Genomic DNA, 54,635 nt, shown 5'->3' with positions numbered 1-54,635 from the left:
ATCACGCGCGGCGACCTGCGGCCGCCGGCGATCAGACGCAGCAATTCTATGCCGTCGCGATCACCGAGCGAAAGGTCGATGGTGATGCAATCGAATCCGCCGGCAGCGATGTGATCCACCGCGGCCTGGTAAGATGAAACGAATGTCGGCTGGTATCCGCGCCGCCGGCAGACGCCGCTGATAATCGCCCCCTGCACCGGGTCGTCGTCGACGACCAGAATGCGTGCGGCCTGTGCTTGTTCGTTCGAATCCGGCATCGACGATTCCGTTGTGGAAGCCTCTGCTGCGGCCTGTCGGGATGATGCTCGACAGCCCAGACTAACCGCTTCTACTGAATCAACTCTTGTGCGAATGTTCGAATGTCCGCCGGCAGGACCGAATGGTTACCAGTTCCCGACCCTCGATGTCGGACTCAGTTGGCCATCGCAGGACTGCCGCCCGACCTGCCGACTTTGTTCTTGGTCTTGAGGAAGCGCACGTCGATTTCCGAGCCGTTGACCCGGATCAGTTCGCAGCGTCGGTAGGCCAGTCCGGTCGACGACAACAGCAGGAAGAATTCCTTGAGGTTCAGTCCCTCGATCGAGCCGTCCAGCTCCAGCTCAGCTTCGAAATTCGAAATCGCCTTCAGGACACAGCTCCGCCGCCAGGTCCCGTCGATCCCCATGATCCAGACGTTGTAGCCCCGTCCGAAGGCGACCCGGTCCACACCGGCGTTTTCGGTGGTCAAGGCCACCTCCTTACTATCGGCCGGCGAAACTCACCGGCTTGAGGCCGCCAGCGCCGAGGCTCGACGCCGTCGACGAAGCCGCCACATTGGGCAGATAGACGCCGCGACGCTTCGGACACACCTTATAGCTTTCGGTCAGGCCCACAACGGTCTCGGCCGCCCCCAGAAACAGGTAGCCGTCGGGCTCGTTGGCTTTCATCAGACGGTTGAAGATATCCGACTTGGTGGCCTGATCGAAGTAGATCAGCACGTTGCGGCAGAAGATGACGTCGAATTTGCCGAGCGGCGCGAAATCCTGCAGCAGATTGAACGGACGGTACTGGACCATCGAACGAACATCGGCATTGAGCTGCCACATGGTGCCGTCCTGCTTGAAGTACTTCACCAGGAACTGGATCGGCAGACCGCGCTGGACCTCGAACTGGGTGTAGAGCCCGGCCTTGGATTTTTCGAGCACCTCGGGCGACAGATCGGTCGCGACGATCTCGATCCGCCAGCCGGCGAGCTCGGCCGCCTTTTCCTTCAGGATCATCGCCAGCGAATAGGGCTCCTGGCCGGTCGACGATGCGGCGCACCAGATCCGCAGGCTGCGCCGTCCGGCGCGTGCCTTGATCAGCTCCGGAATCACGCTGTCCTTGAAGTGATCGAACGGCGTCTTGTCACGAAAGAAGAAGGTCTCGTTCGTGGTCATCGCCTCGACCACGTCGTGGGTCACCGCTTCCGCACCGGACCGCATCTTCTGGACGAGTTCGCTGATGCCGGGCAATCCCAGCTTGCGCGCCAGCGGAAGCAACCTGCTTTCGAGCAGGTATTTCTTGTCGGCAGACAGCATGAGGCCGGACCGGTCCTTCAGCACTTTCTGCAAATAGTCGTAGTCGAGCGGGGTCATTTGCTGCTTCCTGCAGGGTTCGCACGCGACAGATCACGTTGATGGACGGCGGATCGAGCAGCGCGTCCGGTCATGGAATCGACCTCACCCGGCCGTCAGGGAGATCGCCGGAGCGGCGATCCCTCCTGCGAACACGGCTTTGTTTGCCTTCAGGCGCGCGGCGAGGCCTCGCAACAGAACGTCATGCATTCCCCAGCGCCTTTCTCGATCTCCCGCTCCCGGCGGGGCCACCCTGCCGGTCGGGAGTTCGCGTTCTGACTGATCTAGCCGTCATTGGCCTTCACTCTCGTTAATTTTGCGCCTCGTAGTCGTACCAGCGCCGGCGGCGGGTGGACGCCGGCTCTCAGGGGGATCGGCGGCGCAGTTACCGAGAATCGAACGCGGCCCTACGGCGCCGCGCCTCGCGGGCGGCCGTGCCGGTTACGATGATGCACGACATCTCATCCGCCGGCCCAGACGGGCGCGGCGAATCCGGAACGTTCGAGGGATGCTCGGTCGGCGGCGGCCTGTCGGAAATCTGCGCGGGCGCGATGCGGCGGCCGTCGCCTCAGCGGTTTTCGAAGCGCGGGCCGCAAACCTCGCCCCAGGAATGGACGATCGGCAGGCCGGCGATCCTGCTGCGAAGGTTGGCCAGCGATATTCGCAGCGCCGCGAGGTCGATCGGCTTCGGGAAGGTCTGCAGCAGATCCATGCCCAGCGAGCGGGCGAGCGCCCGCGAGGCGCGGCGGCGGTCTGAATCCATACCGCTGATCACGATCATCGGACCGCAGTAGCGCGCCTCCGCCATCGCGCGCATGACGTCGGCGCCGTCGCCGTCGTCGAGCCGCAGGTCGAGCGTGATGCAGTCGAAACTCCGTTCGCGGATCAGCGCGGTGCCTTCGGCGCAGGACGACGCCTGGGTCACGGCGTAGCCGGCCTTCTCGGCGGCGGCGGCGATCAGCATGCGCTGCATCGGATCGTCGTCGACCACCAGCAGGCTCAGCAGCCCGATCAGTTTGTCGGGCACGGTCTCCGCATGTGCTGCGTCGTGTTCGCGCGTGTCCATCGGCCCGCTCCTCTCAGAATGTCCAATTCCGAGCCCTAGCGGGCCGAGCGCAACCACTGGTTAATCCGAGGACGCCGGCAGGCCCAACCCGTTCAATCGCTTCGCGACTGGTTGATGAGGCCTTTCCGGCTCCGCGAAAATTCGAGAGGCCGGAGGCGTCGCCGCCTCAGGCCTGCCAGCGCCAGTCGCGCACTTCCGGCATGTCGTCGCCGTGCTCGCCGATATACAGTTTGTGCCGCTGCATCGTCGCCCAGTACCTGTCGGTGGCGGCTTCGACCTGTCCGGCGAGCCTCGGAATTCGGCGGATCGCGTCGAGAGCGAGCCGGTAGCGATCGAGGTCGTTCAGCACCACCATGTCGAACGGAGTCGTGGTGCTGCCCTCCTCCTTGTAGCCGCGCACGTGGATATTGAAGTGATTGCGCCGCCGATAGGTCAGCCGGTGGATCAGCCAAGGATAGCCGTGGAACGCGAACACCACTGGTTTGTCGACGGTGAACAACTCGTCGAACCGGCGGTCGTCGAGCCCGTGCGGGTGTTCCGAGCTCGGCTGCAGCACCATCAGATCGACGACGTTGACGACACGGATGCGGATGTCCGGAACGTATTCGCGCAGCAGCATCACCGCCGCCAGCGTCTCGACCGTCGGCACGTCGCCGGCGCAGGCCATCACCACGTCGGGATCGCCGTCATCATTGCTGGCCCATTGCCAGATTCCGGCGCCGGCAGTGCAGTGCCGGACCGCGGCGTCGATGTCGAGCCACTGCCATTCCGGCTGCTTGCCCGCGACGATCAGATTGACGTAGTTGCGGCTGCGCAGGCAGTGATCGGCGACCGACAGCAGACAATTCGCATCCGGCGGCAGGTAGACCCGGACGACGCTGGCCTTCTTGTTGACGACGTGATCGATGAAGCCGGGATCCTGATGCGAGAAGCCGTTGTGATCCTGGCGCCAGACATGCGAGGTCAGCAGATAGTTCAGCGAGGCGATCGGGCGCCGCCACGGAATCGCGCCGCAGGCTTTCAGCCATTTGGCGTGCTGGTTGAACATCGAATCGATGATGTGAATGAACGCCTCGTAGCACGAGAACAGCCCGTGACGTCCGGTCAGGAGATAGCCCTCGAGCCAGCCCTGGCAGAGGTGCTCGCTCAGCACCTCCATGACCCGGCCGTCGGGGCCGAGAGCGACGTCGACGTCCTCGATTTCCGCCATCCACTCCTTGTCGGTGACTTCCAGCACCGCATCGAGCCGGTTGGACGCGGTCTCGTCGGGCCCGAACAGCCTGAAGTTCTTCGCGTCGAGATTGGCCTTCATCACGTCGCGGAGGAAACCGCCCAGCACGCGGGTGGCCTCGGCCTTGACCGTGCCCGGCGACGGCATCGTCACCGCGTAATCGTGGAAGGCGGGCAGCGACAGCGGCTGCAGCAGTTCGCCGCCATTGGCGTGCGGATTGGCGCTCATCCGGCAATGGCCGGTCGGCGCCAGCGCCGCCAACTCGTCGCGGAACTTGCCGTCGGCGTCGAACAATTCTTCCGGCCGGTAGCTGCGCAGCCATGTTTCCAGCAGTTGCACATGCGCCGGGTCCTTGAAATCGGCGATCGGCACCTGATGGGCGCGCCAGGTGCCTTCGACCTGCTTGCCGTCGACCTGCTTCGGCCCGGTCCAGCCCTTCGGGGTGCGCAGGATGATCATGGGCCAGCGCGGTCGCGCGGTGACGCCCTCGTGGCGGGCCGCCGCCTGGATCGCCTGGATGTCGGCGAGCGCCCGATCCAGCGCCGCGGCCAGCGTGTGGTGCACCAGCGCGGGTTCGTCGCCTTCGACCACGATCGGCTCGTAGCCGTAGCCGCGCATCAGATCGGTGAGTTCCTGCCGGCTGATCCGCGCCAGCACGGTCGGATTGGCGATCTTGAAGCCGTTGAGATGCAGGATCGGCAGCACCGCGCCGTCGCGGGCCGGGTTGAGAAATTTGTTGGAATGCCAGCTCGTCGCCAGCGCGCCGGTCTCGGCCTCGCCGTCGCCGACGATGCAGGCGACGATCAGATCCGGATTGTCGAACGCGGCGCCATAAGCGTGCGCCAGCGAATAGCCGAGCTCGCCGCCTTCATGAATCGAGCCCGGCGTCTCCGGCGAAACGTGGCTCGGCACGCCGTGCGGCCAGGAGAATTGCCGAAACAGACGCTGCAAGCCGTTGCGATTGCGCTCGATCGCCGGATAGCGCTCCGTATAGGAGCCTTCCAGGTACGAATTCGCCACCAGGCCGGGGCCGCCATGGCCCGGACCGATGATGTTGATCATGTCGAGGTCGTTCTCGGTGATCAGCCGGTTGAGATGGACGTAGAGCAGATTCAGCCCCGGCGTCGTTCCCCAATGTCCGAGCAGACGCGGCTTAATGTGCTCGATCCGCAGCGGCTGTTCCAGCAGCGGATTGTCCTGCAGATAGATCTGGCCGACCGACAAGTAGTTCGCGGCCCGCCAATAGGCGTCCATCTTCTGCATCAGATCGTTGGACAACACGTCAGACATCACCATCTCCGCCTTCGAGTTCAGATTCGTCTCGCGTCAGGCGGGGGCCGCCTGCCGCGATCGGTTCGATCCGTTGTCTGCTCACTTCGGCCATCCCATGTGCGCGAGGCTTTCGGTGATTGGCCGCGAGCAGAACAGTAAAACAAGTGTCAGTTCGCCCTGACACAGATCGACGCGAACGCGACGCAATGTGCGGCCTGGACGTCGATCGAGCAGCCATTGTCGGCAATCGACTTGTTGAGAATGGGGCGGCTAACCATGCTGACAACGTTTGACGTAGATCAACCATCACGCCGAAGCTGGTTGATTGGGATCAATGTGTTTGACCTTCAACCACGGAAGATGCCGCCCGTTCGCGCAGCGGAACTCCAGAGGCCAAGCATGTCTGAGTCCCAGCTTCGTCAAAGCATCCTTGACGAGTTCGAGTTCGATCCGAGCTTCAACAGTGGACACATCAATGTCGCTGTCGAAAAGGACGTGGTGATCCTGACCGGCCACGTCATCAGCTACGCCGAAAAACTCGCCGCGCTCGCCGCGACGCGCCGCGTCAAGGGCGTCCACGCGATCTCCGAGCATATCGAGGTTCGCTATCCCTTCACCAAGACCGCCGACGACCAGATCGCGCAACGCGCATCCGATATTCTCGACTGGAATGTTCTGGTGCCGGCGAGTTCGATCGAGGTTCAGGTCGAGAACGGCTGGCTGACGCTGAGCGGCACCGTCGACTGGTACTACGAGCGCGCCGCCGCCGAAGACGACGTGCGCAAGCTCGCCGGCGTCGTCGGCGTCACCAACACCATCGTCATCAACAATCCGCTCGGCGATCATTCCTGCATCCGGGCCAAACTGGAATCCGCGCTCGAACGTCACGCGGAGATCGCGTCCAAGGGCATCCGCGTCACGGTGAAGAACGGCAATATGGTCGTTCTGGAAGGCCGCGTCGACACCTGGGACGAACATCGCGCGGTTCAGAACGCGGCGTGGTCGACGCCCGGCGTAGCAGCGGTCGATGACCGTCTGATGATCAACTGACCGGGCGGCTCCGCCCGGAGACGCATCAACGACGCGCTGCCGGCACGACTTTCGTCCTACTCGCTCTCAACCGTCCTGTGGCGCTGCCCGACGTTCGGTCGGTCGCACTTGCGCGGCTGCGGCGGCGCGCACGATGGTGACCGTGCAGTTCGCCTCGCTCGCGACCTTGGCCGAGACGCTGCCGGCCAGCGTGCGCAGCACCGAATTGCGCCGCGCCCCGATCAGGATGTGATCGACCCGGCTCGCCTGCGCGAATTCGAGAATCGCCGAGGCCGGATCGACCGCCTCGAGCACATGCGCCGTGAGGCGATCGTCGTCGAGCTTCAGCGGCTCGGCCCAGTGACGCAACGCCACCAGACGGTCGACATGCTTGTTGTGGCCGTGTTCGTCGAGCGTACGGTCGATCGTCATGCGGCCGAGCTTGAGCACGTTGAGGCAAGCCAGCCGCGCCGACGGCAAGGTGGCGAGGATGCGCCCGGCCGTGATCCGCAGTTCGTCGTTCAGCGCGGCAGACCCCTCGGCGATGTCGATCGCGACCGCGATGATCGGCGCCGACGCCAGATGTGCGGCGAGCGTCTCCTTGCGCGGCCGGGTCAGTTCCTTGTTGAAGCGCCGGCGCAGCACCGTCTTCCACGGATCGCGCTTCAGCTTCTCGGAGCGCGTGGTGAGCTTGACCTCGGTGGGATGGGTGAGATCGAACACCAGTTGCGCCGCCGTCGGGTAGCGCCAGGCCGGCTCGATCTCCAGGCAGCGCAGCACGATCTCCTGCAGCCAGGGCGGATAGTCCGGCCGCAATTTGCGCGGCGGCGCCGGATCGCGCCACAGCCGCCGGCGCATGCCGTACATCGTCTCGGTCTCGCCGAACGGACGAATGCCCGTGGTGAAGAAATACAGCAGCACGCCGAGGCCGAACAGGTCGCTGCGCGGATCGTTGCGCACGCCGAGCAGCCGCTCCGGCGCCATATAGGGCGCGGTGCCGAACGGCAGCCGGAATTCCTCCTGCATCAGGTCGGGCAACTGATCGCTGCAGGCCAGCCCCATATCGAGCAACACCGCCTCGCCGCTCGGGCGGAACATGATGTTGCTGGGCTTGATATCGTGATGGATGACGTGCTGGCGGTGCAGATCCGCGACCGCAGCGGCGATCTTCGCCGCGATCGCCACCGCCTCGTCGTAGGGCAATGGCAGATCCGGCAGCCGCGACAGCAGCGGCTCGCCGGCGATCCGCTCCATGACGATGTAGGGCTGCGCCGAGAAATCCGCGAGCGCGACGAATTGCGGGACGTGCGGCCCGCTCAGCCGCGGCATCAGCATCTGCTCCATCTCGAAGCTGACGATCGCGGCCGGGTCCTCGCCCTCGCCCGTTCGCGGGATCTTCATCACCATCGGCATCGGATTGTCGGCGCGGCGAACCGCAAACAGCGCCGCCATGCCGCCGCGATGCAGCGGCCCCTCGATCAGGTAGCCGTCGACCGTGGAGCCGGGCTCGAACGAGGGCTGATCCATGCCGGTCACCGCCCCGCCAGCAGCCTGTCGGCCAGCCAGATCGGCAGGCCGTTGTCGCGAATCCGGCGCGCGGCGCCCTCGACGTCGTACGGCACCCGGCAATAGGTCAGTTCGTGTTTTCCGGTATCGTACAAGCCGTAGGCGGCGGCCGGATTGCCGTCGCGCGGCTGCCCGACCGAGCCGAGCACCGCGAGCCATTGCCGGCCGGGCAGCAGGTGAACGGGCACGTCGGCCGTCGGCACGAAGGTGGTCATCTTGCCGGTGACCGAGAGCGAATACAGCGCGGGCTTGTGGACATGGCCGCAGAACGTCACATGCGCCGCCACCGATTGCATGCTGCGCGACGCCACCGCGGTATCGGTCACGTAGATCCAGCCTTCCGGTCGGGTCGCCTCCGAATGCACGAACAGCAGGTTGGACTCGTCGTGCTTCATCGGCAGACCGGCGAGAAACTGACGCTGCGCGACATCGAGCTGGCCCCGCGTCCATTCGATCGCCGCCTCCGCCACGGCATTCATCTGCACCTTCGGATTGCCGATCGCGCTGTCGTGATTGCCGAGGATCGCGACGGCGCCGTCACCGACGAGATCGATCACCGTGCTGACGGTCCAGTCCGGGTCGGCGCCGTAGCCGACATAGTCGCCGAGCAGAATGATCTTCTCGGCTCCCTGCTCGCGCGCGTCGGCCAGGCAGGCCGTGAAGGCCTGCCGGTTGGCATGGATGTCAGCAAAAAGCGCAAGCAGCACGTCCCACCTCCCCTGTTCGCGATCCTCTCTTGGCGAGCGGATGTTCTTTGCGAGCGAATATCGATCGTCGGCGCCTCATGCCCGCGCGCATGAAAACGCTGTCCCGACAGTCGTTTCCGCCTTTTCCGGTCCGGACCGGCACGAACTGTCTTTGATCCATCGCAACCACGCCGCCCTCGTTGATCTGGCGCAATGGGACGCGGGACCCGGGTGAGTATATCAGCAAAACAGTTGCGTTGGAGGCGATCATGTCGGCATCCGGCAATCCGAACACCAACAATGCGCCCGTGACCGACGCCGTCGCCACCGTGATCAGTGAGTGGGAAGAAATCACCGCAAGCCCGACCGAGTTGGAAGCGTTCGGACGGGCGATGGCCAACATGGTGAAAGACCTCGGCCTGTCACCCGCCGAAGTGCGCGCGCTCGCGACCAAGGGCAGCAGCGCCAAGGAACTACCCTGTCTGCTCGAAGCGCTGCGGATCGACATTCGTACGCTCGCCGAAAAGGAGCCGATGTTGCTCAACGATCTCAGGCGCACCTGCACGATGTGCGAACACAAACGCGAATGCGACGCGGACATCGCTGCGGGCACGCTGGTGCCGGCCTATCAGAACTATTGCCTGAACGTCGACACGCTCGACGCGCTTCAGCACGACAACGAGTTTACCGCGCCGCTCTGAACATCGACGCGGAAGCAGGGTGAAGAAGCCTCGCTTGGGTCAAGGACGCTCGTCGGCGGCCCACTAACTACCAAAGCACCATTCGTTTGATCTGCGTCAATATTCGTTGACACATGATGTGTCACTGTTTCTTGACAATCATGGGAGAAATGTCAGTGCGCATCCTTCTGATTCACCCGAATTATCATTCCGGTGGCGCCGAGATCGCCGGCAACTGGCCGCCGGCATGGGCCCCCTATCTCGCGGGCGCGCTGAAGGCCAACGGGTTCACCGAACTCAAATTCCTCGATGCGATGACCGAGGATACGTCGGACGAAGGCCTCGCTCAGGTCATCGCCGACTACAAGCCGGACATGGTCGGCACCACCTCGATCACGCCGTCGATCTACAAGGCCGAAGAGGCCCTGAAGATCGCCAAGCAGGTGGATCCCAAGATCGTCACCGTGCTCGGTGGCGTGCACGCGACCTTCATGTACCAGCAGGTGCTGACCGAGGCGCCGTGGGTCGATGTGATCGTGCGCGGCGAAGGCGAAGAGATCGTCGTCGAACTCGCGCGGGCCGTCGCCTCCGGCAACTGGCCGGCCAATCGCGATGCGATCAAGGGCCTCGCCTACACCGAGGGCATGAACGGCGAGAGCAAGATCGTCGCCACGCCGGCTGCGCCGACGGTGAAGGACCTCGACGCCATCAGCCCGGACTGGGGCATTCTGGACTGGACCCTGTACAAGTACATCCCGATGAACACCCGGGTGGCGATCCCGAACATGGCGCGCGGCTGCCCGTTCACCTGTTCGTTCTGCTCGCAGTGGAAATTCTGGCGCGACTATCGCGTCCGCGACCCGAAGAAGGTGGTCGATGAGATCGAAGAGCTGGTGAATAAATATCAAGTCGGCTTCTTCATCCTCGCCGACGAAGAACCCACCATCAATCGCAAGAAGTTCATCCAGTTCTGCGAAGAGCTGATCGCCCGCGGCCTGAACAAGAAGGTGCAGTGGGGCATCAACACCCGCGTCACCGACATCCTGCGCGACGAGCAGCTGCTGAAATTCTACAACGAAGCCGGCCTGATGCACGTCTCGCTCGGCACCGAGGCGGCGGCGCAGCTCAAGCTCGATCTGTTCAACAAGGAAACCAAGATCTCCGACAACAAGAAGGCGATCCGGTTGCTGCGTGAAGCGGGGATCGTCACCGAGGCACAGTTCATCGTCGGCCTCGACTCCGAAACCCCGGAGACGCTGGAAGAAACCTATCGCATGGCGATGGACTGGAAGCCGGATCTCGCCAACTGGTCGATGTACACGCCCTGGCCGTTCACTCCGCTGTTCAAGGAACTGAGCGACAAGGTCGAGGTGTTCGATTTCGCCAAGTACAATTTCGTCACGCCGATCGTGAAACCGGCGGCGATGGAACGCGGCGAATTGCTCGACCGGGTGATGAACAATTATCGTCGGTTCTATATGTACAAGGCGTTCTTCTCCTATCCGTGGTCGGGCAGCGGGCGACGCCGGCGCTATCTGCTGGGATGCCTCAAGGCATTCCTCAAGGCCGGCTTCGAACGCAAATTCTACGACCTCGGCCGGGTCGGTTATTGGGGCCCGCAGTCGAAAAAGAAGGTCGACTTCCACTTCGACGACACCCGCAAGATCTCGCACGCGCAGATGGCCGATTGGGAAGCCAACGCCGACCGCTCGCGCAAGTCGGCGGCGTCCCAGATGGCCATCGTCTCGGCCTGCGGCGGCGGCTCCGAGCAGATGTCGGAACCGACCAATTGTGAAGGCGCCAAGGAAAAACTGGCGGAGACCGTCAGCAGCCGCATGGTGGACAACGCCCATGACGCAGGTTCGCTTACCCGCCACTGACGCAGGGACCGGTCCGGCGGTTGCCGAGATCGGCCCCAACGCGGTCACGCAACTGATCAACGCCCTCGACGCGGCCGGCCTTCAGCCGGTCGCGAGCGAGATCTTTTCGGAAGCTGCCGCGAGCGACTGGCTCGCGCATCCGCCGACCGCAATGGTCGACGAGCGCCCGGTCGCGGCAATTCACCAGACCGTGCGCCGCCTGCTGCCGCAGCAGCAGGCGGCGTCGATTCTCGCCGATGCCGGGTTGCGGACCGGCGACTACATCCTCGCCCACCGCATCCCGAAGCTGGCGCAGACGGTGCTCAAGCTGATGCCGGCACCGATCGCGGCGCGGATGCTGACCAAGGCGATTACCGCGCATGCCTGGACCTTTGCCGGCTCGGGCAAGTTCTCGGCGCAGGTCGGCAAGACGGTGACCTTCGAGATCGCCGCCAATCCGCTGTGCGCCGGCGAGCATGCGGATCATCACGTCTGCGTGTGGCACGCCTCCGTATTTCAACGGCTGTTCCAGGTGCTGGTGTCGCCCTATACCCGGGTGACTGAAGTCACCTGTGGCGCGCACGGCGACGATTGCTGCCGTTTCGTGGCGGACTGGACCACCATCCCCGACGCCGCCAACATCTACGCCGACCGGAGATCTCAGCCGATCGCGGCCAATTCCGAAACCCTTTCCGCGCGTTGATTCGCGGACGATGTGAGAGACAAGCCGATGTCGTCTGCCCTCGACAAATACGCCAAGAGCTCGGTGCCGCGTTACACCAGCTATCCGACGGCGCCGCATTTCGCCAAGGATTTCCCCGAAGCGGTGTATCGCGGCTGGCTCGCCCAGCTCGACACCGACGAGCCAATCTCGTTGTATCTGCACGTGCCGTTCTGCAAGCAGATGTGCTGGTACTGCGGCTGCAACATGAAGCTCGCCTCGAAATACGGGCCCGTCGCCGACTATGTCGAGAGCCTGCTCAACGAGATCGAGCTGCTCGCCGATGCGATGCCCGGCACGATGCCGGTTCGCCACCTGCATTTCGGCGGCGGCACCCCCACCGTGATCGAGCCCGAAGACCTCGGCGCGATCATGACGCTGCTGCGCGAGCGCTTCGAATTCGTGCCGGATGCGGAACTCGCGATCGAAAGCGACCCGCGCACGCTGACCGACGAGATGGTCGCGAAGATCGGCGAACTCGGCTTCACCCGCGCGAGCTTCGGCGTGCAGGAGTTCGACCCCAAGGTCCAGGCCGCGATCAACCGGATTCAGCCGCCGGAGATGGTCGCGCACGCCATGAGCCGCTTCAGGGCGGCCGGCGTCGAGCGGATCAATTTCGACCTGATCTACGGCCTGCCCTACCAGACCGCCGAAGATCTGCGCCACACCGTCGAGCAATGCGTCGAGATGAAGCCCGACCGCGTCGCGCTGTTCGGCTACGCGCACGTGCCGTGGGTCGCCAAGAATCAGCGGATGATCCCGGACGATTCGCTGCCGCAGTCGGATCTGCGCGCCGAACAGGCCGACGCCGCCGCCGAAGCGCTGGTCAAGGGCGGCTACGTCCGGATCGGCCTCGATCACTTCGCGCTTCCGAACGATTCGCTGGCGGTCGCCGCCGCCACCGGCGAGCTGCACCGCAATTTTCAGGGCTATACCAGCGACGCCGCACAGACCCTGATCGGGATCGGATCGACCTCGATCGGCCGCACCCCCAGCGGCTATCTGCAGAACATCAGCGAGACCGGCGCCTGGGCGCGCGCCGTCGCGGCCGGCAATCTGCCGGTGGCGCGCGGCCACGCCCTCACCCAGCAGGACAATCTGCGGGCGCATGTGATCGAGCGGATCATGTGCGACGGCAAGATCGACCTCGCCGCGGCAGGCCGCGCGTTCGGCTGCAGTGACGACTGGTTTGCGCCCGAACAGGAAGCGCTGGCGGAACTGGAACGCGACGGCGCCGTGGTCTGCGATCAGGGCAAGCTGACGCTGACGCCGGACGGCGTGCGGCTGTCGCGCGTGGTCGCAGCCGTGTTCGATACCTATCTGCGGAATTCGTCGGTCCGGCATTCGATCGCGGTCTGAAGCTTCGACGCCATTTCAGCTTGCAACGCGCGCTTCGGCGCGCGTTGCGCGTTTTGATTCAGGTCAATCCGAACGGCTCGCATCAGGTGCATAATTACCACTAGTGGTAATATGTCAGCGAAGACCTCCCGCCGTCGTCCTGCCTTAACGGAAAATAGCCGATGCCGAGGGCCAGACCGGCCGCAGTCGCAGATCGTTAAGTGCCGGCGCGTATCGCTGTCGATAATCAGACCGATCGAGGCAATAACAATGACCCAGAAACTCAAAGTCACCGACGATATGGTCGCCAAGGCCACCACTGCGTTTCGGGCCGCCGGCGGCCACGACGATGTCTGCCTCCGCGCCGCGCTGGAAGCGGCGCTCGCGAACGAGACCTTCTCGGTCGGCGACGAGGTGACCGCACATGGCAGCGTCACCGGCATCATCCTGTCGATCAGCGGTGACGAGGCCCTGATCTCGTGGTCCTGCCGCGGCAAGTCCACGACCAAACTGTCCGAACTGGATCATATCGAGCACGCCGATTCGGTCTCGGCCGAGCATTTCGCCGCCTGAGGTTCCGCGTTGCACGATTTGCGGCCGACCGGCGGACGCGGCGATTTCGGCCACCCCGCTTGACAAGACCCGCCCCCGGGCGGCGAAATCATCGCGAGCTTCGCGTGATCCTTCGCCCGTGGGACAGGCATGATCGACCTCCGGACACTGACCTCATTGCATCTTGCGATTGCGCTGGCCGCGACGACGCTGCCATCGCGCGCGCAGGCGCAATGGTGGCCGTCTCGCGCACCGGTCGACTACGAGGATTGCATCGAGAAGGGCGAGGCCTCCGCCGAGGGCAAGGACGCCAAGGCGGCACTTGCAGCCCAGTGCGATGCGACATTCCCCGGGCGGCGCAAACCCGGCGGCGGCTACAGCTATTTCGACTTCATGCAGAACCGAAGCTTCGATATCGCCGGGCCCAACCCGACGGCCGACGAGCTGCGCAAGATGGACGAGCAGTACACCGAATTTCTCGACCAGCGGCGCAGGACCATCATCGCCGCGGCGTTCGCGGCGCGGCAGCAGCAGATCGCGGCACTCTCCCAAAATCCGCCGCCCGCCGAGGCGCGCTCCGTGGCCAAGCCGCGCACGGCTGTGGACAAGTCGCGCCCGGCCGCGACGAAGCCGCGTCAGCCCGCCGACCGGACACGGGGAAACGACAAGCAACGGCCGCCACGGACGGCCAAATACGCCTGCAACAGCGATCCCTTGTCCTGCGGCTGGGATCAACTCTCCAGCGGCTTCAGCGCGGTCAAGACGTCGTTGTTCGGCCGACCGCCGAAACGGAAGCAGCCGCACTGAGCGGCCACGCGCCGGATTTGATCGACCGCAACGCGGTCGAGCTCGGAATGCTTCACATCAGCGGCTGGATCGCTGGATCACGTCCATCAGTTCGGCGATCTTCTGGCGCTGATCGGCCTTGTCGCCACTCGATATCGCGTGCTCGACGCAATGCGCAACGTGATCCTTCAGCACCTCTTCCTCGACCCGCCGCAGCGCGGCGCGGACCGCGGAAATCTGCGTGACGATGTCGATGCAATAACGGCCCTCCTCCAGCATTCTGGAGATGCCGCGCACCTGTCCCTCGATCCTGCCGAGGCGCTTCTGACATGACGCCTTGATGTCCGATTTCATTCGCGATATATACCCCTACACGGTATGGGTTACAAGCGCCGAGGCGACGCAGGATGCACGACACAGAGCACACCGGGGGCAGCGCCCCTGTCAAGGACGCGGGTTGCGGATGTTCGGCGGGCGCGACCGCCCCTGCACCGTCCGAGGCGTCGTCCTGCTGCGGCGGTCATCCGGGCGACGAGCAGATCTCGCCGGCGTCCGCCAAGGCGATCGATCCGGTCTGCGGCATGAGCGTCGACCCGGCGACCAGCAAGCATCGCTTCGACCACGCCGGCACCACCTATCACTTCTGCTGCGCGGGCTGCCGCACCAAGTTCGCTGCCGACCCGGAAGCTTACCTCGCGAAGGCCCGAGCCGCGGTCGCCCCTGCTCCAAAGCTGCATCAACTGACCGACCTCGCGACACCGTCGTCCTGCTGCGGCGGTCACGATCATGCCGGGCATCACCATGAGCACGGCCCGGCCGCAGCGGCCGACGGCAAGGTGATCGATCCGGTCTGCGGCATGACCGTCGATCCGGCCACCACGCCGCATCGCTTCGACCACCAGGGCAAGACCTATTACTTCTGCGCGGCGAGCTGCCGCGGCAAATTCGCGGCCGATCCCGTCTCCTATCTCGACAAGTCGAAGGCGAAGCCGGCGCCGGTAGTGCCGGAGGGCACGATCTACACCTGCCCGATGGATCCGCAGATCCGTCAGATCGGCCCGGGAAGCTGCCCGATCTGCGGCATGGCGCTCGAGCCCGAACTGGTGTCGCTCGACGCGCCGCCGAATGCCGAACTGATCGACATGACCCGGCGATTCTGGATCGGCCTCGCGCTGGCGCTGCCGGCGGTGGTGCTGGAAATGGGCGGCCACCTCGTCGGTGGTCATGGGCTGATCGATCCGGCGCTGTCGAACTGGATTCAGCTCGCCTCTGCGACGCCGGTGGTGCTGTGGGCCGGCTGGCCGTTCTTCGTGCGCGGCTGGCAATCGCTGGTCACGCGCAACCTCAACATGTTCACGCTGGTCGCGATGGGCACCGGCGTCGCCTATGTCTACAGCCTGGTCGCAACGCTGGCGCCGCAACTGTTTCCGCCTGCCTTCCAGAGCCATGGCGGCACCGTGCCGGTGTATTTCGAGGCCGCCGCGGTGATCACCGTGCTGGTGCTGCTCGGCCAGGTGCTGGAACTGCGGGCGCGCGAGGCGACCTCCGGCGCGATCAAGGCGCTGCTCACGCTGGCGCCGAAATCCGCGCGGCGGATCGCGGCGGACGGCACCGAGCAGGAAGTCGAAATCGACAGTCTCGCGGTCGGCGACAAGCTCCGCGTCCGCCCCGGCGAAAAGGTGCCGGTCGACGGCATCATCCTCGAAGGACGCTCGACGCTCGACGAGTCGCTGGTGACCGGCGAATCGATGCCGGTGACGCGCGAGGCCGGCGGCAAGGTGGTCGCCGGAACGCTCAACCAGGCCGGCGGTTTCGTGATGCGCGCCGAACAGGTCGGCCGCGACACCGTGCTGTCGCAGATCGTGCAGATGGTGGCGCAGGCGCAGCGCTCGCGCGCGCCGATCCAGCGCGTCGCCGACCTCGTCGCCGGCTGGTTCGTACCCGCCGTCGTGCTGGCTGCGCTTCTCGCTTTCTCCGCCTGGGCGACCTTCGGCCCCGAGCCGCGTCTGACCTTCGCGCTGGTCGCCGCCGTGAGCGTGCTGATCATCGCCTGCCCGTGCGCGCTCGGCCTCGCCACCCCGATGTCGATCATGGTCGGCGTCGGCCGCGGCGCGCAGGCCGGCGTGCTGATCCGCAATGCCGAAGCGCTGGAGCGCATGGAGAAGGTCGACACGCTGGTGATCGACAAGACCGGCACGCTGACCGAAGGCAAGCCGAAAGTGGTGGCGATCGCCGCCGCGAGCGGCATCGACGAGGCCGAATTGCTGCGGCTCGCGGCCAGCGTCGAGCGCGCCAGCGAGCACCCGCTCGCCCACGCCATCGTCGCCGAGGCAGAGACCCGCAATCTCGAACTCGCGCAGGTCGAGGGCTTCGAAGCGCCGACAGGCAAAGGTGCGACCGGCAAGGTCGCCGGGCGCTCGGTCGCGATCGGCAACGCCAACTATCTCGCTTCGCTCGGCATCGACACGACCGCGCTCGCCGACGAGGCGGAGCGGCACCGCGCCGACGGCGCCACCGTCGTCAGCGTCGGCATCGACGGCCGGCTCGCCGGACTGTTCGCGATCGCAGATCCGGTGAAAGCGTCGACCCCGGACGCATTGCGAGCGCTCGCCGCCGAGGGCCTCCGGGTGATCATGCTGACCGGCGACAATCGAACCACGGCGCAAGCCGTCGCGCGACAGCTCGGCATTGCGGATGTCGAAGCCGAAGTGCTGCCCGATCAGAAGAGCGCGGTGGTCGAGAAGCTGCGCAAACAGGGCCGCGTCGTCGCGATGGCCGGCGACGGCGTCAACGACGCTCCGGCATTGGCCGCAGCCGATGTCGGCATCGCGATGGGAACCGGGACCGACGTGGCGATGGAGAGCGCCGGCATCACGCTGCTGAAAGGCGACCTCGGCGGCATCGTTCGCGCGCGAAAACTATCGCAGGCGACGATGCGCAATATCCGGCAGAATCTGTTCTTCGCCTTCATCTACAATTCGGCCGGCATCCCGATCGCCGCAGGCATTCTGTATCCGAGCTTCGGCCTGCTGCTGTCGCCGATCATCGCCGCGGCGGCGATGTCCTTGTCCTCGGTGAGCGTGATCGGCAACGCCTTGCGGTTGCGTGTCACCTCGCTGGAATGAGCATTTGTTGCGACTGATAGCCGCCCGCGGCCATTGATCTACCGCAAGGATCGGCGCGCATCGGCCACTATCTTCCGCCCTGGATTTTGCCGCAGCTGCGGCCTGTCCCGTCAGCGAGCAGTCGAGGTCGGCCATGTCACGAATGATTGAATTACTTTACGACGAGCACCGCAACATCGCGAAGCTGCTCAACGTGATCGAGCACGAACTCAGCGTCTTCGATCGGCGCGAACGGCCCGACTACGAGATCTTCCAGGCCATCATCCAGTACTTCAGGGAATATCCCGAGGCCTGCCATCACCCGAAGGAGGATGTGGTCTACCAGATCCTCAAGGAGCGTAACCCGTCAGTCGCCGGCGCAGTCGGCGACGTCGAGGCCGAGCACGAACTGGAAGGCGAGCGCCTCGCCCGCTTCGCCAAGGTGGTCGAGGACGTCCTCGCCGACCAGGAACTGCCGCGCGAGACCTTCCACACCGCCGCCCAGGATTTTCTCGAGCATCAGCGCCGCCACATGGCGAAGGAAGAGCAGTTGCTGTTCCCGGCCGCGCTGGAGACGCTGACCGCCGACGATTGGGCGCAGATCGACGCGCGGATCGAAGAGCGCAAGGACCCGATGTTCGACGGTGAGACCGCGAGCAAGTTCCAGAACCTCTACGCGACCATCCTGCGCTGGGAGCAGGAAACCCAGGAAGACCGCAGCAGGGCCGCAGCGGCGGCGGTGCGCTGAGCCGTCCGGCTTCTCCGGGCCGGCCGCATCCCACCGTCGGACGCCCGACGTCGCACCTGATCAGACGCCGGCGTCTTCGCCGGCGTAGTCGGCCCAGCAATCCGGCGTTTCATAGACCCGGACGTTCGACAGTGCCGGCAAGCCCGGCTTGGTCCGGTCCCAGATCCAGATCGCGATGTTCTCCGCGGTCGGATTTTCCAGCCCCTCGATGTCGTTCAGGCAATAATGGTCGAGCCGCGCCAGCAGCGGGCCGAACGCCGCCTCGATCTCGAAGAAATCCAGCACGAAGCCGGTCGTCGGATTGACGGGCCCCGAGAGCTGCAGCTCGACGCGATAGGAATGCCCGTGCATCCGCCGGCAGCGATGCGTTTCCGGGACATTGGGCAATTGGTGGGCGGCTTCGAACCTGAACGCTTGGGTGATTTTCATCGATGTCGGGGGTTGGGCGCCTGGCGCCATAGATCGGTCGCGGCGGACCCTATCGGAGCGCCGCCGGCATTTGAAGCCGGGTTCGTGGGAGAATCGTACCTTATCGGTCGAATACCCGGCTCGATCCTCGCTTCCGACCGGCTCGCTCCCGTCTCCCGGGTCTTCCGTCTGCATGATTAACAAAGGATGGCCGCCCCGCCGCAGTCTCGCCGGGCGCCGTTCATCCTTTCAAAACCAACCCGTAGATTTCCGGGGGCCCCTCAGACTCCGTTAAGCGCTGAAGCTGCAACCTGCCGGCAACTTCGGGAGTTGCAATGAACCGGCAGGAAATCCAGAGCAGGCTGACGTCGACGCTTCGCGCGGGTGCGCGATGTTGAGCGTTCCGACCCTCTGGGTGGTCTTTCTGATCAATTTTCTCGCGCTGGGTCTGGTCTGGACCCACGTGATGCGGAGCTATCCGAACTTCACCCCGGCACGTTATTGGACCGCGGCCTGCTTCGTCGTTTCGCTCGGCGCGGGCTTCGGCATGCTGCGGGGCGTGATCGACACCAAGGTGCCGCTGATCGCCGGCGGCGGCACCGTCGTTCTGGCCGCCTATCTGATCTCGATGGGCGTGTTCCGCTTCTACGATCGACAGATGAGCTGGCGGCTCGCCCTCGGCGCGACCGCAGCCTGCACCGCGGGTCTCGCCTTCTTCCTGCTCGTGATCGATTCGATGATGATGCGGATCTTGATCTACTCGGTGGCCCAGGCCATTCCGATCGCGATGACGCTGCCGCTGATGCTGTCGCGCAGCGGCCGCCGCAATCCCGGCGCGCGGATGGCCGCCACGGTGGCGATCATGATGCTGCTGGTCTACGCGGTTCGTTCCGGGGCTGCGACCATTGGCATCGGCGGCGAATTGTCGGTGGTCAATTTCAATGACTTTCAGGCTTCGCTGGTGCTGATGCTGGTGTTCCTGTCGATGACGCTGAATTTTTCGTTCCTGCTGATGGCGATCGACCGGCTGCGTTCCGAGGTCGAGAGCCTCGCGCTGATCGACGACCTCACCGGCATCTCCAATCGTCGCCATTTGCTGCAACGTATGGCGGCGCAGTGCCAGGCCGCGATGCAGACCGACGAACCGTTCACGGTGCTGGCGATCGACCTCGACGGCTTCAAGGCCATCAACGACGGCCACGGCCACGCCGCCGGCGACGAGTGCCTGCGCCGATTCTCCCGCGCCGCGCAGGCGCGGCTGCGTCCCGGCGATCTGTTTGCGCGCACCGGCGGCGACGAATTCTGCGTGGTGATGCCCGCGACCACCCTGCGCGAAGGCGCGATGGTCGCCCGCCACATCCTGGAAGAGAGCCGCACGCTGTCGACGCAAGGCGGCGACGAGACGATCACGATCGCCGCCTCGATCGGCGTCGCGCAATGGACGCCGCAGATCGGGATGCACCCCGACCGGCTGATCGCGGCCGCGGACGCAGCGCTGTACAACGCCAAGAAACTCGGCAAGGATCGCTACGCGGTCCACGAACCGACGGTGGAACCACTGCCTACGTTTCTCGAGCCGGTGCGAAAGATCGCCTGATCGTTTCGCGGCCGTTCGCAAGGCGCCTGTCGATGATCCATCGCCTGATCGGAACGTCGCTGCTGGCCGCGGCGCTGCTGCCGTTGGACAGGACGGCGGCGCAGACGCTTTCGCCGGATCTGGCGACGATCGCGCGCAGTGCGGGCAAGCCGGACATCCCCGGACTGACAATCGTCTGGCTCGCCCCGTGGGACGATTATCGCAAGGCGCCGTGGCGCAACATCATCGTGCACCAGACCGAAGGCGGAAGCGGCTCGGCGCGTAACGGCGCGCGCGCGCAGGCGAAAAACCCGACGCGGCGCGGCGTCACGGTCTGGGTCGAGACCGACGGCACGGTGTATTGGGCGGTCCCGGAAACGATCGTCACCACCCATGGCGACGGCGCCAACCGCAACGACGACAAATACATCGACAACAAGCCGACCTATCGCCAGGTCACGCGCGGCAATTCGATCGGCATCGAATTCGCCGGCAACTATCCGGACGTGACCAGACCCGCCACCGAGGCGCAGATCGCGGCGTGGCGCATTCTCGTCAAGGTGCTACGCGCGCGCTACGACATTCCGGCCGAACGCGTCTATGCCCACAACTGGATCGACTACAAGGACGCGCGCTATTGCGAGGGCTGCGAGCTCGCGAAGCTCGCGCGCGATCCGGGGTTTTGAGGGACGCCGCGAGGCGCGACTACTTGCCCTTCCACGCCGGCTTGCGCTTGCCGAGGAACGCCTCCATGCCCTCGCGGAAATCCTCGCTCATATAGGCGCGCAGGATCAGGTCCTCGCCCTCGTCGCGCGTCAGCGTCCGCCGGATGCGGCGCACCGCCTCCTTGGTGACTTCCAGCGTGATCGGCGCGTGGCTCGCCACCAGTTGCGCGGTCTCGACGGCGCGACGCTGCAGCGTCGCGACGTCCGGTACGACCTCGTTCAGCAGCCCGAGCGCCAGCGCCTCCGGCGCCTCGACCAGCCGCGCGGTGAAGATCATCTCCTTGGCTCGCGCCGGGCCGACCAGCGCGACCAGCCGGCTGATATTGGACATCGACAGGCAGTTGCCGAGCGTGCGCGCGATCGGGAAGCCGATGCGGGTCGCCTCGGTGCCGATGCGGATGTCGCAGCACGCCGCGATGCCGGCGCCGCCGCCGGTGCACGCGCCGGCGATCGCCGCGATCACCGGAACGCGGCACTGCTCCAGCGCGCCGAGCACGCGGTCGATCCGCGCCTCGTAGTCGAGCGCGTCCTGCTGGGTCTTGAAGGCGCGGAACTGCGAGATGTCGGTGCCGGAGGCGAACGCCTTGTCGCCGGCGCCGGTCAGGATCAGCGCCTTGATGGCGCGATCCTCGTTGATCTGTGCGCAGATCGCCGCCATCCGCTCGTACATCGCGAAGGTCAGCGCGTTGCGCGCCTGCGGCCGGTTGAAGGTCAGACGGGCGATGCCGTCTTCGACCACGTAGAGCAATTCGTCGTCGGCGGACACGGTGGCGTTCATCGCAACTCTTTCGGCGTTGTTGACTCCGGCCGACCGCATAGCATCGTTTTCGCGGGCTGTCGCCGCGGCGTCGCTCAGGACAACAGCGTCGACTGGATCGTGTGCAGCCCGATGGCGATGGTCAGCACGCCGACCGCGATCTGCAACCCGCGATTGACCGCGGTCAGGCCGCGGGCCGACATCACCAGCGGCACCGCGATCGCCGCCGACAGCGCGCCCATGCCGACCATCGAGCCTAAGCCGAACAACGCCACGTAGAGCAGCCCCTGCGTCGGGCTCGGCGCCTGCGACACCGCGAGCACCAGCAGCGCCGCGGAGCCGGCCATGCCGTGCATCAGCCCGATCAGCAGCGTGCGCCAGCGAAAGCCGTGCGTATGCATATGAGCGCCCGGCGTATCGTGGGCCGCGCGCTGCGCAGCGTGGCTGTGCAGATGGATGTGGCGCGTGCCGTCGCCGTGCTGATGTACATGGGCGTGCACGCGGTCCCGCCACAGCCGCCACAGCAGATGACCGCCGAGCCCGACCAGCATGAACCCGACCGCACCTTCCAGCGGCGTCGCGATGTGCTCCGGGATCGCCTGGCCGAGCACGATGGCGACGCCGGCGAACAGGAACAGCGTCAGCGTGTGGCCGAGGCCCCAGGTCAGCCCGTGCTTGACGATGTCGCGCACGCCGCTGCGCCGCGCCGCGATGGTCGAGACCGCGGCGATGTGATCGACCTCGAGCGCGTGCTGCATCCCCAGCAGAAACCCCAACCCCAGAATTGCGAACATCGGCCCCAGTTCGTCGTGTCACGCAGCAAATTGCAGCAGCATCGGAAAGGTGTAAGTTCGCGATCACAACACGGCCGCAGAGCCGGAACAAGGGAGAAACAGATGGACGCCAGACATTCGATCGTGGCGGCGATGATGACGGCCGCGCTGCTGTCACCGTCCGCCGCATCGGCGCAAGCCACTTCGCCGTCCACCGCTTCGGCGCGTATCTCCGACGACATCGTCAAGATCGGCGTGCTGACCGACATGAACGGCCCGGCCTCGACGCCGACCGGCCAGGGCTCGGTCACCGCCGCGCAGATGGCGGTCGAGGATTTCGGCGGCAGCGTGCTCGGCAAGCCGATCAGCATCATCGTCGGCGATCATCAGCTCAAGCCGGACATCGGCGCCGCGCTGGCGCGGCGCTGGTACGACGTCGAGCAGGTCGATCTGATCGTCGACGTGCCGGTCTCCGCGGTCGGCCTCGCGGTGCAGAACATCGCGGGCGAGAAGAAGCGGATGTTCATCACCCATTCGACCGGCGCCGCGGATTTCCACGGCAAGTTCTGCTCGCCTTACGCGATGCAATGGGTGTTCGACACCAGGGCGCTCGCGGTCGGCACCGCGCAGGAAGTCGTGAAGCGCGGCGGCGATTCGTGGTTCTTCATCACCGACGACTACGCCTTCGGCCAGTCGCTGGAGCGCGACGCGGCTGCCGTCGTGACGAAGAGCGGCGGCAAGGTGCTGGGCGCGGTGCGGCCGCCTTTCGCGACGCCGGACCTGTCGTCCTTTGTGCTGCAGGCGCAGGCCTCGAAGGCGAAGATCATCGGCATCGCCGGCGGCCCGCCCAACAACATCAATGAAATCAAGACCGGCGCCGAGTTCGGCGTGTTCAAGGGCGGCCAGCAGATGGCGGCGCTGCTGGCGCTGATCACCGACATCCATTCGCTCGGCCTGCCCGCCGCGCAGGGCCTGTTGCTGACGACGTCGTTCTATTGGGACATGGACGACAAGACCCGCGAATGGTCGAAGCGCTATTTCGCCAAGATGAACCGGATGCCCTCGATGTGGCAGGCCGGCGTGTACTCGTCGACCATGCACTATCTGCAGGCGATCAAGGACGCCGGCACCGACGAGCCGCTCGCGGTCGCGGCGAAGATGCGCGAGAAGCCGGTCGAGGATTTCTTCTCCCGCAACGGCAGGCTCCGCGAAGACGGGCTGATGGTGCATGATCTGATGCTGGTGCAGGTGAAGAGTCCCGAGGAGTCGAAATATCCATGGGATTATTACAAGATTCTGACGCGCATCTCCGGTGACGAGGCGTTCGGTCCGCCCGATCCGGCCTGCCCGCTGATCAAGAAATAGGCGGGATTTGATCGAGCGCATGCTGCGGGTTCCACTCCGCAGCTAAGGTCGCAGGAAGCGTGCCGGGCCGTCCGGCACGCGCCTGAAAGGACTCCGCCTCATGACGACCCACCACTTCCACGCCGTGATCTGGATCGACCACAAGGAAGCCCGCGTCTTCCACTTCAATCCGGAGGATGTCGAGCGGACGGTGGTTCATCCGGATCACCCTGCGAAGCAAGTCCACCACAAGCCCGAGGATCCACATTATCTGAAGGCGGCGATGGATGCGATTTCCGATGCCGGCGCGATTCTGGTGATCGGTCCCGCGCACACCAAGACCGAACTGGTGAAGTATATCGAGCAGCACAATCCCGCGCTGAAGGCCAAGATCGCCGCAGTCGAGACCGTCGATCATCCCACCGACGGCCAGATCGTCGCCCACGCCCGCAAGTACTTCAAAGCCGAAGACCGCGTGACTCCGCAGACGAAGTAAGCGCTCGCGAGCGCCGCTCGACACAGCCGTCATTGCCGGGCTCGACCCGGCAATCCATCCTCTTGGCAAAGACTATTCATGGCGCGCTGACGCGCGCGATGAATGCGCGGGCCTTCGCCTCGCCGAAGCGGCTTCGGCCGCGCAGGCGGGTCGAGCCCGCGCATGACGCCTGTTGATGCGGATGCGTGGAGCAGGATTAGTAGCCGTCATCCCCGCGAAAGCGGGGGATTCCGTATCGCAGAGCGTGCGCGGCTAGCGCACCGCGAACTAACTCAGCGCTCTGGGATACTGGGTCGCCCGGTCGAGCCGGGCGATGACGGGAGAGAGTGTGGGAGTCCGCCTGACAATCACACAGCCAACGCGGTTCTCTCGGCGCCGTCATCCTGAGGCGCTCGCCCGCAAGGGCGAGCCTCGAAGGATGCGGAGACTTAGACGGTGCGTGCGGCCGATCCTTCGAGGCTCGCTACGCTCGCGCCTCAGGATGACGCTGTGCGCGTTGATCGCGATGTCAAACAGCCACGGCGAATTGGTCTCGCGGCTCCGCTGAGCCCGAGTTGTGCACCCGTCGCTTCGCAGCGAGGGGTGGGGGCGCGCCGCGTGGCGCAAAGTTGGTGAGTTCGCGATGGCTTCTTTCGAAGTCATCGCGCGACGCCTCGTCGGCGCGCCCACCTGCGGCGGTTTTAGGCTGTCAGGCCCGTGCTTCCGGGGACAGGCAAGGGTAATGAAACCCCACGGATCCGGCGGATTACGCCGCCTTCACCTGCCCCCGTCCAGCGAACTAACAAGTCGCAGAGCCTCGTAGTAGGCCCGGACGGGTACCCGAAGCCTCCCGGACGCGTGCTTGCGAGGCACGACGCGCAGGACGCCGCATCCATCCGATTCCACCGGCACAGCGCCGGCTTGATCGAACCATCGTTCCGGACCGGTTGCCCGGCCCGCCGATCTGTCCCGCTTGTACGACGCCTCGCGAAGCGCCCCTCACGGACAGGACGATGCGGACTATAATCATATTAGGAATTCTGTCAAGAGATCGCGCATGGCCAATTTGGTGACGTGCCGATCACGTGCGAGGCGGTCGCGCGGCGGCGAACGGATAGTGCGGACGGCCGGGTCCGTTCACCGTGACGCTGGGTTCTGTTCGCGCCAACGGGCCCGCTTTCTCCACACCCGAAGGTCGACCATGACGGTTGCGGCCGCCGCGACGACCAGCGCACAGAGCGCCGCCTTCGACATCAATTCCATCGTCCCCTCGATCAGTATGCCGTGCACGACGCTCCCGACGACGATCACCACGGCGAGCAGCATGTGGGCGATCCGCCACTGTCGCGGCCCGAGGCCCCATCGTCGGCGGAAGACTGCGAGCAGCGCGACGGCGAAGATCGCCCACATTGCGACCACGCCCCAAGGGGAAAACGGCGTCGGCGACGTGAAGGTCAGCGCATCGATCATGTCCGGCGGGCTGGTGTACCACAGACCGCCGACGTGAATCAGCACGGCGATCACCAGCGTGCCGCCGATCCAGCGATGCGCGCGCCGCGCGCGCAAGGCCGACAGTCCGGGCAAATACCCGCCGATCAGCAAAGGCTGAACCAGGACGAGACCGAGCGCGACGATCCCCGCGAACCCGGCCACGATGTAGACCGGACCTCGCCAATTGAGCAAAGGGCTCATGGCCGCGGCGGCGATCGGCACGCCGATGGCGGCCGCGAGGGCTGCCCAGACCAGGGTCGCCCGGACCCGGTTCATGCCTTCGTCTCCAATTCAGTCAGACCGGCTGAAGGACGAAGTGCGCTTCCAGGCTGGTGTTTTTTGCGCTGCGCATGACCGGACGCAGGAACACGGTCTTGAATTCGTCGCTGTCATAAGCGAGGTGCCCGTGCGGCTGGCCGAACACCGGAATGATCTGCGGCATCTCGAGACGGAACTCGCCGTTCTTGTCGGTGAGCGTGGCGCCGTGACTGCGCTGCTCGTGCTCCTGCCCTTCGACCGTATGCGCCCAGATCTGGATCCGCTGCCCGGCGAGCGGAGCGCCGTCGCCTGCACGGCGAACGGTCCCTCTCATCCAGAATCCACCCCCGCCGATCCGATCGACGATCGGGGCGCCTTTGCGATAATTGTTGGCCCCGCCCGACATCGACGGAGTCGGTGCGAGGCCTTCCGCTCGGGCAGGTAGCAACAGCCCGGACGATAGACCGGCTGCCAGGAAGGAACCGCTGGCGACGAGCAGCTTGCGGCGGTTCAGAACGACCGTGCTCATGTTCATTCCTCCTGGGGACTTCCGCTGCCGCGATGGAACAGCACCGAACCTGTCTCCTGAACTTAGCGACGACGCTCCCGAATACCAGCCAGGGCGGCGAGCGGCACCGCGGAGTCGCAATAAAAGAGTTGTGAACGGGAGGAGCGTTGCTCTGCCTGATGCCGGATAGAGCCGTTCTGTCTCCGAGGGAATCAGCACTGGCGTTCAGGGATACTCGCCGCAGGCACAGCCTCATGGTGAGGAGGCGCGAAGCGCCGTCTCGAACCATGCGCCGCCGGCACTGCATCGCCCCATCCTTCGAGACGCCCGGCTTCGCCGGGCTCCTCAGGATGAGGATTCAGTGCAACTGGCAAAAGCCATATTGCTTCAATCGGTCGATGAAACGTTCTAGCCACGAGAGCGACCGACCACCGGGGTCTCGCGGCTGCGGCGCAATGCAGCAGGTCTCGCCTGCTGGACGCTGGACTAACTGCCCTGCCCCGCAATCTTGCCGTCGACCACCTGGACGATGCTGTCGCAGCGTTTGGCGAGGTCGTCATTGTGGGTGACGAGCAGAAAGGTGGTGCCGCGCTCGCGGTTGATCTCGCGCATCAGCGCGAACACGTCGTCGGCGGATTTGGTGTCGAGATTGCCGGTCGGCTCGTCGGCGAGCACGAGGTCGGGGTCCATCGCCAGCGCGCGGGCGATGGCGACGCGCTGCTGCTGGCCGCCCGACATGTTGCTGGCGCTGTTGTTGCGCCAGCGGCTGAGGCCGACGCGATCGAGCAGCTCGTCGGCGCGGCGCTCCATCGCCGTATCGGGACGGCCGCGATCGACCAGCATCGGCATCATCACGTTCTCGCGCGCGGTGAAGGCCGAGATCAGATAGTGATACTGGAACACGAAGCCGATGGCGCGGCCGCGGAGTTGCGTCAGCGCCGCGTCGCCGAGCAGGCCGGTGTCCTCGCCGTTGATCGTCAGCTTGCCCGCGGTCGGCCGGTCGAGCAGGCCGATGATGTTGAGCAGCGTCGACTTGCCCGAGCCCGACGGCCCCATCAGCGCCAGGAAATCGCGCGCCTGCAAGGTCAGGTCGATGCCGTGCAGCACCTCGGTCTCGACCGGGGTGCCGACATTGTAGGATTTCCGGATGCCGTCGAGGCGCAGGACTTCAGCCACGGATCGCCACCACCGGATCGAGCCGCGCCGCACGCAGCGCGGGCGCGATCGCCGCCGCGACGCCGGTGAGCGTCGCCAGCAGCGACGACGCGATGAACAATTCGGAATCGAGGATCAGCGGAAACAGCTCGCTGCCGTCGACCTGGCGCGCCGACTGGTGCCACACGAACAGCGCAAGCGCGCCGAGGCCGGAGCCGATCAGCGCGCCGACGAAGCCGAGCAGCCCGCCCTGAATCAGGAACACCCGCAGGATCTGGCCGCGGCGCGTGCCCATCGCGCGCAGGATGCCGATGTCCTTGGAGCGCTGGATCACCGAGACGATCAGCACCGCGGCGATGCCGAACGCCACCGACAGGCCGACGAACAGCCGGATCAGCGTGTTGGAATTCTGCTGCGCCCGCACCGCGGTGAAGAACTGCGCGTTGGTCTTGATCCAGCTATCGGCTTTCACCGGCAGCGTCGCCTGAATTTCCTGCGCGGCGGTCTCGGCGGCGTAGATGTCCGCCACGGTGATGTCGATCGAGGTGATGCCGCCGATCAGGCCGAGCATGCTCTGGGCGTTGCGCAGCGTCACGAAAGTGTTGCGCTGGTTGGCGGCCTTGTTGCCGAAATCGAAGATGCCCTTGATGGTGAGGACGCGATTGCCGGCGAGCGACGTCGAGACGATGAGCTTGTCGCCGAGCGAGGCGCCGAGATCGCGCGCCAGCTCGACGCCGATCAGGATGCCCTCGGTGGTGATCTGGGCTTCGCCGGCGATGATGAAATCCGGCACCTTGACGATCTGGAAATAGATCTCCGGCTCGATGCCGTACAGCGTGATCGCCCGGCTGGTGTCGCCGCGCAGCGCCAGCGCCGAGCCCGACGCGGTGGCGGCCGCATACACCACGTCCGGCCGCGCCTGCATCTCGGCGCGGATCTTCGGCCACTGGTCGATCGAGATCACCCGCTGGGTCGGGCGCTGCACCGTCGCGATCTCGATCGTGCCCGGCTCGTCGCGCAGCGGCCGCGCCACCTGATCCGGCGGGATCAACTGGATCTGCGGCTGCGAGGTCAGCACGCGCTTGATGAAATTCGCCTGTAGCCCGGCCAGCATCGCCGACATGAAGACGATGACGCCGACGCCGATCGCGATGCCGCCGACGATCACCAGCGTCTGCGTCGCGCCGTCGAGCAGGAAGCGCACCGCGGCGATCCACTCGAACGGCAGCCAACGTTTCACGGCACGACCACGCGGATGCGATCGCCGGGCTTGACGCCGGTGGTGAGCGGAATCACCCGGTCGCCCGGCGCGAGACCCTCGATCACTTCGTAGGCGCCGACGCCGCGCAGGCCGAGCTTGACCGGCCGCCGGATGGCGCGGCCGTTCTCGGCCTTCAGCACATAGGGCGCCGTCGTCGCGTCGTTGACCGCACGCGCCGGCACGATCACCGCATTGTCGCGGCGCGCGGTGGCGATGTCGACCGACACCGTCATGTCCTGGCGCAGATAATGCGGCGGATCGGTCACCGCGAGCTTGATCTCGACCGAGGCGCGGTTGATGTCGACCGACGGATTGATGTAGCTGAGCCGCGCCGAAAAGCGCTTGTCCGGATAGGCGTCGGCGGACGCCAGCGCGTGCTGGCCGAGCGCGAGCTGGCCGAGATTCTTCTCGTCGATCTGCACCACGATCTGGCTGTCGCCGGCCGGCGCCAGCACCAGCAGCGCCTTGCCGGGCTGCACCACGCTGCCGCGCTCGACCTTGCGGGTGATCAGCACGCCGTCGCGCGGCGCGGTGATGCTGGCATAGCCGAGCCGCGCCCGGGTGGTGTTGAGCGTGGCGCGGGCCTGGCCGAGCTGGGTCTCGGCCATCACGTAGTCGCTGCCGACCGGGCTCGAGGTGTAGACCTGCAGCTCCGCGGTGCGGACCTGGGTGCGGGCGACGTCGAGATTCTTGGTCGCCTCGTCGAGCACAGCCTTGGTGCCGTAGCCGGAGGCGGCGAGCTTGGAGGCGCGCTGATAGGCGGCCTCGGCGTTGAGCAGATTGGCCTGCGCCTGCTGCAGCGACTGGTCGGCGGCCGGCTTGGTCAGTTCGCGGAGCTGGCGCACCCGCGCCTCGGCCTGCGCCACCGCGCCCTCGGCCTGCACCACCGCGGCCTCGAGTTCGCTGGCCTCGATCGAGATCAGTTTCTGGCCTTCGCGAACCTCCTCGCCCTCGCGCACCAGCACGTCGGCGACGGTGCCGGTGATCTGGCTACCGATCTCGACCCGGTACGGCGTCTCGATGTGGCCGGAAGCGACCACGCTCTGCACCAGATTGCCGCGTTCGACCACGACGGCGGCGACTTGCGGGCCGAGCAGCAGCCGCCCCAGCCCGAGCCCGGCCGCGATCAGCACCAGACCGATGCCGAGCACCGGCCATTTATGGCGCCAGACCGCGCCCGCCCAACGCACGGCCGCAGGCGGCCGCGGTGACAGCGTCGAATCGCCCGGCTGATCGACTTTGTGCAGCATGAAAACCCGTTGGATGAGCTGATCGAGCCGTAACCCGCGAGCCTCGGTGCCCTATTGCGGAAGATCAATTGCGGCGACCTCCGGGCATGATCAAATTTCCGTTGTCGTCGCGGACCTTAGTCCGCCGTTCCCGAAGCGGGCGAAGGAATCCGAATGATAGCCGCTATTGTGCTGGTGCTGATCGCCGCCGCGCTGTTGTTCGGCTCGGGCTGGCTGTCCTGCTCGATCGCCCGCAGGCTGGAGGCGCGATTCCCGCCGCGCGGCGTGTTCGTCAACGCCAACGGCGTGCGGATGCACGTGCTCGATCTGCCCCCGGCGCAGCCCGCCGACCGGCCGCTGCCGACGGTGCTGCTGGTGCACGGCGCCAATCTGTGCAGCGAGGACATGCGGATGGCGCTCGGCGAGCGGCTGTCGCGCAAGCTGCGGGTTATCATTCCGGACCGGCCCGGCCAGGGCTACAGCGCGCCCGGCCTCGGCCCGCTGGCGTCGCCGGCCTATCAGGTGACGCTGATCCGCGAAGTGCTGCGCGAGCTCGGCGTCTCCGGGCCGCTGATCGTGGTCGGGCATTCGTTCGGCGGTCTGATCGCGCTGCGCTACGCGCTCGACAACCCCGACACCGTACAGGGCCTGGTGGTGATCAACCCGACCACCCATCCGCGGCCGCGGGGCATCCGCTGGATCCAGCGCGTGTTCGACGTGCTGATGAAGCCGTCGATCAACTACACGGTGCTGCCGCCGATGTTCATGGCGATGACGGACCGCGTCGCGAGCCGGATCTTCCGCCCGGAAACGCCGCCGCCGGACTATATCGACCGCAGCCGGCTCGGGCTGGCGCTGATGGCGAAGCGGTTCTCCGGCAGCCTGCAGGAATATTCCGGGCTGCGCGACCAGTTGGTCGACCACGTGCCGCGCTACCGGGCGGTCGCGGTGCCGACCGTGATCGTCGCCGGCACCGCCGATCCGGTGGTGCCGCCGCAGATCCACGCCGAGGCGCTGGCGCAGGCGATCCCGGGGGCGCGCCTCGTCCGCATCGCCGGCGCCGGGCACATGGCGCACCACGCCCATGCCGAGACGATCGTGACCGAAATCGAGCGGCTGGCGGGCTGCGCCGGCGGCCAGGCCAAGCTGCGCGCGGTGGAGCGCCCGCTGCAGGCCGGCGCGGGAACGCAACGCGCTTGACATCGGCCGGGGCAGCGATGAAACCCGATGGCGTTGGATCGCGTTCATTGCCGGCAAGCAGGAGAATTTCCGATGACCTTCGTCAAGCTGATCTGCGCCGCTGCGGTCGTTTCGGTCGCCGCCGCCGCCCCGGCCGCGGCCGGGCACAAGCATCGCCATCACGGCCACCATCACCACCACGTCGAGGGGTCACTCTACACCCACAATTACGGCCCGCCGATCTGGCCGGGCGAGACCTTCGCCACCTATGACGGCCCGCTGCGGGCGCTGTGCAAGCAGGGCGCCGCCGCCTATCGCGGCCAGGACGGCCGCCGGTATCCCTGCTATTGACGCAGCGGCCGCGCCGCTCGATTGCACCGCGGCCGGAACGGCGTCACACTGGCGCCGCGGCCGACCGCCCGTTCGCACCGGATTGAAGCCATGATCGACATCAGCCCCGAAGAGACCCGCAAGATCGCCGCCGCGCTGGTCAAGACGGCGATCGAAATCGTCTCCGAAGAGGACGGCGGCGCGCACAACCAGTGCAAGCTGTGCGGCGCCTCGGTGCCGTGGCTCAAGACCGGCGACGAGATCAAGCACGCCCCCGACTGCCCGGTGGTGATCGCGCAGCGTGTGCTGTCGGCGAAGCCGCGGCTGCACAGCGTCTGACCGCGAGCCGGCCGGCCATGGCGGACGACAGCGACATCGAAGGTTCCGAACGCGCGGTCTGCCTCGCGCCGGCGGAATTCGTCGACAGCGACCATCCCGAGGTGCAGGCGCTGGCGGCGCAGACGACCGCCGGCGCGGCGACGCAGCAGGACAGGCTCCGCGCGCTGTATCTCGCGGTGCGCGACGGCGTCCGCTACGATCCTTACGTCGATTTCCGCGGCGCCGAAGTGTTTCGCGGCTCCAGCGTGCTGCGGGCGCAGCGCGGCTATTGCGTCGGCAAGGCGGCGGCGTTCGCGGCGCTGTGCCGCGCCGCCGGCATTCCGGCGCGGGTGCGCTTCGCCGACGTGCGCAATCATCTGGCGACAGAGAATCTCACCAAGTCGATGGGCACCGATTTGTTCGCCTGGCACGGCTACACCGAATGCTGGACCGGCGAACGCTGGGTCAAGGCGTCGCCGACGTTCAATCGCACGCTGTGCGACAAGCTCGGCGTCGCGCCGCTGGATTTCGACGGAAGCAGCGACGCGGTGATGCAGGCGTTCGACACCAAGCAGGCGCGCTTCATGGAATACGTCCGCGACCACGGCGCGTATTTCGATGTGCCGGTGAAGTTCCTGCAGGCCGAAATGTTCGCGCAATACCCCCACCTCGTCCGCGAAGGCGGCGTGCGCGGCGACATGGAGCAGGAAGCGGAACGGGAGCGCGCGAAGGCGTAGCGCGTTCGTCGCTTCGTTCAGTGACACCCAGCATCGTCATGGCCGGGCTCGTCCCGGCCATCCACGTCTTGTTTTCGACGCTAGCGCAGATTCGTGGATGCCCGGGACAAGCCCGGGCATGACGGGTTGAAACGAAACTGCCCGACCTCCTTGACTGCATTCTCGATCGAATCCTGAGGAGCCCGGCGAAGCCGGGCGTCTCGAAGGATGGGGCAACGCATCGCCGGCGGCGCATGGTTCGAGACGGCGCTTCGCGCCTCCTCACCATGAGGTGTGCCCGTTGCAAGCGTTAGTTCACCTCACCCGCACCGCGAGGTTCAGCAGCGCGGCGACGCTGCGGAGCGTCGGCATCGGGTGGCCGATCTGGTCGGCGAGTTCGAGCGGCGCCTCGGCGATCGCGCCGAGTTCCGGTTCACGGCCGTTGCGGACGTCCTGCAGCATCGAGGTGGCGAACGGGCCGGCGGCGCGCAGCACCGCGATCAATTCCTCGATTTCCGGATCGACCGGGCGACCGAGCCGCCCCGCGAGATCCGCAACCTCCTGCGCAATCGCGGCGACGAGGCGGATGGCTTCGGCGTCGTGGCCGATCTGCTCCAGCGTCGCGCCGGTAAGCGCGGAGACGACGTTGGTGGCGGCGTTGCGGATCAGCTTGCGCCAGACCGCGCGGCGAATATCGGACTCAACGCGGACCGCGATGCCGGCCTCGGAAAATTGCTCGGCAATGGTCGCGAGCGGCGGCGTGCCGCCGACGGCGCCGAGCTGCAGATCCTGCCGGCCGCTGACGATGACATGGCCGCTGCCGAGCATCGTGACCCGGCTGTAGACCACGCAGCCGATCAGCCGCTCCGGCGCGAACAACGGCAGCAGCGCGCCGTCCGGATCGACCGCCATGATCGGCCGGCCGGTCAGCGGCGCGCGTTCGCCGAGCCCGTACCACCACGGCAGGCCGTTGATGGCCGGCATCAGCAGCGCATCGGGCCGCATCGCCGCCGCCAGCCGCGGCAGCAAGGCCGGCAACGCGCCGGCCTTCACCGCGACGATCACCAGATCATGACCGGCAAGATCGCGTAGCTCGGCCAGCGCCGGCCGGAAGGCGAAATCGCGATCGCCATCGCGCAGCGACAGGCCGTGCGTCGCGAGGAAGGAACGGCGCGCGCCGCGCGCCAGCACCGAGACCGCGTGGCCCGCGGCGTGTAGCCGGCCGGCGAGCGCGGTGCCGATCGCGCCGGCGCCGACCACGCAGACATTCAGACGCGTAACGGGCGCCACCGATGCCCCGATGGCGCCCGTGCCTTGCGCGCTGCCGCTCATGGCGTTGAAAACGCTCGCGTTCAAAACGCCCGCGCTCAGAACGCAGGCCCCTGCGCCTTGATCATCCGGCGCACGGCGCCGTCGAAGAACAGCCGGGCGAAGCTGCTCTCGGCGATCAGGTCTTTCGAATTGTCGACGCATTGCTGGCGGACATGGTCCGGCAGCGGCGTGTCGGGGCCAGGAATGCCGCCCGCGGCGCACTGGATCTCGCAGGCGCGCTGCACCGTCCACAGCAGCATGAAGGCGCGCGGAATGTCCGGCGCGCCGACCGCGACGCCGTGATTGCGCAGGATCAGCACGTCGCCGTTGCCGAGGCTCGCCAGCATCCGTTCGCGCTCGTCGTCATACAGCGTGATGCCCTCGAAGGTGTGATAGCCGACCCGGCCGGTGAGTTGCGCGCCATAGAAGCTGTCGTGGCTGAGACCCCCGGCCTTCTGCGCCACCGCCGACATCGGCGTGGTGTGGGCGTGCAGCACGCAGTGCAGATCCTCGCGCGCCGTGTGGATCGCGCCGTGCAACGCGAAGCCGGCCGGGTTCGGCCTGTAGTTGGAGGTGCCGATCAGCTCGCCGGAGACGTCGACGGTGAGCAGATTGTCCGGCGTCACCTCGTTGTAGTTGAGGCCGAACGGATTGACGAGATAGCGCTTCTCGGCGCCCGGCAGCCGCACCGAGACGTGGTTGAAGATCATTTCGGTCCAGCCGAAGAAGTCGATCAGGCGATAGCACAGCGCCAGCTCGGTGCGGAGCTGAGCCTCTGTCATGTGATTCATCGGGGCATGGGCATTCATGAGCGGTCGCTCCTTGTTCTGCGTAGTGATCACCGCCGGAGCGCGCGCTTCGGCGGGCCGCGATTCAAGCGTGGCTTTCCGCCGTGGCCGAGCGCACGCCGAGATAGCTGGCGATGACGTCCGGATTGGCGGCGATCTCGGCGGCCGGGCCTTCCAGCACGAAGGCGCCGGATTCCATCACATAGGCGTAGTCGGCGATGCGCAGCGCCGCCTTGGCGTTCTGCTCGACCAAGAGACACGACATGCCGCGGTCGCGCAGCGTCGCCACCGTGCGCAGGATGTCGCGGGTGATCAGCGGCGCCAGCCCGAGGCTCGGCTCGTCGAGCAGCAGTAATTGCGGCTTCGACATCAGCGCGCGGCCCATCGCCAGCATCTGGCGCTCGCCGCCGGACAGCGTCTTGGCCGCCTGGCGCTTGCGCTCCTGCAGCCGCGGCATCAGCGCGTAGACTTCGGCGAGGCCGGCCTCCGCGTCGCGATGGCCCTGCTGATAGCGCGCGAAGCCGCCGAGCCGCAGATTGTCCTCGACGCTCATCGGCCCGAACAATTCGCGGGTCTCCGGGATCAGCGTGACGCCGCGCCCGACCAGCGCCTCGACGCTCGGCTGATCGGGCGTCGTCTCGCCGAAGAACGACAGCCGCCCCTTCACCGGCAGCAGCCCCATCAGGCCGCTGAGCAGCGTGGTCTTGCCGGCGCCGTTGGGGCCGATGATGGCGATGATCTGGCCGCGCCGCACGCTGAGGCTGGCGCCGTGCACGACATTGACGCGGCCGTAGCCGATCTCGATATTGTCAGCTTCGAGCAGCAGGTCGCCGGTTGCTGTCGCGGTCATTCGGCGCCTCCGAGATAGGCTTCGATCACGGCCGGGTTGCGCTGGATCTCGCACGGCGTGCCCTCGGCGAGCTTCTCGCCGAATTGCATGACGACGATGCGGTCGGCGAGGTTCATCACGAAATCCATGTCGTGCTCGACGACGATCACCGCCATGCCTTCGGCCTTGAGCTGCTTCAGCAACCGCGCCAGCGCCTGCTTTTCGAGATGCCGCAACCCAGCCGCCGGTTCGTCGAGCAGCAGGAGGCACGGGTCGGAGGCGAGCGCGCGGGCGATTTCGAGCACGCGCTGCTGGCCCAATGAAAGGCTGCCGGCGATCTGCGTCGCGCTGCTCGCCAGCCCGACCCGATCGAGCTGGCGCAGCGCCTCGGCGATCAGCATCGCTTCCTTGCCGCGGTCGAGCCGCAGCGCGGACGACAGAAACGAGATGTCGGCGCGCGCATGGGCGCCGAGCGCGGTGTTCTCCACCACCGTCATCTCGGGAAGGATGCGGACGTGCTGGAAGGTGCGGCCCATGCCGCCACGCGACAGCGTGCGCGGGAAGTAACTGCTTTCATGACCGAGGAAATGCACCGTGCCGCTCGACGGACGCTGCACCCCGGAGATCAGGTCGAACAGCGTACTCTTGCCGGCGCCGTTGGGGCCGATCAGCGCGAGAATTTCGCCGGCCTTGGCGTCGAGGCTGATGTTGCGGTTGGCGGCGATCGCGCCGAAATTCTTGCAGACGCCGCGCACCGCCAGCACGGTCTCGCCCGGCGCCGGCTTGGGGCGCGCCGGCAAGGGGGCCGCGTCGGTCGAGAACGTCCAGGATTTCGGCAGCCGCATCCGGAACAGGTCGAGCAGCGCCGGCCAGATGCCGCGCGGCAGCAATTGCAGCATCGCCATCGCGGCGACGCCGAAGATGATCACCTGGAAGTCGCCCTGCATGCCGAGCACCAGCGGCAGGTTGGTCTGCAGCCACTGATTGGCGAGCACGACGATGCCGGAGCCGACCAGCGCGCCGCCGATCGAGCCGGCGCCGCCGATCACCGCCATGAACAGATATTCGATGCCCTGGTTGAAGGAGAACGGCGACGGATTGAGGAAGCGCTGGTAATGCGCATAGAACCAGCCGGCGAGTGCGGCGAGCAGGCAGGCGATGACGAAGGCGGCGATCTTCGCCCGCCAGGTGTCGACGCCGAGGCTTTCGGCCATGATGGTGCCGGACTTCAGCGCGCGGATGGCGCGGCCCGGGCGCGAGTCGAGCAGATTGGCCATCGCCAGCTGCAGCAGCAACAGCGCGCCCCAGATCCCGACATACCACGCCTTCGGGCTGACGATCGCGATGCCGAAGATGGTGAGCGGCGGAATGTTGGTCATGCCGGCCTGGCCGCCGGTCTGCGGCAGGGCGGCGAACAGATAATAGGCGACCACAGCGAGCGACAGCGTCGCCAGCGGCAGATAGTGACCCGACAGCCGCGCGGTGATCAGCGAGCCGAACAGCGCCAGCACGAAGGCGACCGCCAGCGCCATCGGCAGCGTCAGCCACGGCGACAGGCCATAGACCGACGAGACATAGCCGGTGATGTAGGCGCCGATGCCCACATAGGCCGCCTGCGCGAATGAGGTGAGCCCGGCGACGCCGGTGAGCAGCACCAGGCCGAGCACCACGATGGCGGCGAGGCCGACATAGTTCAAGAGCGCGATCTCGTAATTCGACAGCAGCAGCGGCGCTGCGGCGACCGCCAGCACGAAGGCGGCGCCGAGGCCGGTCCTGATCTGCCGGCGGCGGCGCAGCGCCTCCGGCGACAGGCTCAGTTGCGCCGGGATCGCCTCGCCGCCGTGGTCGTCGTCTTCCTTGATGCGGTGCTGGCGCAGCGTCTGCACCAGCAGGATCGGGATGATCAGGCTGAAGACGATGACTTCCTTGTAGGTCGAGGCGAAGAACGACGAGTAGCTCTCCAACAGGCCGATCATCAGCGCGCCGAGCGCCGAGATCGGATAGCTCGCGAGGCCGCCGAGAATGGCGCCGACGAAACCCTTGAGGCCGAGCAGGAAGCCGGTGTCGTAGAGGATCGTGGTGGTCGGCGAGATCAGCACGCCGGCCAGCGCGCCGATGAAGGCGGCGAGCAGGAACGAGGTGCGGCCCGCCAGCGTCGTCGAGATCCCCATCAGCCGCGCGCCGGTGCGGTTCAGCGCCACGGCCTGCATGGCCTTGCCGTACAGCGTGTGCTGCGAGGCGAAATACAGCGCCGCGATGACGACGATGGTGACGCCGAGGATCAGCAGCGTCTGCCCGGCGATCGGCACGCCCATCAGCGGCATGGTGAAATCGATCAGCGGCGCGGAGCGCTGGCCGCTGGGACCGAAAATATACAGCGCGAGCCCGGTCATGACGAAATGCAGCGCCACCGAGACGATCAGCAGCACCAGCACCGAGGCATCGGCCAGCGGCTGATAGACGATGCGATACAGCAGCGGCCCGGCGGCGGTGATCACCGCGATCGCGATCACCGCCTTCAGCAGCAGCGGCAGGTCGAAACTGGTAGCGGCATAGGCCAGCGCCAGCACGATCAGCGCGGCGGCGACGCTGCGCAGGCTGGAGACGAGCAGCGTCGCGAGGCGCTGCCTGCGCCATCCGGCGGCGATGTCGATGACGATGTGCAGCGCGATCAGGAGGCCGAGCAACGCGAACGTGCCGGGCCGCTGGCCGTCTTGCAGCGTGACGAAAGTCAGCGCGCCGTAGGAGACGAACTCGCCCTGCGGCACGAAGGTGATGCGGGTGACCGAGAACAGCACCACGATCGCGACCGCCAGCAGCGCGTAGACGACGCCATTGGCAATGCCATCCTGGGCGAGAAACAGGGCGACGACGAGATTCACGAAGATCCTTTCGACGGCGCGGGCGGCGCGCCGTCTGCCGTGCGGATGGTCGGAGCCGGGTGCGAACGGTGTAAGGGCCGGCCGCGGATCGCCTGCTCGGAGGCGAGGACCGCGGCCGGCGCGTTGTTACTTCAGCAGCTTCCAGGCGCCGTCCTTCACCGCGATGGTGACGATACTGCGCGCGTCGAAGCCGGAATGATCGGCCGCGGTCATGTTGTAGACGCCCTGCGCGCCGGTGAGATTCTTGACGTTCTCCAGCGCGTCACGAAGAGCCGCGCGAAACTCCGGCGTGCCGGGCTTGGCCTTCTCGGCCGCAATCGGAATGGTGCGCTCCAGCAACAGGCCGGCGTCCCAGACATTGGCGCCGAAGGTGCCGGGGGCGGTGCCGTACATCTTGGTATAGGCGTCGATATAGGCCTGTCCCGAGGCCTTCGACGGCACGTCGTCGCCGATCTGCGACTGCACCAGCATCGGGCTCGCGGCGAGGATGGTGCCCTCGACCTTCTTGCCGCCGAGCTTGAGGAATTCCGGCGTCGCAGCACCGTGGGTCTGATAGATCCTGCCCTTGTAGCCCTGGTCGACCAGCGTCACTTCGGGCAGCACCGTGGTTGCGCCCGCGGCGCCGACCAGCACCGCGTCCGGCGCGGCCGAGAGGATCTTCAGGCTCTGGCCCGCGACCGAGGTGTCGGCGCGGCTGAAGGTTTCTTCGGCGACCAGCTTGATGCCTTCCTTCTCGATCACGGATTTGAAGGCCTTGGCGAAGTTGGCGCCGAGCGGATCGTTGGTGCCGATGAAGGCCACGGTCTTGACGCCGTTGGTCTTCATGTGCGCGACCAGCGCGTCCATCACGAGGTTGTCGTTCTGGGTGGTCTTGAACACCCACTTCTTCTTCTCGTCCATCGGCAGCACCACCGCGGTGGTGCCGACCGGCGCCAGCATCACCGTCTTGGCGTCGGCGATGAAGGACAGCACCGCCATCGCGTTCGGCGATCCGGACGGGCCGATGATGGCGTCGACCTTGTCCTCGATCAGGAACTTCTGGACGTTCTTGGTCGCCTGCGTCGGGTCGCTGTTGTCGTCCATGTAGATGTAGTCGACCGTGACGTCGCCGATGGTCTTCGGCAGCAGCGCCACGGTGTTCTTCTGCTGCAGCCCGACCACCGAGATCGGGCCGGTCGAGGAGGCGATGACGCCGACCTTGACCTGGGCCATCGCGGGACCGACCGAAGCCGCCAGAACCGCCGCGGCCACGAGCGCCTTGAGATTGTGCATGATCGTCCTCTTCCCATCCGTGTTGCGGGGCCGCGGCCGGGACGTCGCGGCGGCTGCCGCTCGGATCAGGCGCGGACATCTGCAGGAGCGGGTTTTTAAAGCGACTAATTCCCGTCTGCAGTGACCGCCCAATTAGTGAAATATTCCAGCGAACAATCAAGCAACTTAAAACGGCGCGCTGCACATATTATCGCAGAGCTTTGCTGCTTTCGCAGTCAGACGACGCGCGGCGCGGCGGCGCACGGCCTCGCCTCCAGCGCGGCCGATCGCGAAAAGCCGGTTGTTTTCGGGGATCAGGAGCCGTCGGCGCGCTACGGCGACAGGTTGTCGTAAATCTTGACTGACAGCGTGTTGAGGAGCTGGACCTCGGCCTTGGTGAGGCCGCGCAGCGCTTCCTTGAACAGATAGTTGACCTTCTCGCGCACCAGTTCGAGCACGCGCTCGCCCTGCTGGGTGATGAAGACTTCGGTGGATCGCGCGTCGGAGCTCGACGTCCGGGTCGTCACCAGCCCGTCGTCCGTCATCCGGTTGATGATCTTGGCCATCGTCGAGATGTTCACCACCGCCTCGTCGGCGATTTGCGACACGGTGAGCGGCCGCCCCTCGGTCAGCGTCATCAGCACCCGCCATTTCGGCACGTCGAGCCCGGCCGGCTTGAGGATGGCGTTCATCCGCGCCGAATAGCGCGCCAGCATCCGGACATTGTGGAAGAACGGCGACCGGTTGGAGATGAACCGGCTGTCATCGGCCCGGATTCTCCGCTTCATCCCGTCGCTCTTGATCTGCATCTGCCCGTCCCGATCCTGCCGTTCGACGTCCGCCGCGGTGCACGCGGCCGCGACCCGCGCCTGCGCGGGCTTCGACGACACTTCCCGAGATCGTGGAAAATGACAACATCTCCCCGGCGGAATCGACAATAATTCTAGGCGCGCGTTCCGACGGCGGAAGCCGGCCTTCCCGCCCCCACGCCGATTCGGAACGCGCGACGCCGGCGCTGTTCGCCGCGCACGTCGGCCGCGTAGTACGCGCGGCGCACCGCCGGAACCGTGGCGTCCGGCGCTCCGATTGCCTCTCTCATTCGCAGAATGAGCAAGCAGCGAGCACGGCGCCGCCCGAAATTGATGCGGAGACGCTCGATAATTCACTGGAAAGTTCGAGTAGTTCATGATTGTCTTTCGCATGTGGAAGACACGGTCGATGACCTATCGTTACTTTCCGCGGTCGAGACGCAGCGCGCAGGACCAACAGCGCCAACGCCAAAGAGGGCACCATGAACGACCTCGCCAGCGTGATTCATCTGAAGCCGGCCGCGCCGCTCGAGGATTTCGACGCGCTGATCGCCGACATCCGCGCCCGCCGCAGCGAGTTCACCGCGCAGCAGCACGTCTCGCAGGACATCATCGAGCGGCTGCGCAAGGCCGGCATCTATCGCGCCATGGTGGCGAAGATGTTCGGCGGCGACGAACGTAGTCCCGCCGAATTCTGCCGGATGATCGAGAAGATCGCGCAGGCCGACGGCTCGACCGGCTGGGTCGCGAGCTTTGGCGCGGCGGCGACCTATCTCGCCGCACTGCCCGAGCCGACGCTGCGCAAGCTCTATGCGAACGGGCCGGACGTGGTGTTCGCCGGCGGCCTGTTCCCGCTGCAGCCGGCCAGGCGCGTGCCGGAAGGTTATCTCGTCAACGGCACCTGGAAGTTCGGCAGCGGCAGCATGGGCACCTCGCTGATCGGCGTCGGCATCTCGGTCGAAGGCGATGCGTCAGGCGGATTGCCGCGGGTCGCGGTGATGCCGGCGGAGAAAGTGGAGATCCGTCCGAACTGGGACGTGATCGGGCTGGAAGGCACCGGCAGCCACGATCTGGTCGTCAGGGACGTGATCGTGCCGGAGGAATGGACGCTGATCCGCGGCGGCGCGGCTTCGGTCGATGCCGACATCTATCGCTATCCGTCGCTCGGCCTCGCCGCGCAGGTGCTCGCCGTGGTCGGGCTCGGTGTCGCACGCGGCGCGCTCGACGAAGTGATCGACATGGCCGGCGGCCGGGTGTCGATCACCGGCGCGCCGAAGCTCGCCGACCGCGGCTATGTGCAGGTCGCGATCGCCAAGGCCGAGGCCAACCTGCGCGCCGCCCGCGCCTTCTTCTACGACGCCACCGAAGAGACCTGGCGCATCGTCCGCGCCGGCGACAAGCCGTCGGTCGAAGCCACCACGGTGCTGCGGCTGGCGGCGAGCCACGCGGCGAAAACCGGCGCCGACGTGACGCGAATGGCGACCGAACTGACCGGCACCACGTCGATCTACAACGGCCATCCACTGGCGCGGGCGCTGACCGACAGCTTCGTCGTCGCGCAGCACGCCTTCCTCAACGAGGGCACGATGCAGAGCGCCGGGCGGGTGTTGCTCGGGCTGCCCTCGGTCCCGGGCTATCCATGATGCAGCGCCCCTCTCCGACCATTTCCCAGCGACAAGGATCAGACACATGACCAGCCTGGCGGAGCTCTCCACCACTCCCGACGATCTGATCCGCAAGGATCGCGTTCGCACGCCGCTCTACACCGATCCGGCGATCTTCGACGCCGAGATGACCAAGATCTTCCGCAACACCTGGGTCTGGGTCGCGCATGTCAGCGAGATCCCGAACAACGGCGACTTCAAGATGGCGCAGGTCGGGCTCGAGCCGGTGATCGTGGTTCGCGACCGCAAGGGCAAGGTCCACGTCCACCTCAACCGCTGCCGGCATCGCGGCGCGACGCTGTGCGAAGTGCGCAAGGGCAAGACCTCGAGCCTGGTCTGCCCGTATCACGGCTGGGGCTATTCGCTCGACGGCAAGCTGCGCGGTGTGCCGTACGAGAACGGCTACGACGAGAAGACGCTCGACCGCAACGAGCTGTCTTTGAAGTCGCTGCGAGTCGAGGAATACAACGGCCTGATCTTCGCGACCTTCCGCGACGACATCGAGCCGCTCGCCGACTTCCTCGGCCCCGCCAAGAAGTGGATCGACCTGTTCATGAAGCAGGGCGGCGGCTATCCGGTGAAGACGCTGGGCGAGCACAAGTTCCGCTTCCCCGGCAACTGGAAGATCCAGCTCGAGAACACTACCGACGCCTATCACTTCCCGCTGGTTCACAAGTCGTTCCTCACCGCGGTCGACAAGGAGACCGAGCAGCAGCTCGACATGCTGAACAATGGCGGCTTCGTCGAGGATCTCGGCAACGGCCACAGCGTGATGGTGATGATCCCCGAACTGATCGATCTCGACGACAATCTCGAGGCGCCGATCCCGGAGAAGTTCGCCGATCTCGCCAAGGAGCTCGCGGCGGAGGGCTACTCCGACCTCGAAGTCCGGCGCATGGTCCGCGCCGTGGGCGGCTCCGGCTTCAACATCAATTTATTCCCGAACGTCGCCTGCTCGATGGCGTTCTTCCGCGTGCTGCAGCCGGTCTCGGTGAACGAGACCGAGATCCGCCACATCGCGATCGGGATGGACGGCGGCCCCGCCGCGGCCAACCGCGCCCGCATCCGGCTGCACGAATTCTTCCAGGGCCCGATGGGCTTCGGCAGCCCCGACGATGCCGAGGTGTGGGACCGCGTCCAGCACGGTGCGCAGGGCGGCGACGAGATGTGGATCATGCTGAACCGTGGTTTTCCAAAGGAAGAGAGCCTGCCGGATGGCCGGCACCGCAGCGACGTCAGCGCCGAGACCGGCATGCGCGCCGCCTATGATCAATGGAAGCGGATGATGACGGTCTGACCATGAACATGCCCATGACGATTCCCGCGACCACTTCCCTGCCCGTCACGCTCGCCGAGGCGATGGAATTCGCCTGGTACGAGGCCGATCTGCTCGACCACGCCATCTATGACGAGTGGCTGGCGCAGTGGACCGCCGACGCGCTCTACATCGTGCCGATCGAACCGGGCACGACCGATTTCGAGAACAGCCTGAACTACGCCTATGACGATCACGGGATGCGCAAGAAGCGCGTCGAGCGTTTGCTCAACGGTCAGTCGATCTCGGCTTCGCCGGTGGCGCTGACGGTGCGGTCGCTGTCGCGCTTCCGCCTGCTGCAGACTGACGAAGCCTCCTGCGAGCTGCGCTGCGCGCAGATCATCACCGAATATCGTCGCGGCCGCGAGCGGACCTACACCGGCGACGTCACCTATCGTCTGGTGCGAGGTTCGACCGGTCTGCAGATCGCCCGCAAGGTGGTCTGGCTGATCAACTCCACCGAGGCGCTCGGCGGCATCGGCTACATCCTATGAGCGCCCCCTCCGCCAACAGCGGCGGCCGCGTCGCGCTGGTCACCGGCGGCGGCGGCGGCCTCGGCGAGATCATCGCCGGCGCGCTGCACGGCGCGGGCTATCGCGTCGCCGTCGCCGACATCGACGAGGCGGCGGCGCGCACCGTCGCATCGCGGCTGGACCCGGGCGGCGCATCGGCGATCGCGCTGAAGCTCGATGTTCGCGCCAAAAGCGATTTCGACGCGGCGCTGGCGGCGCTGCTGGCGCGCTGGGGCGGCGCGCATGTGCTGGTCAACAACGCCGCCGTCACAGTGGCGCGGCCGGTGATGGAAATCTCGCCGGAGGAATTCGACGCGGTGATCGCGGTCAATCTGCGCGGCACGTTTCTAGGCTGCCAGGTGTTCGGCGCGTATTTCCGCGATGCCGGCCACGGCCGCATCGTCAACATGGCGTCGCTCGCCGGCCAGAACGGCGGCACCGCCACCGGCGCGCACTATGCGGCGTCGAAAGGCGGCATCGTCACGCTGACCAAGGTTTTCGCGCGCGATCTCGGCAAGTCGGGCGTCACCGTCAACGCGATCGCGCCCGGGCCGCTCGATCTGCCGATCGTGCACAAGACGGTGCCGGCCGAGCGCTTCGCCGAGTTCAAGGCGAACATCCCGGTCGGCGACATCGGCGATCCCAAATTCGTCGCGCAGCTCGTGCTGCAACTGGCGTCGCCGGAATCCGGCTTCGTCTCCGGCGCGACCTGGGACGTCAATGGCGGGCTGTTCATGCGATGAGGCCCGCGATGACGCCCACGGTCGAACGCGACGAATTCCGCGAGGCGATGAGCCGGCTCGGCGCAGCCGTCAACATCATCACCACCGACGGCGCGGCCGGGCTGCATGGCCTCACCGCCTCGGCGGTGTGCAGCGTCACCGACGATCCGCCGACGCTGCTGGTCTGCGTCAACCGCGCGTCCAACGTCCATGCGGCGCTGTCGCAGAACGGCGTGCTCTGCGTCAACGTGCTGGCGAGCCGGCACCAAGAATTGTCGTCGCTGTTCGGTCGCGGCGGCATCCCGGTGGAGGAGCGCTTCGCCGGCGCGCAATGGCGGGTGCTGACGACCGGCGCGCCGGCGCTCGCCGACGCCGTGGTGAGCCTCGATTGCACGATCGCGCAGATCACCGAGATCGGCACCCACAGCGTATTCTTCTGCCGCGTGCGGGCGATCGCGCTCGGCGGGCAGCCGGAGGGGCTGATCTACTTCAACCGCTCCTATCACGACATCGCGCCGGCGCGGCGCGAACTATGCCACCAGGACTGATCCCGCCCCGACCAGAGAAAGCCCGTATCCCGATGAATATCGAACAGCTCGCATCGACCGTGACGGCGCTGCAGGACGAGGTCGCCACGCTGCGCGCGGAGGCGGATATCCGCCGCATCCAGGCGCGCTACATGTTTCTGTGCGACACGCCCTGCCCCGAATTCGGCGTCGACAACGACGACGAGCGGATCGAGCGCATCCTCGACCTCTACACCGAGGACGCGATCTGGGAGGGCGTCGGCGCCTATTACGACAATCAGTTCGGCCGCAGCGTCGGCAAGGCCGCGATCCGCAAGCACTTCCAGGGGTTCTGGGGACCGGCGCGGGTTCCGGGGCTGGTGCTGAACGTGCACTATCTCACCTCCGAGCAGATCCACGTCCGCGGCGACGAGGCCGATGGTCAATGGGTGCATTGCCAGCCGTGGATCTTCACCGACGGCTCGTCGCTGCTGCGCTCGAGCCGGCTGAACAATCTGTTCCGCAAGGAGGACGGCGTCTGGAAAGTGGCGCGCACGCGCACCGAGAATCTGTTCGTCGCGCCGCTGACGCCGGGCTGGGCGCAGAGCGTGCCGGAGAAATCAGTACTGATGCAGCCGTGAGCGATCCTGCATATTCGACGAGCTGAAGGACAAGCCAGATGACCACAACGACCGCGCTTTCATTCGCCGAGGCTGTGCCGCTGGAAGCGGACGCGCTGCATCGCCTGTTGCAGGCCTGGTTCCGCGCCGAGGGCACCGACGATCCGGCCGCAATCCGCGCCCGCTTCGACGAGGGCTTCACCATGGTGACGCCGGCCGGCAAGGTGCTGACCTACGAGCAGTTCTCCAGCGGACTGCCGACGATGCGCGGATCGCGGCCGACGCTGATCATGCAGATCAGCGACGTGGTGGTGCGCTATCTCGACGCGTCCACGGCGCTCGTCACCTATTGCGAGCGGCAGATCCAGGACAGCGGCACCACCGACCGGCTCTCCACCGCGCTGCTGATCGCCCGCGCCGACCGGCCGACGCCGGTATGGCGACATCTGCAGGAGACCTGGATCACGCCGTGAGCGCGCGGCGCGAGATCAGGCCCGAGCGCGGAGGACGCCATGCGAGAGGCTGAAATGTGGAAGACCTACCGCTATCAGGGCCACCGCGTCATGGTGATCCAGCAATGGGACGACCCGTTCGGCCGCCGCATGATCCGCATCGAAAGCGTCGACGACGACGGCGCCCACGCCGCCGGCATGTTCGAGGCGGAGTTCATGCGGGAGGCGGAGGCGGAGGCGGAGGCCGCGGGCGGTTAGCTCGCGCAGGACCGCCGCCCGAGTCGCGCGTTGCGCCTGGAACCGAGTTGATGGACCGGCGTTCTGCCTCCCAGAACATGGGAGCGACCACATGGGTATTCTCTGGATTATCATCATCGGCTTCGTCGCCGGCGTCATCGCCAAATTCCTGATGCCGGGCGACAACGAGCCGTCGGGCTTCATCATGACCACGATCCTCGGCATCGTCGGCGCTTTCGTCGCGACCTTTCTGGGGCAGTCACTCGGCTGGTACAGCGCGGATCAGGGCGCGGGTCTGATCGGAGCCGTCGTCGGCGCCCTCATCGTGCTGGTGATCTACGGCTTCATCGCCGGCCGCCGACGGACCGCATAGTCGTCACGCTCGCAAAGCGGCGGCCATGGCGACGTGGCCGCGACGCCAGGCAGGTTCGGTTCGACTTCACCCCGTGATCGACGTCCCCTCTTCCCATGCAGGACATCAACGATGGACAACAAGAAGAGGGGCGTCGAGGACCGCAGCAAGATCAACATGCACGAGAGCTTCGAGGTCAAGTCATGGGTGAAGCAACTCGGCGTCTCGAAAGAACGACTGCAGCAGATCATCGACAAGGTCGGCAACTCCGCAGCCAGCGTGCGCAAGGAACTGGCGCGGCACGCGAAGGAGTGAAGGCGGCTTGAACGCGAGACGGAATGCATCAAGCGGCACAATGCGCGGGCAAGCAGCAACTAAGCTGATGGTGGGCCTGCCCAATTCGGGGCGCCGAGAAGGCGTCCAACGCTGAAGCGCATTTTCCTTGGAGCGTTTCAGGAGCGCGATGTTCTGCAGATAGACTCGAACGCACGAAAACAAAGTATCTCCAGCTTGTGCGACTTGGCGCGCCCGCGAAGGCGCCTCGAGACCAGAGATGAGGTGAGCTTTGGTAACGTGCCCGTTCTCCAGCGCGCTAAGATCAATGTGGTGGAAGTTCTTTTCGCCCAGATCGCACTTTGGATCCGTCGCTCTCACTGGATCGACAACATCGCCGATCGGCACCCAGCACCACCCTTCCGGAAGCGGCCAGAGCCCTTCGGTCGTGACTCCGCAGACGCCACGCGACAATCCATTACGCCACCACTACCCCGTTCAACGCATCCAACAGCACCGCAGCCACGCGCCGTCGGCGCGTGCGGCGTCACGCCGCCCAATCCGTCACCATCAGCCCGGGCACGCGCTCGAATTCCCGCCGGTTGGCGGTCACCAGGATCGCGCCGCGTGCGCGTGCCTGCGCGGCGATGAGCACATCATAGAAACCGATCGGCACGCCTTGCACCTCGAGATCGGCCCGGATGTCGCCCGCCTCGGCTGCATCCTCCTCGCCGAACGGCAGAATGGTGACTCCCGGCGCGAGAAACTCACCCAGCAAGGCCTCCATCTGCACCCGCCGATTACTCTTGGCGTAGCCATAGCGCAATTCGAACAGCGCGATCACCGGCAAGGCGACGGGCACAACGCCGATGGTTTCCCGAAATCGCGTTTCTAGTTGGGGGGCACGGCCATTGATGATGCCGATGACAACATTCGTATCAAGGCAGATCATACTCAATCGATCCCGAAATCTTCGGGCTGGACTGACGGATCGTCCGGCATGCCATCGACGAGGAAATCTCGCGCGCCGAGTGCATCCAGCCGCGCGCGCCAAGCGGCGTAATCGAACGGTTTCTTCTCCATCGGCTCCAGGATCACCTTGTCGCCGACCCGGCTGACGCGCACCTCGGTGCCCTCGAAGCGGAACTCCTTGGGCAGCCGCACGGCCTGGCTGCGGCCATGCATGAAAAGCTTCGCCGTCGCCGGCGCGTCCGGTCCGGGCGCGCCCTTGGCGTTGCGACGTGCAGTGCCGGACTTGCTGGCGGGTGAAGACATCGGCGGCCCTCAAAATTGGTATTTACCATTGATATCTATCATGCGACCGGCGCATCGGTCAATTCGTCCAGAAGGCCGGGCAGCCGCGCACCGAACAGCGCGCGCGCCCTGACGATGCCGCCGCGCCCGGAAAACTCCGGCGCGTCCATCATGTCTTGCGGCCGGATTTCGATGTTGACGCCTACATGATCGCGGATCGCCGTCAGCCAGGCCTGTTGCTCGTCCGTATAGGTCCGCCCCGCCTTTTCCTCGCGGCCGAGCCAGAGGTTGAACCGGCCAGCGATCACCGAGGGCAGAGAGTCAAGCGACTCCGCCTCGTCGATCGCGTAGCGCACCAGCATAACGATGTCGGCCAGTGTGCCGGCGACCAGGCGTTCGGTGTCGGCGCGCGGGGCCTCGAACGCCGACCCTTCCTCGTCCTCCTCTGACAGCTCCTTGCCGGTCAGCATTGCGCGATGGCTTGCCGCCAGCCGCCCCGCGACGCTTTCTGCGCATTCACTCTGTTTGCTCGGCGCGTTTGCAGGCCTTGTCGGTTCTTACGACGACGCCGATCTCCGTGCCGCACCTGGGACAGACCCATTCGCGAACCTCATAGCCGGGGCGCAGTGGACCGTTCAGCAAGCTCTTGATAGCTCGACATAGGTCGCAACACTCTTCGTCTCGCATCAGTCCATCCAGAATTGGGACGAACTCGCATACGGCAATTCGAATAGTAATTCGATTGGGGAATTCCTGACGACGAGATCCACTTCAGACTTCCTGCTGCTCGACGTCGGTCGTGGCGCGCCGTTGCGAAGGTCGATGCCGCTGCAGGCGTCTCGGGGCCGATTGAAAGCGGGATATCCTGACGTTGTTTCGTCGTTTCAGGGATCAAACGGACCGTCGGACAGCGCGTTCCCAAATTGACGGAGGAAAGCAGCCGGTTAGTCTCGCGCTACTCTCTGAGTTGGGCCGGCGTCGGCGCGATCACCTCGGTCGCACTGGTGGAGTCCGCAATCACGCTCGAAGGTCAGTTCGAGCGTGACCATGCGGGCTCCGCGCCAGTTCCGATCAGAAGCGACTTGCCGCGACCGTGGTTCGGCCGCTGCGAGTATCAATCGAGCGGCTGCGGGTGGCGCGACGCTCCAGAGTTTCATTTTGGGAGTTTGGAATGGCAGAAGATCTGAACAAGGTTTGGCCGACCGGCCTGACGATCGCGGAGTCGGAAGAGCTCCACAAGCACGTGATCGACGGAACGCGCGTGTTCGGCGCGATCGCGATCATCGCTCACTTCCTGGCGTATGTTTATTCGCCCTGGCTGCACTGAGGAGTAACGATCATGAATCAAGGTAGACTCTGGACCGTCGTCAATCCCACCGTCGGCCTGCCGCTGCTTCTCGGCGGCGTGGCGACCATGGCGTTTCTCGTGCACTTCGCCGTACTTCAGAACACGACATGGGTGTCGGCGTTCATGAACGGCAAGGTCGTCGCGGCAGCCGCGGCCCCGGCCGCTCCCGCGGCCCCCGCCAAGAAGTAGACACCTCCCGGAAGCGGCGGCCTTTTCCGAGGACGCCGCTTCCTCTTCGCTATGGTTGCCGTCACGGCGACGATCCAGGCTCGAGCCGCACTGCATTGAGCAGGACCTCCGCACCAGCCGTCGCGTTCTGTCGAACCGTCGCATGGTCGACGCTTTCGAGCCGAGCGGCATGGGATTTCGTGTTCACACGACGTCCTCACGATCGCCTCATCCAGTGATTGGACTACGGCGATGCCGCCAGGCGCGCCCTTCGTAGCCGTGCAACTCTATCGTGCCATTTTTCTTCGCTCCGTCGGGACCATGAACCATGGATGGTCGAGCAACACCCCGCCTGCGCGTCTTCCTGGCCGATGACCACCCGCTCGTGCTCCGCGGCATGAAGATGCTGATCGGGAACGACGCCGGGCTGGAACTCGTCGGCGACGCCTCCGACGGACCGAGCGCACTCCAGCGCGCGATCGAATTGAAGCCGGATGTCGCGGTCCTCGACCTGTGGATGCCGGGTCTCAGAGGGCTGGATGTCGCCCGCCAGTTTCTGTCGATCTGCCCGACATCCCGCGTGCTGGTGCTGACGGTCCACGAAGACGCGGCCTATCTGCGCAAGGTCCTGCAATGTGGCGTGACCGGCTACATTCTCAAACGCTCGGCGACCGACGAGCTCGCTCGCGGCATCCACGCGGTGGCGGCCGGAGGTCTTTATCTGGATCCGCACTTCCTGGCCGACAGAACCGACGGGGAGTTGATTCTCCGGCAGTCGGCCCGGCGGGTGGGACTCAACCTCTTCATCGAGACCGTCGACAATCTGAAGCGGAACAGCATCCATTAGCGCGAGTCGCGGCGTGGTCGGCACGTCGCCCTTCGGCAGGCGCCGGCGAGCCGCTGTTCTGTCATTGTGGAAGCGCACGCAAGGCGACGGGACCGGCTGTTGCCGCAGTCGTCGTTTCGTCGTTCGTTGCGGACGGAGCAGCCACGACACGCCGACGTCTCCCCGAAGGTTCGGGGAGACGTCGGCGCAATGGAGTAACCTGGGAGGTGCGAGCCGGGCGTGACGTCCCGGCTCGTTGGGTCCAGTTACTTCAAGAGTGTCGGCAGACCGAACAGCGACGAGAACGGCGTCGGCCGGTCGATCAGCAGGGGGCGGCCCGAGAACGACCGATAGGCCCCCTTCTGCTGGAGGATCAGCGGCGTTCCGGACATCGACTTGTAGGGTCCGGAAGTTCCGATGAGGAGCGGCATTCCCGAGAACGATCGATAGGCCCCGTTCTGGCTCAGAAGCAGGGGGGTTCCCGAGAACGATCTGTACGGTCCGGTCGTATTGATCAGCAGCGGTGTCCCCGAGAACGAATAGTACGATTTCAGGGCCGGCAGCAGGATCAACGAGCCGGAATACGAGTGGTACTCGCCTTTCTGCGCGATGATCAGCGGGGTTCCGGAGTACGATTGGTAGGAGCCCGACGTATTCAGGAGCAACGGCGTTCCGGAGAGCGATCGATATTGTTCGTTCGACATCGAACTTCCTTCCGGCGAACGGCTGTGGCCATCCGCCTGTGATGGGGACGGTCCACTAGTCCCAGAGATTGAGCAGCAGCGGATAGCCGGAGAACGACTTGTACTCGCCTTCCTGCTTCAGCAGCAGCGGCATGCCGGAGAACGACTGGTATTCGCCCTCCTGCTTCAGCAGCAGCGGGGTGCCGGAGAAGCTCTGGTACTCGCCCTTCTGCTCGAGGATCAGCGGCGTGCCGGAGAAGCTCTTGTACTCGCCTTCCTGCTTCAGCAGCAGCGGCGTGCCGGAATAGCTTTCGTACTCGCCCTTCTGCTCGAGAATCAGCGGAGTACCGGAGTGTCCTTTGTATGCTTCGCTCATGGTCAAATTCCTTTACTTAGAGAGCACTGGCAGGCCCAGCCAGGAGGAGAAGATGGTCGGATTGTTGATCAGCAGCGGCTCGCCCGAATAGGATTTGTACGGACCGCTGCCATCCATCAACAGAGGAGTCCCGGAGAAGGACTTGTAGGGACCGCTGCTGTCGAGCAGCAGCGGCGTTCCGGAGAACGACTGGTAAGGGCCCTTGCTGCTGATCACCAGCGGCGTTCCGGAGAACGTCTTGTCGCTGTCGACGAGCAGCCAGTCGCCGGAATAGGATTTGTACTTGCCCGAGGTGTCGAGCAGAGTCTTGGCGTGAATCATGTTGGAGAACGGCGTCGCTTCGCTCATCTCCATGGCGGCCGAGGCCGACGATGGCACGCTGATCTTGTTCGGACCGTAGCTGTCGAGAATCGCGGTCGCCTTGGCGGCGAAGCCGAATTCGGCCTGAACCGCGACCACGACGGCGCCCTTCTTGACGTAGTCGGCATAGGTCCGGGCCTCGGCGCGCGGCACATAGGCCCGGCCCATCGCCGCGACGACGTCGTCGACGGAACTCGACTTGCCAGACTGATAACCGGTGACGACGGAATATTTGTAGTTGTTCTTCTTCAGGTCGGCTTCCAGCGCAGCGAGCTTGCTGCTGGAGTCGTACAACCGGGTGATGATTTGCGTCATGTCAGCTCCGTTTCGGTCTCAGGACCGGGTCAGATGGCCCTGAATCAGTAGAGTGTCCCGCCGCTTGATCAGCGGGACCATCGTCACCAGCGTCGCGAACAGCAGCAGCAGTTCGAGGCCGTAGACGGCATTGTAACCGGCGGCGGGACCGAACTGCGGAGCGAACGCCGTCACGAGATCGCGAATGATGCCGCCCAGCGCGATCGCCAGGCCGGCGGCGGAGGCCTGCACCGCGCCCCAGGCGCCGAGCGCGAGGCCGGCCTGATCCTTCGGCGCGGCGTTCATCGTCGCGGTCAGCGTGCCGTGGCCGAACAGCCCGGCGCCGAACCCGATCAGCGCGGTGCCGCAGCCGAATGTCAGCACCGACGCGGCGCCCTGCAGTTCGGCGGCGAAGATCACCGCGAGGAAGGCCGGGATTCCGACCAGCGAGCCGAAGCTCGCCATCCGGAACGGATCGGCGCCGCGGCTCAGCACGCGCGAGGCGAGACCGAAGCCGAGCAGGCCGCCGATCGCCAGCGCGGCGGTGAGCTTGGTGGTGTCGCCGACCGACATCGACAGGATCTGGCCGCCATAGGGTTCGAGCAGCACGTCCGCCATGCTGAACGCCATGGTGCCGAAGCCGACCGCGATCAGCCGGAGCATCGCGTCCTTGCCCTGGATGAAGACGTCCCAGGATTCACGGAAGCTCGCGGAGGGGGCGCCGGGATGCGCGGTCGCCTGGGTCGCGCCGGAGGTGCGCCGCGCTTCCTGCTTCCAGACGGCGATGCCGTTGAGCACGATGGTGACGACGGCCGAGCCCTGGATCACCTGAATCAGGCGACCGGGCGAGAAATCGGAGAGCAGGATGCCGAACACGATCGCGGCGGCGATCATGCCGAACATCAGCATGGTGTACATCAGGCCGACCACCTTCGGCCGCGATTCCGGCGAGGCGAGGTCGGTGGCGAGCGCGAGGCCGACGGTCTGGGTGGTGTGGACGCCGGCGCCGATCAGCAGGAACGCCAGCGCCGCGCCGACCTGACCGATCCACACCGGGGCGTTGCCCGCATCGCCGCTGCCCGACAGCACCAAGAGCGCGAACGGCAGGATCGCCAGGCCGCCGAACTGCACCAGGGTGCCCTTGTAGAGGAAAGGCACGCGCCGCCAGCCGAGCACGGATTTGTGGACGTCGGATTTGAAGCCGATCAGCGCGCGGAACGGCGCGAACAGCAAAGGCAGCGACACCATCACGCCGACGATCGAGGCCGGCACGTTGAGTTCGACGATCATCACCCGGTTCAGGGTGCCGACCAGCAGCACCAGCGACATCCCGACCGCCACCTGAAACAGCGACAGCCGCAGCAACCGCGACAACGGCAGATCCGGCGTCGCCGCATCCGCGAAGGGCAGGAAGCGAGCCCCCATAGAGGCCCACAGCTTCATCGCTTTTTGGCTGACGGGGTTCATCGTCTTGGGTCCAAAGTCTTGGGTCCAAAGCGGGGGACAGGATGGTCGACACTGTCTCCGATTCAAACTCGCTGCCGAGCGGTCCGGCATGCGAGGGACGGTCCGGCTTCTCTGCCGGCTCCGCCGCCAACCAACCGACCGGGACCCGTGGGTCCCGGTCGGCCGAACAGCAAAAAGATGCTGTTATTAGCCGATGGAGATCGAGCTCTCGATCGCCGCGGTCTTGCCGTTCATGAACTTCGCGACCCAGGTGGTGTGGGTGAGGACGGCGAAGTGAACCAGCACAACCATCACGGCAACGCTGCCGAGCAGCAGGGGAAGGCCGACGGTCGGCTTGACCACAGTCCAGATTCTACCTTGATTCATTGTCGATACTCCTTAGTGCAGCCAGGGCGAGTAAACATACGCCAGGAAGTGCGCGGCGATCGCGATCGCGCCGAAGATGCGCGTACCGTCGATGACGTGCTTGTGGAGCTCTTCCGACTCCGCGATCGTCAGGCCAGTCGGCCAGACCTTGTTGGGATCGTCTGCCATAGTGAAACCTCCTAAGAGACTTACGATTAGTTCCGTGCTGAACCTGCACGTAGGTCGTTTCGCTGC

General features: G+C 65.8%; 60 protein-coding genes and 1 pseudogene (1 of these 61 running past the window's edge). 30 read left to right on the top strand and 31 right to left on the bottom strand.

Annotated elements, in window-relative coordinates; all coding sequences use genetic code 11:
• From SR870_RS00305 to SR870_RS00285, 5 genes are all read right to left on the bottom strand, one after another.
• Positions 1-257 carry the start of an EAL domain-containing response regulator gene (locus SR870_RS00305; protein ID WP_322516069.1) on the bottom strand. The gene continues 997 nt to the left of window position 1, outside the view, so only the first 257 of its 1,254 coding nucleotides appear in the window; its start codon is at positions 255-257; its stop codon lies off the left edge, out of view.
• Between the two features lie 155 nt (positions 258-412).
• Complete coding sequence (locus SR870_RS00300; RefSeq protein ID WP_322516068.1) at positions 413-727, bottom strand: PilZ domain-containing protein; 315 nt, start codon at positions 725-727, stop codon at positions 413-415.
• A gap of 13 nt (positions 728-740) precedes the next feature.
• The gene (locus SR870_RS00295) at positions 741-1,616 is read right to left on the bottom strand and encodes a protein-glutamate O-methyltransferase CheR (protein WP_322516067.1); all 876 of its coding nucleotides are present in this window, start codon (positions 1,614-1,616) and stop codon (positions 741-743) included.
• Between the two features lie 547 nt (positions 1,617-2,163).
• Positions 2,164-2,661: a response regulator gene (locus tag SR870_RS00290; protein WP_322516066.1), complete on the bottom strand. Its 498-nt coding sequence runs from the start codon at positions 2,659-2,661 to the stop codon at positions 2,164-2,166.
• Positions 2,662-2,827: 166 nt separating this feature from the next.
• On the bottom strand, positions 2,828-5,188 hold the full coding sequence (locus SR870_RS00285) for a phosphoketolase family protein (protein WP_322516065.1): 2,361 nt from the start codon (positions 5,186-5,188) through the stop codon (positions 2,828-2,830).
• A 375-nt stretch (positions 5,189-5,563) separates the two neighbouring features.
• On the opposite strand from SR870_RS00285, the gene SR870_RS00280 reads away from it, so the two are divergent.
• Positions 5,564-6,214 (top strand): BON domain-containing protein, encoded by a 651-nt coding sequence (locus SR870_RS00280; RefSeq protein ID WP_322516064.1) that lies wholly within the window; start codon positions 5,564-5,566, stop codon positions 6,212-6,214.
• 66 nt (positions 6,215-6,280) lie between these two features.
• Here the strand turns inward: SR870_RS00280 and SR870_RS00275 are convergent, their stop codons facing one another.
• A complete protein-coding gene (locus SR870_RS00275; protein ID WP_322516063.1) occupies positions 6,281-7,720 on the bottom strand; it encodes a bifunctional serine/threonine-protein kinase/universal stress protein in 1,440 nt (479 codons plus the stop codon).
• A gap of 5 nt (positions 7,721-7,725) precedes the next feature.
• Positions 7,726-8,466 (bottom strand): metallophosphoesterase family protein, encoded by a 741-nt coding sequence (locus tag SR870_RS00270; protein ID WP_322516062.1) that lies wholly within the window; start codon positions 8,464-8,466, stop codon positions 7,726-7,728.
• 248 nt (positions 8,467-8,714) lie between these two features.
• Here SR870_RS00270 and SR870_RS00265 point away from each other — a divergent pair, with 248 nt between their 5' ends.
• From SR870_RS00265 to SR870_RS00240, 6 genes are all read left to right on the top strand, one after another.
• Positions 8,715-9,146 (top strand): hypothetical protein, encoded by a 432-nt coding sequence (locus SR870_RS00265; protein ID WP_322518363.1) that lies wholly within the window; start codon positions 8,715-8,717, stop codon positions 9,144-9,146.
• A gap of 155 nt (positions 9,147-9,301) precedes the next feature.
• A complete protein-coding gene (gene bchE / locus SR870_RS00260; RefSeq protein WP_322516061.1) occupies positions 9,302-11,005 on the top strand; it encodes a magnesium-protoporphyrin IX monomethyl ester anaerobic oxidative cyclase in 1,704 nt (567 codons plus the stop codon).
• Positions 10,977-11,687 carry a bacteriochlorophyll 4-vinyl reductase gene (gene bchJ / locus SR870_RS00255; RefSeq protein WP_322516060.1) on the top strand — a complete coding sequence of 237 codons (711 nt, stop codon included), beginning with the start codon at positions 10,977-10,979 and terminating at the stop codon, positions 11,685-11,687. Before bchE ends, bchJ begins: the two co-directional genes overlap by 29 nt.
• A 27-nt stretch (positions 11,688-11,714) precedes the next feature.
• Positions 11,715-13,064: an oxygen-independent coproporphyrinogen III oxidase gene (gene hemN, locus SR870_RS00250; RefSeq protein ID WP_322516059.1), complete on the top strand. Its 1,350-nt coding sequence runs from the start codon at positions 11,715-11,717 to the stop codon at positions 13,062-13,064.
• 249 nt (positions 13,065-13,313) lie between these two features.
• A complete protein-coding gene (locus tag SR870_RS00245; protein WP_322516058.1) occupies positions 13,314-13,616 on the top strand; it encodes a preprotein translocase subunit YajC in 303 nt (100 codons plus the stop codon).
• Between the two features lie 129 nt (positions 13,617-13,745).
• Entirely contained in the window at positions 13,746-14,402 is a 657-nt protein-coding gene (locus tag SR870_RS00240) for a hypothetical protein (protein ID WP_322516057.1), read from the top strand.
• A 57-nt stretch (positions 14,403-14,459) separates the two neighbouring features.
• On the opposite strand, the gene SR870_RS00235 is transcribed toward SR870_RS00240, so the two are convergent.
• Positions 14,460-14,735, bottom strand: a complete 276-nt coding sequence (locus tag SR870_RS00235; protein ID WP_322516056.1) for a metal-sensitive transcriptional regulator — start codon at positions 14,733-14,735, stop codon at positions 14,460-14,462.
• A gap of 53 nt (positions 14,736-14,788) precedes the next feature.
• On the opposite strand from SR870_RS00235, the gene SR870_RS00230 reads away from it, so the two are divergent.
• Together SR870_RS00230 and SR870_RS00225 are read left to right on the top strand one after the other, a co-directional pair.
• The gene (locus SR870_RS00230) at positions 14,789-17,506 is read left to right on the top strand and encodes a heavy metal translocating P-type ATPase (protein WP_322516055.1); all 2,718 of its coding nucleotides are present in this window, start codon (positions 14,789-14,791) and stop codon (positions 17,504-17,506) included.
• A gap of 133 nt (positions 17,507-17,639) precedes the next feature.
• The gene (locus SR870_RS00225; RefSeq protein ID WP_322516054.1) at positions 17,640-18,233 is read left to right on the top strand and encodes a hemerythrin domain-containing protein; all 594 of its coding nucleotides are present in this window, start codon (positions 17,640-17,642) and stop codon (positions 18,231-18,233) included.
• 60 nt (positions 18,234-18,293) lie between these two features.
• Here SR870_RS00225 and queD read toward each other — a convergent pair whose 3' ends face one another.
• Positions 18,294-18,662 (bottom strand): 6-carboxytetrahydropterin synthase QueD, encoded by a 369-nt coding sequence (gene queD, locus SR870_RS00220; RefSeq protein ID WP_322516053.1) that lies wholly within the window; start codon positions 18,660-18,662, stop codon positions 18,294-18,296.
• A 370-nt stretch (positions 18,663-19,032) separates the two neighbouring features.
• Between queD and SR870_RS00215 the strand changes: the two genes are divergently transcribed.
• Entirely contained in the window at positions 19,033-20,238 is a 1,206-nt protein-coding gene (locus tag SR870_RS00215) for a GGDEF domain-containing protein (RefSeq protein WP_322516052.1), read from the top strand.
• A 32-nt stretch (positions 20,239-20,270) separates the two neighbouring features.
• Positions 20,271-20,903 carry a peptidoglycan recognition family protein gene (locus SR870_RS00210; RefSeq protein WP_322516051.1) on the top strand — a complete coding sequence of 211 codons (633 nt, stop codon included), beginning with the start codon at positions 20,271-20,273 and terminating at the stop codon, positions 20,901-20,903.
• A gap of 19 nt (positions 20,904-20,922) precedes the next feature.
• On the opposite strand, the gene SR870_RS00205 is transcribed toward SR870_RS00210, so the two are convergent.
• Entirely contained in the window at positions 20,923-21,720 is a 798-nt protein-coding gene (locus SR870_RS00205; protein ID WP_322516050.1) for an enoyl-CoA hydratase/isomerase family protein, read from the bottom strand.
• A gap of 74 nt (positions 21,721-21,794) precedes the next feature.
• Positions 21,795-22,493, bottom strand: a complete 699-nt coding sequence (locus SR870_RS00200; RefSeq protein ID WP_322516049.1) for an urease accessory protein — start codon at positions 22,491-22,493, stop codon at positions 21,795-21,797.
• A 102-nt stretch (positions 22,494-22,595) separates the two neighbouring features.
• Between SR870_RS00200 and SR870_RS00195 the strand changes: the two genes are divergently transcribed.
• Both SR870_RS00195 and SR870_RS00190 read left to right on the top strand, forming a co-directional pair.
• Positions 22,596-23,837, top strand: coding sequence for an ABC transporter substrate-binding protein (locus tag SR870_RS00195; protein ID WP_322516048.1), 1,242 nt, complete (start codon positions 22,596-22,598; stop codon positions 23,835-23,837).
• 100 nt (positions 23,838-23,937) lie between these two features.
• Positions 23,938-24,312, top strand: coding sequence for a translational machinery protein (locus tag SR870_RS00190; RefSeq protein ID WP_322516047.1), 375 nt, complete (start codon positions 23,938-23,940; stop codon positions 24,310-24,312).
• A 1,116-nt stretch (positions 24,313-25,428) separates the two neighbouring features.
• On the opposite strand, the gene SR870_RS00185 is transcribed toward SR870_RS00190, so the two are convergent.
• The 5 genes from SR870_RS00185 to SR870_RS00165 form a co-directional block, all read right to left on the bottom strand.
• Complete coding sequence (locus tag SR870_RS00185; protein WP_322516046.1) at positions 25,429-26,058, bottom strand: ferric reductase-like transmembrane domain-containing protein; 630 nt, start codon at positions 26,056-26,058, stop codon at positions 25,429-25,431.
• A 19-nt stretch (positions 26,059-26,077) separates the two neighbouring features.
• Complete coding sequence (locus tag SR870_RS00180; RefSeq protein ID WP_322516045.1) at positions 26,078-26,569, bottom strand: Twin-arginine translocation pathway signal; 492 nt, start codon at positions 26,567-26,569, stop codon at positions 26,078-26,080.
• A gap of 465 nt (positions 26,570-27,034) precedes the next feature.
• The gene (locus SR870_RS00175) at positions 27,035-27,724 is read right to left on the bottom strand and encodes an ABC transporter ATP-binding protein (RefSeq protein WP_322516044.1); all 690 of its coding nucleotides are present in this window, start codon (positions 27,722-27,724) and stop codon (positions 27,035-27,037) included.
• The gene (locus SR870_RS00170; RefSeq protein WP_322516043.1) at positions 27,717-28,943 is read right to left on the bottom strand and encodes an ABC transporter permease; all 1,227 of its coding nucleotides are present in this window, start codon (positions 28,941-28,943) and stop codon (positions 27,717-27,719) included. The genes SR870_RS00175 and SR870_RS00170 overlap by 8 nt, the downstream gene beginning before the upstream one ends.
• Entirely contained in the window at positions 28,940-30,214 is a 1,275-nt protein-coding gene (locus tag SR870_RS00165) for an efflux RND transporter periplasmic adaptor subunit (RefSeq protein ID WP_322516042.1), read from the bottom strand. The genes SR870_RS00170 and SR870_RS00165 overlap by 4 nt, the downstream gene beginning before the upstream one ends.
• A gap of 153 nt (positions 30,215-30,367) precedes the next feature.
• On the opposite strand from SR870_RS00165, the gene SR870_RS00160 reads away from it, so the two are divergent.
• From SR870_RS00160 to SR870_RS00145, 4 genes are all read left to right on the top strand, one after another.
• Positions 30,368-31,393 carry an alpha/beta hydrolase gene (locus SR870_RS00160; RefSeq protein ID WP_322516041.1) on the top strand — a complete coding sequence of 342 codons (1,026 nt, stop codon included), beginning with the start codon at positions 30,368-30,370 and terminating at the stop codon, positions 31,391-31,393.
• Between the two features lie 72 nt (positions 31,394-31,465).
• Positions 31,466-31,723 carry a hypothetical protein gene (locus SR870_RS00155; protein WP_322516040.1) on the top strand — a complete coding sequence of 86 codons (258 nt, stop codon included), beginning with the start codon at positions 31,466-31,468 and terminating at the stop codon, positions 31,721-31,723.
• Positions 31,724-31,813: 90 nt separating this feature from the next.
• Positions 31,814-32,041, top strand: coding sequence for a DUF3222 family protein (locus SR870_RS00150; RefSeq protein ID WP_322516039.1), 228 nt, complete (start codon positions 31,814-31,816; stop codon positions 32,039-32,041).
• Positions 32,042-32,058: 17 nt separating this feature from the next.
• Positions 32,059-32,757, top strand: a complete 699-nt coding sequence (locus SR870_RS00145) for a transglutaminase-like domain-containing protein (protein WP_322516038.1) — start codon at positions 32,059-32,061, stop codon at positions 32,755-32,757.
• Positions 32,758-33,051: 294 nt separating this feature from the next.
• Here the strand turns inward: SR870_RS00145 and SR870_RS00140 are convergent, their stop codons facing one another.
• From SR870_RS00140 to SR870_RS00115, 6 genes are all read right to left on the bottom strand, one after another.
• The gene (locus tag SR870_RS00140; protein WP_322516037.1) at positions 33,052-34,026 is read right to left on the bottom strand and encodes a 2-dehydropantoate 2-reductase; all 975 of its coding nucleotides are present in this window, start codon (positions 34,024-34,026) and stop codon (positions 33,052-33,054) included.
• 77 nt (positions 34,027-34,103) lie between these two features.
• Positions 34,104-34,856 carry a class II aldolase/adducin family protein gene (locus SR870_RS00135; RefSeq protein ID WP_322516036.1) on the bottom strand — a complete coding sequence of 251 codons (753 nt, stop codon included), beginning with the start codon at positions 34,854-34,856 and terminating at the stop codon, positions 34,104-34,106.
• A gap of 64 nt (positions 34,857-34,920) precedes the next feature.
• Positions 34,921-35,685, bottom strand: a complete 765-nt coding sequence (locus tag SR870_RS00130) for an ABC transporter ATP-binding protein (RefSeq protein WP_322516035.1) — start codon at positions 35,683-35,685, stop codon at positions 34,921-34,923.
• Complete coding sequence (locus SR870_RS00125) at positions 35,682-38,546, bottom strand: branched-chain amino acid ABC transporter permease/ATP-binding protein (protein WP_322516034.1); 2,865 nt, start codon at positions 38,544-38,546, stop codon at positions 35,682-35,684. The genes SR870_RS00130 and SR870_RS00125 overlap by 4 nt, the downstream gene beginning before the upstream one ends.
• Before the next feature lie 126 nt (positions 38,547-38,672).
• Positions 38,673-39,818, bottom strand: a complete 1,146-nt coding sequence (locus SR870_RS00120) for an ABC transporter substrate-binding protein (protein ID WP_322516033.1) — start codon at positions 39,816-39,818, stop codon at positions 38,673-38,675.
• Between the two features lie 311 nt (positions 39,819-40,129).
• A complete protein-coding gene (locus SR870_RS00115) occupies positions 40,130-40,687 on the bottom strand; it encodes a MarR family winged helix-turn-helix transcriptional regulator (protein WP_322516032.1) in 558 nt (185 codons plus the stop codon).
• Positions 40,688-41,088: 401 nt separating this feature from the next.
• On the opposite strand from SR870_RS00115, the gene SR870_RS00110 reads away from it, so the two are divergent.
• The 10 genes from SR870_RS00110 (at position 41,089) to SR870_RS00065 (ending at position 47,301) form a co-directional block, all read left to right on the top strand.
• On the top strand, positions 41,089-42,249 hold the full coding sequence (locus tag SR870_RS00110; RefSeq protein WP_322516031.1) for an acyl-CoA dehydrogenase family protein: 1,161 nt from the start codon (positions 41,089-41,091) through the stop codon (positions 42,247-42,249).
• Between the two features lie 46 nt (positions 42,250-42,295).
• A complete protein-coding gene (locus tag SR870_RS00105; protein ID WP_322516030.1) occupies positions 42,296-43,567 on the top strand; it encodes an aromatic ring-hydroxylating dioxygenase subunit alpha in 1,272 nt (423 codons plus the stop codon).
• Positions 43,568-43,581: 14 nt separating this feature from the next.
• On the top strand, positions 43,582-44,079 hold the full coding sequence (locus SR870_RS00100; RefSeq protein ID WP_322516029.1) for an aromatic-ring-hydroxylating dioxygenase subunit beta: 498 nt from the start codon (positions 43,582-43,584) through the stop codon (positions 44,077-44,079).
• Positions 44,076-44,840: an SDR family NAD(P)-dependent oxidoreductase gene (locus SR870_RS00095; protein ID WP_322516028.1), complete on the top strand. Its 765-nt coding sequence runs from the start codon at positions 44,076-44,078 to the stop codon at positions 44,838-44,840. Before SR870_RS00100 ends, SR870_RS00095 begins: the two co-directional genes overlap by 4 nt.
• 8 nt (positions 44,841-44,848) lie before the next feature.
• A complete protein-coding gene (locus SR870_RS00090) occupies positions 44,849-45,367 on the top strand; it encodes a flavin reductase (RefSeq protein WP_322516027.1) in 519 nt (172 codons plus the stop codon).
• Positions 45,368-45,399: 32 nt separating this feature from the next.
• Positions 45,400-45,966, top strand: a complete 567-nt coding sequence (locus SR870_RS00085; protein WP_322516026.1) for a nuclear transport factor 2 family protein — start codon at positions 45,400-45,402, stop codon at positions 45,964-45,966.
• Between the two features lie 38 nt (positions 45,967-46,004).
• On the top strand, positions 46,005-46,418 hold the full coding sequence (locus SR870_RS00080) for a DUF4440 domain-containing protein (RefSeq protein ID WP_322516025.1): 414 nt from the start codon (positions 46,005-46,007) through the stop codon (positions 46,416-46,418).
• Positions 46,419-46,457: 39 nt separating this feature from the next.
• Entirely contained in the window at positions 46,458-46,655 is a 198-nt protein-coding gene (locus SR870_RS00075) for a hypothetical protein (protein ID WP_322516024.1), read from the top strand.
• Positions 46,656-46,746: 91 nt separating this feature from the next.
• Complete coding sequence (locus SR870_RS00070) at positions 46,747-47,007, top strand: GlsB/YeaQ/YmgE family stress response membrane protein (protein ID WP_322516023.1); 261 nt, start codon at positions 46,747-46,749, stop codon at positions 47,005-47,007.
• Between the two features lie 111 nt (positions 47,008-47,118).
• Positions 47,119-47,301: a DUF3606 domain-containing protein gene (locus SR870_RS00065; RefSeq protein WP_322516022.1), complete on the top strand. Its 183-nt coding sequence runs from the start codon at positions 47,119-47,121 to the stop codon at positions 47,299-47,301.
• 505 nt (positions 47,302-47,806) lie between these two features.
• Here the strand turns inward: SR870_RS00065 and SR870_RS00060 are convergent.
• The 3 genes from SR870_RS00060 to SR870_RS00050 form a co-directional block, all read right to left on the bottom strand.
• Complete coding sequence (locus SR870_RS00060; RefSeq protein ID WP_322516021.1) at positions 47,807-48,211, bottom strand: type II toxin-antitoxin system VapC family toxin; 405 nt, start codon at positions 48,209-48,211, stop codon at positions 47,807-47,809.
• A 2-nt stretch (positions 48,212-48,213) separates the two neighbouring features.
• A complete protein-coding gene (locus SR870_RS00055; protein WP_322516020.1) occupies positions 48,214-48,444 on the bottom strand; it encodes an antitoxin in 231 nt (76 codons plus the stop codon).
• A gap of 128 nt (positions 48,445-48,572) precedes the next feature.
• Positions 48,573-48,983: a type I restriction-modification enzyme R subunit C-terminal domain-containing protein gene (locus SR870_RS00050; RefSeq protein WP_322516019.1), complete on the bottom strand. Its 411-nt coding sequence runs from the start codon at positions 48,981-48,983 to the stop codon at positions 48,573-48,575.
• Between the two features lie 701 nt (positions 48,984-49,684).
• Here SR870_RS00050 and pufB (SR870_RS00045) point away from each other — a divergent pair.
• The 3 genes and pseudogenes from pufB (SR870_RS00045) to SR870_RS00035 all read left to right on the top strand — a co-directional run.
• On the top strand, positions 49,685-49,840 hold the full coding sequence (pufB, locus tag SR870_RS00045; protein WP_011443307.1) for a light-harvesting antenna LH1, beta subunit: 156 nt from the start codon (positions 49,685-49,687) through the stop codon (positions 49,838-49,840).
• A 12-nt stretch (positions 49,841-49,852) separates the two neighbouring features.
• On the top strand, positions 49,853-50,050 hold the full coding sequence (locus SR870_RS00040; RefSeq protein WP_322516018.1) for a light-harvesting protein: 198 nt from the start codon (positions 49,853-49,855) through the stop codon (positions 50,048-50,050).
• A gap of 307 nt (positions 50,051-50,357) precedes the next feature.
• A pseudogene (locus tag SR870_RS00035) lies at positions 50,358-50,759 on the top strand (response regulator transcription factor); the annotation flags it as partial.
• Positions 50,760-51,121: 362 nt separating this feature from the next.
• Here the strand turns inward: SR870_RS00035 and SR870_RS00030 are convergent.
• From SR870_RS00030 to pufB (SR870_RS00005), 6 genes are all read right to left on the bottom strand, one after another.
• Complete coding sequence (locus tag SR870_RS00030; RefSeq protein WP_322516017.1) at positions 51,122-51,559, bottom strand: hypothetical protein; 438 nt, start codon at positions 51,557-51,559, stop codon at positions 51,122-51,124.
• 55 nt (positions 51,560-51,614) lie between these two features.
• Entirely contained in the window at positions 51,615-51,914 is a 300-nt protein-coding gene (locus SR870_RS00025; RefSeq protein ID WP_322516016.1) for a hypothetical protein, read from the bottom strand.
• Between the two features lie 12 nt (positions 51,915-51,926).
• Entirely contained in the window at positions 51,927-52,589 is a 663-nt protein-coding gene (locus tag SR870_RS00020) for a hypothetical protein (protein ID WP_322516015.1), read from the bottom strand.
• Between the two features lie 18 nt (positions 52,590-52,607).
• Positions 52,608-54,035, bottom strand: coding sequence for a PucC family protein (locus tag SR870_RS00015; protein WP_322516014.1), 1,428 nt, complete (start codon positions 54,033-54,035; stop codon positions 52,608-52,610).
• Between the two features lie 186 nt (positions 54,036-54,221).
• Positions 54,222-54,401: a light-harvesting protein gene (locus tag SR870_RS00010; RefSeq protein ID WP_011443314.1), complete on the bottom strand. Its 180-nt coding sequence runs from the start codon at positions 54,399-54,401 to the stop codon at positions 54,222-54,224.
• Between the two features lie 12 nt (positions 54,402-54,413).
• A complete protein-coding gene (pufB, locus tag SR870_RS00005; RefSeq protein ID WP_322516013.1) occupies positions 54,414-54,569 on the bottom strand; it encodes a light-harvesting antenna LH1, beta subunit in 156 nt (51 codons plus the stop codon).
• Between the last annotated feature and the right edge of the window lie 66 nt (positions 54,570-54,635).

Source organism: Rhodopseudomonas palustris (assembly GCF_034479375.1).
Classification (GTDB): Bacteria; Pseudomonadota; Alphaproteobacteria; order Rhizobiales; family Xanthobacteraceae; genus Rhodopseudomonas; species Rhodopseudomonas palustris_M.
Note: the sequence above shows the minus strand (reverse complement) of the source record. Positions and strands in the feature narration are given on the sequence as shown.

Bases quoted from the DNA above. Each gene is read 5' to 3' on its own strand.
- SR870_RS00295 (WP_322516067.1), bottom strand. From the start codon at position 1,616: ATGACCCCGCTCGACTACGACTATTTGCAGAAAGTGCTGAAGGACCGG.
- SR870_RS00290 (WP_322516066.1), bottom strand. From the start codon at position 2,661: ATGGACACGCGCGAACACGACGCAGCACATGCGGAGACCGTGCCCGAC.
- SR870_RS00285 (WP_322516065.1), bottom strand. From the start codon at position 5,188: ATGGTGATGTCTGACGTGTTGTCCAACGATCTGATGCAGAAGATGGAC.
- SR870_RS00280 (WP_322516064.1), top strand. From the start codon at position 5,564: ATGTCTGAGTCCCAGCTTCGTCAAAGCATCCTTGACGAGTTCGAGTTC.
- SR870_RS00275 (WP_322516063.1), bottom strand. From the start codon at position 7,720: ATGGATCAGCCCTCGTTCGAGCCCGGCTCCACGGTCGACGGCTACCTG.
- SR870_RS00265 (WP_322518363.1), top strand. From the start codon at position 8,715: ATGTCGGCATCCGGCAATCCGAACACCAACAATGCGCCCGTGACCGAC.
- bchJ (WP_322516060.1), top strand. From the start codon at position 10,977: ATGACGCAGGTTCGCTTACCCGCCACTGACGCAGGGACCGGTCCGGCG.
- hemN (WP_322516059.1), top strand. From the start codon at position 11,715: ATGTCGTCTGCCCTCGACAAATACGCCAAGAGCTCGGTGCCGCGTTAC.
- SR870_RS00245 (WP_322516058.1), top strand. From the start codon at position 13,314: ATGACCCAGAAACTCAAAGTCACCGACGATATGGTCGCCAAGGCCACC.
- SR870_RS00240 (WP_322516057.1), top strand. From the start codon at position 13,746: ATGATCGACCTCCGGACACTGACCTCATTGCATCTTGCGATTGCGCTG.
- SR870_RS00235 (WP_322516056.1), bottom strand. From the start codon at position 14,735: ATGAAATCGGACATCAAGGCGTCATGTCAGAAGCGCCTCGGCAGGATC.
- SR870_RS00230 (WP_322516055.1), top strand. From the start codon at position 14,789: ATGCACGACACAGAGCACACCGGGGGCAGCGCCCCTGTCAAGGACGCG.
- SR870_RS00225 (WP_322516054.1), top strand. From the start codon at position 17,640: ATGTCACGAATGATTGAATTACTTTACGACGAGCACCGCAACATCGCG.
- queD (WP_322516053.1), bottom strand. From the start codon at position 18,662: ATGAAAATCACCCAAGCGTTCAGGTTCGAAGCCGCCCACCAATTGCCC.
- SR870_RS00215 (WP_322516052.1), top strand. From the start codon at position 19,033: ATGTTGAGCGTTCCGACCCTCTGGGTGGTCTTTCTGATCAATTTTCTC.
- SR870_RS00210 (WP_322516051.1), top strand. From the start codon at position 20,271: ATGATCCATCGCCTGATCGGAACGTCGCTGCTGGCCGCGGCGCTGCTG.
- SR870_RS00205 (WP_322516050.1), bottom strand. From the start codon at position 21,720: ATGAACGCCACCGTGTCCGCCGACGACGAATTGCTCTACGTGGTCGAA.
- SR870_RS00200 (WP_322516049.1), bottom strand. From the start codon at position 22,493: ATGTTCGCAATTCTGGGGTTGGGGTTTCTGCTGGGGATGCAGCACGCG.
- SR870_RS00195 (WP_322516048.1), top strand. From the start codon at position 22,596: ATGGACGCCAGACATTCGATCGTGGCGGCGATGATGACGGCCGCGCTG.
- SR870_RS00190 (WP_322516047.1), top strand. From the start codon at position 23,938: ATGACGACCCACCACTTCCACGCCGTGATCTGGATCGACCACAAGGAA.
- SR870_RS00185 (WP_322516046.1), bottom strand. From the start codon at position 26,058: ATGAACCGGGTCCGGGCGACCCTGGTCTGGGCAGCCCTCGCGGCCGCC.
- SR870_RS00180 (WP_322516045.1), bottom strand. From the start codon at position 26,569: ATGAGCACGGTCGTTCTGAACCGCCGCAAGCTGCTCGTCGCCAGCGGT.
- SR870_RS00165 (WP_322516042.1), bottom strand. From the start codon at position 30,214: ATGCTGCACAAAGTCGATCAGCCGGGCGATTCGACGCTGTCACCGCGG.
- SR870_RS00160 (WP_322516041.1), top strand. From the start codon at position 30,368: ATGATAGCCGCTATTGTGCTGGTGCTGATCGCCGCCGCGCTGTTGTTC.
- SR870_RS00155 (WP_322516040.1), top strand. From the start codon at position 31,466: ATGACCTTCGTCAAGCTGATCTGCGCCGCTGCGGTCGTTTCGGTCGCC.
- SR870_RS00150 (WP_322516039.1), top strand. From the start codon at position 31,814: ATGATCGACATCAGCCCCGAAGAGACCCGCAAGATCGCCGCCGCGCTG.
- SR870_RS00145 (WP_322516038.1), top strand. From the start codon at position 32,059: ATGGCGGACGACAGCGACATCGAAGGTTCCGAACGCGCGGTCTGCCTC.
- SR870_RS00135 (WP_322516036.1), bottom strand. From the start codon at position 34,856: ATGAATGCCCATGCCCCGATGAATCACATGACAGAGGCTCAGCTCCGC.
- SR870_RS00130 (WP_322516035.1), bottom strand. From the start codon at position 35,685: ATGACCGCGACAGCAACCGGCGACCTGCTGCTCGAAGCTGACAATATC.
- SR870_RS00120 (WP_322516033.1), bottom strand. From the start codon at position 39,818: ATGCACAATCTCAAGGCGCTCGTGGCCGCGGCGGTTCTGGCGGCTTCG.
- SR870_RS00110 (WP_322516031.1), top strand. From the start codon at position 41,089: ATGAACGACCTCGCCAGCGTGATTCATCTGAAGCCGGCCGCGCCGCTC.
- SR870_RS00105 (WP_322516030.1), top strand. From the start codon at position 42,296: ATGACCAGCCTGGCGGAGCTCTCCACCACTCCCGACGATCTGATCCGC.
- SR870_RS00100 (WP_322516029.1), top strand. From the start codon at position 43,582: ATGACGATTCCCGCGACCACTTCCCTGCCCGTCACGCTCGCCGAGGCG.
- SR870_RS00095 (WP_322516028.1), top strand. From the start codon at position 44,076: ATGAGCGCCCCCTCCGCCAACAGCGGCGGCCGCGTCGCGCTGGTCACC.
- SR870_RS00090 (WP_322516027.1), top strand. From the start codon at position 44,849: ATGACGCCCACGGTCGAACGCGACGAATTCCGCGAGGCGATGAGCCGG.
- SR870_RS00085 (WP_322516026.1), top strand. From the start codon at position 45,400: ATGAATATCGAACAGCTCGCATCGACCGTGACGGCGCTGCAGGACGAG.
- SR870_RS00080 (WP_322516025.1), top strand. From the start codon at position 46,005: ATGACCACAACGACCGCGCTTTCATTCGCCGAGGCTGTGCCGCTGGAA.
- SR870_RS00075 (WP_322516024.1), top strand. From the start codon at position 46,458: ATGCGAGAGGCTGAAATGTGGAAGACCTACCGCTATCAGGGCCACCGC.
- SR870_RS00070 (WP_322516023.1), top strand. From the start codon at position 46,747: ATGGGTATTCTCTGGATTATCATCATCGGCTTCGTCGCCGGCGTCATC.
- SR870_RS00065 (WP_322516022.1), top strand. From the start codon at position 47,119: ATGGACAACAAGAAGAGGGGCGTCGAGGACCGCAGCAAGATCAACATG.
- SR870_RS00060 (WP_322516021.1), bottom strand. From the start codon at position 48,211: ATGATCTGCCTTGATACGAATGTTGTCATCGGCATCATCAATGGCCGT.
- SR870_RS00055 (WP_322516020.1), bottom strand. From the start codon at position 48,444: ATGCATGGCCGCAGCCAGGCCGTGCGGCTGCCCAAGGAGTTCCGCTTC.
- SR870_RS00050 (WP_322516019.1), bottom strand. From the start codon at position 48,983: ATGCTGACCGGCAAGGAGCTGTCAGAGGAGGACGAGGAAGGGTCGGCG.
- pufB (WP_011443307.1), top strand. From the start codon at position 49,685: ATGGCAGAAGATCTGAACAAGGTTTGGCCGACCGGCCTGACGATCGCG.
- SR870_RS00040 (WP_322516018.1), top strand. From the start codon at position 49,853: ATGAATCAAGGTAGACTCTGGACCGTCGTCAATCCCACCGTCGGCCTG.
- SR870_RS00030 (WP_322516017.1), bottom strand. From the start codon at position 51,559: ATGTCGAACGAACAATATCGATCGCTCTCCGGAACGCCGTTGCTCCTG.
- SR870_RS00025 (WP_322516016.1), bottom strand. From the start codon at position 51,914: ATGAGCGAAGCATACAAAGGACACTCCGGTACTCCGCTGATTCTCGAG.
- SR870_RS00020 (WP_322516015.1), bottom strand. From the start codon at position 52,589: ATGACGCAAATCATCACCCGGTTGTACGACTCCAGCAGCAAGCTCGCT.
- SR870_RS00015 (WP_322516014.1), bottom strand. From the start codon at position 54,035: ATGAACCCCGTCAGCCAAAAAGCGATGAAGCTGTGGGCCTCTATGGGG.
- SR870_RS00010 (WP_011443314.1), bottom strand. From the start codon at position 54,401: ATGAATCAAGGTAGAATCTGGACTGTGGTCAAGCCGACCGTCGGCCTT.
- pufB (WP_322516013.1), bottom strand. From the start codon at position 54,569: ATGGCAGACGATCCCAACAAGGTCTGGCCGACTGGCCTGACGATCGCG.